This window comes from Agrobacterium leguminum (genome assembly GCF_015704895.1).
GTDB lineage: Bacteria > Pseudomonadota > Alphaproteobacteria > Rhizobiales > Rhizobiaceae > Agrobacterium > Agrobacterium leguminum.
The window spans coordinates 1-57,671 of the sequence record NZ_JADQWB010000025.1; the positions used below are offsets into that span (position 1 = coordinate 1).

Below are 57,671 nucleotides of genomic sequence, written 5' to 3' on the forward strand. Positions count from 1 at the left end.
TATTATGATCGATCGTCACTCGAATCTGATTCCCACTCTAATCAATTCCATCTCACTCATATAGTTTCCGCGCATAATAATTCTCCAGCCATATCGGCAATTTCAACATAAAAATCATATATTTACACGTTATCGTCCCGCAATCCGCAAATTGCAGGCCGTAAAAACAAGATTCTGGCCGCGGATTCTCGTCCGCCCTCAAATATTCATATACAATTCAACGCAGCATATATTTTATATGTTTCTGCGTATATATCTATATAAATATATGTTTACGGAATCCTCCCAGGTCGAAGGGGCTCTCCCCTCTCTATCTCGGCTTCCAAATCCGAATTCTTCTTCTGGTTGTATAAATATTGCTTCTTGCGCCGACGATTCATAATCTTCGCCACCCTTCGCCTCATCAGGGCTGTATCTGCACGAGCTGCAAGAACGTACATTTCATAGAGACCCATTTGAACACACCTTTCCTATCACGCGACGCAGTTGCGACCGTGTCTTGAGCTTCATCTCTTTTCCCATCAGCCTTTCAGCTCAATGGGCATTGCAACGGGGCACTGAAAACTGCCACCTAGGGAAATAAAGACACTTATCAGTGCCCCGCATCAGCGGTTTGTACCTGTCAGAGCATGTCCTTCAGCCAATGCGTTTCGGAGAAATAGAGAGGCCCACCACAAACCAGATTCCATCTCTCCCCCGGTCATTGCCTGAGGACTTTCCCTGTCAGGCCCCGAAATATGAGAGTGACGTCTTTCTCTCACAGCCGGCGCTGGCTCCGCTTCAAACCAAAACATCTCCCGGTTCGTCGCGGAATAGGGGCAGTATAGGTCAGGCAAGCAGGGTGAGCATAAATGAGGAAACAAAAAACTTTTCCAAAAGCTAACCAAAACAAAGGAAGCTGGGTAAAACGGCATCAATTAATTGAAAAATTTATTCTTTTAAGCTGAGATATGCAGGACCAACACCCACAAGAGTCAATAAAAAACAATTTTCTACTTTGTCATCACTCACTAAACATCACCATGTCCGCTTCTCGCTAAAATTGGATATCGCAAAGCGATCCTTCGCCACGGCGAACCCAGAAGAGCAGTTTCTCTGCGAATAGGCATGAGTTGACGATTCAGCACAGGAAGGTTGCTTTGACGGTCTAATAGACGCCGACACTTATTAGATGAAGTGCAAGTGGAGTACACCTTTCGAATCTGAACGACATGGGATACAACCCTGTGTAGAGCATAAATATTGAGACTGGACGAAAAACACGTGACAACCGACGAGATATCCAAGGTCGCCCAAACCTGTTTTCAGGGTTGCCCAACCATCGTCCTTGGCAGCGGGGCATCCATGCCTCATGGGCTTCCTAGTATGGGAGAGCTAAGCACTTACCTTCGCAATAACATAGAAGCAAAAGATGACGCGGAAAGTGACGCTTGGTTGCTCGTCGAGACAGCGCTGGCCAACGGCGACCACCTCGAAGCAGCTTTGGAAGGCAAGAACCTACCTCCGTCGCTTTTGTCAAAGATCGTGGGATTGACTTGGCGTTGCGTAAACGAGAAAGACATGCAGCTCTTGGAAGCCGCAGCCGCCAACGATAGCAATTTCGCTTTGGGGAAGTTGCTGGCGAGAATGTTCAGCAGCACCCACAGCGAGGTCCATGTGGTTACGACCAACTATGACCGCGTTGCCGAGTTTGCCTGTAATTCCAAAAACGTACTGTTTCAAACCGGCTTTGCGCCAGGTTACATTCAAAAATGGGAAAGCACGAGTCGCGTGAAATTCACGCACGCCGCAAAGCCGTCCCGCGTCGTGAAAATATGGAAAGTTCACGGATCCCTTGACTGGTTTCGCACCGCAGATGAGAGGACAATCGGGCTACCCGTGTTCGAACTGCCGTCTGCCGAGCACTACACACCACTCATCGTCACGCCCGGCCTCAACAAATACGAGAAGACATACGAAGATCCCTTTCGAACAACCATCAACGGGGCAGATTCTGCACTGAAAAATGCCTCCGCCTTCCTTTGTGTTGGCTTCGGCTTTCGGGACCAGCACATTCATCCCAAGATCATTGAGCGATGCCGAGAGAGGAACGTCCCAACTGTGGTGCTGGCACGCACGCTGACAGATGAGGCGAAAGACTTTTTGAAAACTAAGGCGGGTACGAACTACTTGGGAATCGAGCGATCTGGCAGTGGAAGCAGGGTTTTTTCGCCTACCCACCCTAACGGAATCGAAATCACAGTATCTGATCTTTGGTCTCTCGATGGCTTCAACAATTTGGTCCTATAGGTAACGCTCATGTCCATTTTCGATTTCGCAGACACAGAAGCGCTTGGCAGAGTCATTTCTGTCGATACTACGGCGGCTACTATCCGCGTCGATGATCTTGATCGGCTAAAGCGCCTCCAGGTCAACCGACTCGTGGTTCTGCAAAGCAGCAAGCCAGGTCAACACTTGATTGGTGTTGTTGTGAAGATCACCCGCAAGCCGGACACGCGCGAGCTGGATGAAACCGAGTCTGCTGACGAATCTCTCGTTCCGAGCGAAAATAACCTCGTGAAGATTACCCTCATCGGCACCCTGCTGGACCGCGTCGGTAAAGATCAAAACGTATTTCGTCGCACACTTGAGACCGTTCCAGAGATCGACGCTAATTGCTTCTCTTTGGAGAGACAGAGGCTGAGCAAGTTCATGCAGGTAATCTCCAACCTGCAAAGCGACGGCCCAAAGCTGTCGCTTGGCCATTTCACGCTCGATGAAGAAGCAATTGCTTATCTCAACGGCAATAAGCTCTTTCAGCGCCATGCCGTCATAGTTGGCAGCACCGGCTCAGGCAAATCTTGGACGACAGCACGATTGCTCGATCAGATCGCCGAACTGCCCCAAGCAAACGTCGTATTGTTCGATATCCATGGTGAATACCGTCCGCTGAAGGGCGCGGCTTTCAAACATATTCGGATTGCAGGACCATCCGACATTGAATACAATCGTGGGCTGAATGATGGGGTTCTTCACCTGCCATATTGGTTGCTCGGTTATGAAGCCTTGGTGTCGATGTTTGTCGACCGCAGTGACCAAAATGCGCCTAATCAGTCGATGGTCATGACAAGAACCATCGTAGACGCCAAAAAGAGCTCCCTTGATCCCGTCAAGCACAAAGAAATCCTAGAGCATTTTACCATTGATAGCCCAGTGCCATTCGACCTTGACACCGTCCTTAATAAATTGACGGAGTTGGACAAGGAAATGGTCGAAGGAACTAGAACAGACAAGCAGGGTCCGTATCACGGTAAACTCAGCAGGTTGATCGGTCGTCTTGAAGCCAAGAGACACGACCGACGTCTGGCTTTCCTGTTTCAGCCTCCACCTGAATGTATGGACATGGCTTGGCTCGAGCGAATGGTCCACGCCATCTCTGCCGGCCGCGGCGCACAAAACAAAAACGAAGGTGGCATTAAAATTATCGACTTTTCGGAAGTGCCTTCCGACGTATTGCCGCTAACCGTGAGCCTATTAGCACAAATCATTTTTTCAACGAGTCTTTGGACAAAGTCCGAGAAGCGTCACCCAATCGCGATCATGTGTGACGAAGCACACCTATACATCCCGGAACGTGCACAGGCTGACAGTTCTGATGCCGTCGCTGTTGAGATTTTTGAACGGATAGCCAAAGAGGGCCGAAAATACGGGATCGGCCTTGTGGTGATCAGCCAGCGACCGTCAGAAGTAAACCGAACGGTCCTCAGCCAGTGCAATAACGTTGTAGCTATGCGTCTGACTAACGGCGACGATCAGAGCGTTATCAAACGGCTCCTGCCGGATAGCCTGGGTAGCTTCGGCGACCTCTTGCCGGTCTTGGACATTGGCGAGGCTTTGGTTGTTGGTGACGCCAGCCTGCTACCGACACGCGTTCGAATTGCTGAGCCAAAGATGTGGCCTGACAGCCAAACAATTGCATTCTGGGATCGCTGGAATGAAGAGAATCCTAAGTCTGATACCCAGAATGCCATAAGCTCTTGGCGGAGGCAGAGCACTGTTTAAGCACCCGCTCTAGCCAGTATTGATAATGCCTCTGGCATCTAGCGCCGTGAGATCTTCTCGCAGGCGCACCGCCATATCCATCCGTTCATGCAGGATACTCATCACGCCTAGGTCGCCGTTATCAAGCTTTCGGAAAAACAGGTAATGATGCTCATACCGGCTGAAATAAGCCTCACTCTTGAGGTCACCGGGGACGGCAAGTCTTTGGGGCAGACGCCGCCAAAGCAGATGGTTGTAGCAGAGGCGCTGCAAATGCGCATGCAGGCCACGTATATAGGTCTCAGCCTGCGCTTCACCCCAAGCATCCGCAGTGTCACGCCAGATTTTGTCCTGTGCGGCGTCAGCAGGCACATAAAAGCGATAAGCTGCCATAACTAACGACGTTTGTTTCGGCCGATTACATCGTCAGCGGAGACGGCTACAAACTCGCTTTCATCCGCGCGCATGGCGGGAGACAATTCCTTTTGCAAGGCATCCCATGCCTCGTCGCGAGTTTGCAGGTCACGCCGGATAAGTGCTCGAATATATTCGCTCGCATTCTCATAAAGACCGTCATCACCAATCTGCTGCTGGATATGGTCTTGCAATGCTCCGCTGACTTTGACGTGAATGCTTCCTGACGCCATGGCATATTCCTTTCGGTCTCCTCGATTATGAAAAGCGTAGCATATATTGTCAATATTCATCACAACATTACGGCCGCTCCTGCTCCCTAGCCAACCATGAGCGCCACGGTAATTAAATCGCTATATCGTTTACTTTGCCAACGGGGCGAAATATTTCTAGTTTAACGAGAAAACACGAATGAGGATCAAGACTTGAAAGTCATCACAGGAACCGGATTCACCGCTGCCACCCTGCTTTTTTCAGGCTCTGTTGCCTTTGCCGCGCCAACATACCTTAGCTGCGAGTTCGCCGGTTCGAAGGGAACTCCTCAGGTGTTCAATTTCGCTCTGGACGAAGCTACCGGGACATTTGGAGTTTATGTCCCGGCTTCTGGAAGCCAGAGAATGGAGAAAGGCACCTTTGCCGGTGGTAAAGCGAGCCTGAATGAAGGCTCGGTGGCATGGGAGATCGACATCGCCAAGCGTTCGGTCATTCGTGACAAGCGTATGGTTGGCGAGAAGGATGGCGGGACCTGCAAGACGATCTCGCACGCGCAGAGCGGTTTTGAAGATTAATGCCGGTCTGGACAGGAGCCAGTATCGAGACCTCTGCACAGGGAGCTGACGGCACGGCGCATCTATAGCGCCTTGGCGAAGCGCTCCAGTTTGCCCAGCGTTTGCTGCCCCAGCTCCACGGCGCCGAAACCCTTCGCTTGCTGGAACTCGGCTTCCGTGCTGAACACCATGCCCAGCACAACTTTCGTCGCGCCATCCTGATCTTCGAAGGAGGCCCAGGCATCGGCATGTTTCGGTCCGTTTTCGCCCCATAGCAGCGTATAGGCGAGCCTCTCTTCGGGGCGGACCTCGACATAACGATGATGGTTCGGGAAGACTGTGCCGTCAGGGCCGATCATGTCAAAGACCCATTCGCCGCCGGTCCGCAGATCAATCCTCTTCGTGCGGCAGGAAAACCCTTCAGGGCCCCACCATTGCGGCAGCGTCTTTTCGTTCATCCAGGCTTTCCAGACAATGTTTCGCGGCACCTTTATCGTTCGCTCCAGCACCATGGTTCGCCCGGCCACGCTGGCCAGATTGTTGAGACCGGCGCTGAAACCTTGTTGATAGCCATCGCGCATATCCTCGGCCAGTGAGGAAAGCTGCACCGTTACGGTCAAGCGGCTACGCTCTTCCGCAGCCTGAAAATCGGCAGTCACCAGCGCTGCCGACTGGGTTACGCCGCCGGATGAGACCACCTCGTAGTTCACGCTGCGGCGGGTTGGCTGCAGCTCCAGCCAGCCGCATTCACAGCGAATATCCGGCTGGCCGGCGACCTTGCAGAGCGACACTTCGCGACCGCCCAGCCTGCTGTCCGCCTCCAGGAATTCCACGGTCACCGAGGGCGAGGGAGAGGCCCACGCCGCCCGGGCGGCGGGTGACAGCCAGACCTGCCAGAGAGCCGATAGCGGAACGGCAATTTCCCGTTCGAAGCTGAGCGTTGCAAAACGGTCTTGCCGCTGATGCGGTTCAGCGTGTGCGCCTTCCTGATCCGGTTTCGTTGTCATTCGGATTCCTCCTTCATGGCCTGCATTGCAAATGCCTCCAGCCGGTCAAGCCGGCTCTCCCACACGGCCCGCTGCTCATCGAGCCATGTGCTTACCGGCTCCAGCGCTTCGGGCACGATAGCGCAGGTGCGCACCCGCCCATCCTTGGACGTGACGATCAGCCCCGCCTCCTCCAGCACGGAAAGATGCCGCATGACCGTGGGCAGACGCAACCCCGTGGGAGCGGACAGTTCCATGACCGGCGCCGGACCGCCGCCAAGGCGCGCCAGAATTGCCCGCCGCGTCGGATCGGCCAGAGCCTGGAAGATCAGTGAAAGTTCCTGATGATGCTTAGTCATGTTGCTAACTATCATGTTTCATCGCGATGGGGCAAGCAGAAACTTAGCATGTCGACTAAGTTTTATCAGGGAAGGGATACAGGGGAAACGATCGATCAAAAGTTGCGGAAAATGATTGACTCTCGCATCCATGTGAGTGAGCTTCGCCAGGAAAATGACGGGGAACATAACAAATCATCATGTCGCCAGACCGCTTCAATGAATGCCTGCGGGTTATCCGCTGGACGCCAATCAATATTGCCTCTGCCCTGCAATGCGAGCTCTCATGGATAGAAGCGCTGGAAGCCGGCAATGAAGCCGTTCCCGATGGCCTCGCAACATGGCTGGAAACGCTGGCGCAAGCCCATGAAGCCTTGCCGCCGCCTTCGACCTACCGGGGAAAACGGTCGTCGTTCTGACATGGGCAACAGTTGAAAACCTTCACCAACGATCGGATCATACCAATGAAATCCCTCATCGCAGCCCTTGGCCTCATCGCCGTCTCAAGCCCTGCCTTCGCAGCTTCCTGCGAGAAGAACTTCACCGTTTCGGGCGTGCCGATGGTGACCGCCGTTTCTTACAAATCATGGCAGGAACTGCCGAAGGCCAAGGCGCCCGCGGTGCTTCAAAAGCTTGCACAGGCCGTCGCTGCTGAAGGTTTTTCAGGTATCCAGATCAACAAGGCGCTCTCATCCATCGATGCCCATCAGGAAACCAGCGGCAGCGGCAGAATCCAGACGCTGCGGGTGGTGGCGCGGCAGAAAGGCAATGCTGTGCGGATCGATGCCGTTTTCAATATTCAGGCAGGACAGATCGCCGACAAGAACGTCATTCGCGAAGGCATCTGCAATATCATAAAGGGCGTGTAAGTCGAACGCGTCTGGGGCATCGGTCTGCGTTACGATCTCGGTGCGCGTCACGCGCTTGTGGGGCGCAGTGCGCCGGACTTTGCGGTTCTCTTGCGGCCGGAGGGGATCGTGGCCTGGGTTGGCGAAGGTGTTTTCGATGAGGCCGAACTCGTCGGCGCAGCCTCATGTTGGCTCGGAGAGCCGCGACGCGGCGGCGACGCTTCCCTGACTGGGTCGCGACGCCATACATCGTTACACGATCAGCAGCAGGTGAAACCGCCGTCGATGGGCAGCGAAACACCGGTAATCATCGAGGCTGCGTCACTGAGCAGAAAGACGATGGGTGCGGCGATTTCCGCTTCGCTGGCCCACCGGCCGAGCGGCATCTGCTTCAGGAACGGCTCGGCCACATGCGGCTGGCTCCAGTGGCCGGACGAGATCGGTGTCATGACAACGGTTGGATTGACGCTGTTGACGCGGATATTGTAGCGGCCGAGCTCCAGCGCCGAGCAGCGGGTGATATTGTCGAGAGCGGCCTTGGAAGAGCCGTAGGAGATATGGCCCGGCAGCGCCACAAGGGCTGCCTGGCTGGACACGTTGACGATGGCGCCGCCCTTGCCGAGCCTCACCATGGACTGGCTGGCATATTTCGTCACCAGCAGCGCCCCGCGCGCATTGATGGTGATGACCTTGTCGAAAATGGCGATATCCGTGTCCATCGGCGTGGCAATCTCGCCGCCGAAACCGCCGCAATTGACGACGCCCCACAGATCCAGTCCCTCCAGCGCGGCGCGAATTTCCTCGTCGCGGGCAAGATCGAACGTCAATGTACGGCAACCGGTTTCCTTCGCAATAGCCTCGAGCGCCTCCTGCGAACGCCCTGCCGCGATGACATCGGCATTGGCGCGCACGAGATGGCGCACCGTTTCGCCGCCAATACCGCCGCTGCCGCCCGTCACAAGGATCGTTCTGCCCTGAAAATCCGTCATTTCCCGTCTTCCTCCCTCATGGCGCCGAAGATTCCGCACCCTTCACAACGTTTCAATTGATCCGCCCCGGTTCAGTCTCTCGCGGGGTGTTCATATCCTGCGACACTCTCTGCCCCTTCGCGTCGAACAGATGGCAGGCGGCGGCCGGGAACGACACGGCTATGCGGTCGCCCGCGCGCGCCATGCGGCCAAGACTGTCTCTTATGGTGATGGTTTCCTCGCCCTCGCGGACATGGATGAAAGTATCGCTGCCGAGCAGTTCGACCATCGTCGCTTTCATCGAATAGGACTGTCCGCCCTGCCCGTCGCCGATTGCAATATGTTCGGGGCGGATGCCGAGGGTTACGGTGTCACCAGGCTCAAGCGGCCTTGAAACCGCAATATCGAGGGAGGGGCCGGCGGCGAGAGACACGGTGGCGATGCCTTCTGCAACGGCGACAACGCGCGCTTTCAGAAGGTTCATGGCGGGAGAACCGATGAAACCCGCAACGAAAAGATTGGCGGGACGCTGGTAAAGCGTAATCGGCGAGCCGATCTGCTCGATGCGGCCGCCATTCATGACGACGATCTTGTCGGCCAGCGTCATCGCTTCCACCTGGTCATGCGTGACATAGATCATCGTGCAGCCGAGTTCCGCCTTCAGCCGTGCGATTTCCACCCGCATGCCGACGCGCAGGGCCGCATCGAGGTTGGAAAGCGGTTCATCGAGCAGGAAAAGCTTCGGCTTGCGCGTCATCGCCCGGCCGATGGCGACACGCTGGCGCTGACCGCCGGACAATTCGCGCGGCTTGCGTTTCAGATAGCTCGAAAGCTTGAGTTTGCCGGCCGCGCGGCCCACCCGCTCGCCGATTTCGGCTGTGGGTGTCCGGGCGATTTCCAGCCCGAAGCCGATATTGCGGGCAACATTCATATGTGGATAAAGCGCATAGGACTGGAAAACCATGGCCACGCCGCGTTCTGGCGGCTCGGCATCGCTCATATCCGCGCCATCCACCAGCACGCGGCCCGAACTGATCGGCTCCAGCCCGGCGATGATGCGCAGCAGCGTGGATTTTCCGCAGCCGGAAGGGCCGACCAGCACGCAGAATTCGCCATCCTCTATGGTCAGCGACAATTCGGGAATGACCGTCAGGCTGCCGAAGGCCTTGGTGATTTTGTCGATCGAAAGCGTCGCCATGGGTCTAGCCTTTCACCGCGCCGGCAGTCAGGCCGCGCACGAAGGCGCGCTGCACCAGCACATAAAGAAGAATGAGGGGAAGCGCGATCAGCGTCAGCACCGCAAACAGCGCGCCGGGATTGGCCATATAGAGGCCGGAATATTGCATCGGCAGGATGGTGAGCGTCTTCATCTCGCTTTTCGTCAGCACGATCAGCGCCAGGAAAAACTCGTTCCAGGTGACGATGAACTGCCAGATGGTGACGAACACCAGCGCCGGGCGCACCAGCGGCAGCGCCACATGCCAGTAGGTCTGCCAGGCGTTGCAGCCATCCACCTTGGCCGCCTCGAACAGTTCACGCGGCGCGTCTTCCATGAAGGATTTCAGGATGACCATGGCGAAGGGCACGCCAAGGGCGGCATAGGGCAATATGAGGCCGATATAGGTGTTCACCCAGCCGAAATTCTTCAGGAGAATGGCAAGCGGCAACACCATCGAGGCGAGCGGTACCATCAGCGTCGTCAGAAGCGTCGTGTAGAGAAACAGCGTGCCTTTGAGCCGAAGGATAGCGATGGAGAAGGCAAAAAGCGAGGATACGGCGACCACGATCGCCACCGTCGCGACCGTCACGATCAGGCTGTTCAGGAAGATGCCACCGAGCGGATTGTCGCGGATGACGGTGATGAAATTGTCGAAGGTCACCGGCCATGTGAAGAGCGCCGCGTCGAAAGCCTGCGCCGGCGTTCTCAGACCCACGGACAGCATATAGACCTGCGGGACCATCCAGATGCCGAGCACGATGAACAGCACCGCATGAATGAGAATGCCGCGTGCGCGGTTGCGGGCAAAAGCCGTCATGACCGGTCCTTTCCGGCGGGCGTCAGCCGTGCGCCAAGTGCTGCGATCTGCAGCAGCGAGAGGCCAAGCGCCACGACAAGAACGATCACGGAAAGCGCCGCACCGCTGCCGGTATCGCCCAGCACAAAGCTCTGCTTGAAGATGAAGGTGCCGAAAACCTCGCTTGCCCGGTTCGGGCCGCCACCGGTCATCAGATGCACGATGGGAAAGGTCTGAAGCGTGCCGATGACGCCGAGAAGCAGCAAGGACTTTGTGGCGGGCGCCAGCATGGGAACCACAACATGGGCGGCGAGTTTCAAACCCTTCGCGCCATCGATGCGCGCCGCATCCAGCACTTCAGACGGCATGTTGGCGATGCCGGCGATATACATCAGCATGGAAAACCCGGTCCATTGCCAGATATTGACGACAATGAGGGCATAGATCGCCGTTTTGGGATCGCCGATCGGCGAGGTCGACATGACGATACCGGCATATTTCAGATACTCCTGCGCGATGCCGTAATAGGGCGCGTAAATCTGCACCCAGACGAGGCTGACCACCGAAACGGAGGTAACGACAGGCAGGAAGAACATGGTGCGAAAGAAACCGCGCAGCCGGTCCGTGTGCCGTTCGATGAACCAGGCGAGCACCCCGCCCACCAGCATCTGGACTGGAATGGTGATGACACCCCAGAGCGCCATGTTGCGCACGACGATCCAGAAGGTAGGGTCACCAAGAACCGTGACGTAATTCGAAAATCCCGCAAAGCTGCGTGCCTCGCCGGAAGCCGCATAGAAGCTCTGTCCCGTCACCCAAAGGATTGGATAGGCAATGAAAACGACGAACAGCAGAACGGCAGGAAGGGCGAAGACATAGAGCATGGACGCCCTCGAAGCTCTGCTGCGTTCAATGATAACAGGCGTAGCGCCGGCCCTTAAAACTTCTGCACGCATGGGTTCTCACCGATTGATAATCACACCGCCATCAAACGAAACGGCGTCGAAAGGTGTTGAAGCGCACCAGGGAGGTCTTGTCGTGGTCGATGCGCTTCAACCCGCCGGGCGCATTTGGCAACGCCCGGCATCTTGAGGCCGCCTGTCACTTTGACGCGAGCGCTTTTTTGGTCGCCTCGTCCGCCTTGGCCAGCGCGGCCTCGGCTTCGATGCTGCCGGCGGCTACACCCGCCAGGGCGTTGTCCAGCGCCTCGGCCACGGCCGGCGAAGAAAAGCGCTGGTTTTCGGCCTTGGGCAGATCTGCCATGAACCGTGCCGACAATTGCTTGACGTGGTCGGTAATATCGCCCTTCGGCGTATGGCCTTCGAAGGCCGGCAGATCGTTCAGGTCGTTCAGCGCCTCCTGCAGACCGACACCGTTGGTCAGCTCGGCAAGGAAAGTCCATGCGGCGTCATTCTTGCCGCCATTCTTCGTCAGGCCGTAACCGATGTCGATGCCGCCGACCGGCGGGCTTGCCTTGTTGCCCTCCTTGACGGGAGGCATGTAGAAAAAGTCGAACCCGTCCATGTTCTGCACATATTCGGAGAGCGGCGGCGGGAACTTGCTTTCCTGCATCCACCAGGAGCCGAGCGCCATCATGCCCACCTTGCCCTGTGCGAAGAGCTGCGCGCCGGTCGGATAGGCATGCGCGCCAAGCGCACCCTGCTGGAAGATGCCGTCATCGAAGAGGCCCTTCCACGCCTTCATGGCGGCCACCAGCTCCGGGGTGGTCCACGGCGTTTCACCCGCCTGCGCCTTGTCGACGATGCCGGGGGAAAACTGGTTGGCGAGCATCAGGAAGACGTTTTCGTTCTGCCAGCCGTCCGCGGCGCCCTGAAACATCGGGATGAGGCCGTTATCGCTCAGCGTCTTGGCGGCAGCCTTCAGTTCCGCATAGGTCTTCGGCACAGCGATATTGTGTTTTTCGAAGAGCTTGCGGTTGTACCAGATGCACAGAACCTGCGATTCCTGGGGAATGATGTAGAAATTCTTGTCGCCGGCGGGATTGCCCATCAACATCTGTTTGCGGTTGACGGGGAAAATCTTCTCCTCCCATGTTGCACCCCATTGTTTGGCGGCGCGTTCGTTTACGGGCTCCAGATTATCGCGATATTGCTGTGTGAGGGACCCCGGCTGCAGGCCGATGATGTCAGGCAAACTCCCGGATGCCGCCGCCGCCTTCAGCGCCGTGATATATTCCGGCGAATAATTGTAATAGGTGTAGTTCACCTTCACGTCTGGATGGGCCTTCTCGAAGGCCGCAATCGACTTCTTCATGGTGCTTTGCACGAACCATGACCATACGGTCACTTCTTTCTGCGCGGCACTCGCAACAGCAGCGGACAGAACGGCAGTCAGAACTGTCGTTGCAAGAAACAACGTCTTCCTCATCATATTCCTCCCTTTATTGTTTAAAGACGCATTGTTTAAAGATGCCGGCGGACCTGCCGCCCGATTTTGTCGCGGCCCTCCCAGAGCCGCGCTCACTCGAAATCCCGGCAGCTATCAGGCCGCCTTGGCCGCCGCCGCTTTCAGCACGTCCTCGGTAATGACGCGGTCGTCCGCGAGCGGGCGCACCGGGGAAAGCCCCAGTGTCTGCAGCTCGCCATGATAGGCGCGGACCGCCTCTTCCGGCTTCAGGGCGCCGTCGGCAACCGCGCGCATCAGCACGATCAGATTGAGCGGAGCTTCAGCCAGATTGATCTTGCGCCCGAACAGCGCGAGCCGCGCACCGTAACGCTCCGACTGCGCCACCAGCTCGAATGTATCGCGGGTGGTGCCCGCTCCGCCGCCAAGCACGCCGACGATCAGCTCGGAATCGAACGAGGCGAGTTCCTCCAGCGCCTTCGGCCCGTTATAGGGCATCTTGAGAAACAGCGGCCGTTCGGCACGCGGCACGCTCGCCAGTGACTTGATGATGTGGTCATTGACAAATTCGCCGGTCTGTTCGCGCGTCAGGCCGATATCGACGTTCGGGTTGAAGACCTCGTAGAAATATTTGAAATTGTGCTTCGATGCTTCGGCGCGGAACTCGGCGAAAGCTTTGAGCGTGCATATGTCGCGGTCGAGATCGTTGGTGAAGCACACCGAATAAAGGCAGAGATCGGTGCCGGAGGTCGGGTAGTTGGCGATGGCGCGGGCAAGGCCGGTATCGCGGAACGGCACGGATGGCGACTGTGTATAGGTGCCATGCCGCACGCCACCCCAGCACATGCTTTCGAGATTGCCGCGAATGGCCGGTTTCACCTCGCTGCCGGAAAACGCGCCGCGCTCGTCCAGCAGATCGAGATTGGACTGCGATACCAGCATGATGTCGACCACGTCCTGGTCGATGATCTCCTCGATCTGGGTTATGAATTCCTGGCGGGTGCGACGGCGGGGCGGCTTGACGGAATAATCGAAACCGGTGGCGGAGACACCCGCGCCGACATCGCTGTCCTTTGCATCGGCAATGATAAAATCAGTCGGTTTGTAACGCCCTGCGCGAATATTCGCCAGTTTTCTGTCGAGTCTCGTGACCATCGTAGCCCTCAATGAATGTTGGAGTTCGGCTGCCAGCGCTTCGATTGCGACCGCAGACTTGCATTTATAAACGGCCACTTCTCATATTCTGTCAATAGCTATCTTTTTCTCTCTAAAACAAGGCAGCTCGCTCCATATTCTTGACCGAAGGATGGGATTCAAAGTTTCCAAATTTCGAATTTTATAAAAATAAATCAACATTTTAAATTGCTCGTCCAGACGCCTTCCAGTGTCTTTTCATGCCACATCAACAAAACACCAGCGCCACAATGGGCGTCCGTCCATACGCTTGAAATGTCTTTATTTTCGGCAAATCAGCGGTCAATGCGCCACCCAAGACGTTCGCATGCGCAAAACATGTGCTGCGCCGCTTTAAAAATGCGCTGCATTGCGCAAATTCTGGCAAAATAGCACTTTCAGTGCAAAATCTCGTTGACGATTTGAGAGATAATGGTAGCAATTGACATCATTGCCGCGTGAGGAGGAGATACTCGGCTATGGGTGACGTTTTTACAGGCGACTGGGGGGAGCGTTATGTCGCGCTCGCCGATCCGCGCTCCGGCCCGATTGGAACATCGGCGCTTTCGCGGGCGGGGCTGTTCTTGTGCGGCATGTCCACCTGTGTCGATGCACGGGCCGACATGCACAATATGCAGCCGCTTCTCGATGCCCCAGCCGAAACGCCGGCCGGTCAATTCGCCGCCATGTTGCTGGCGCGCGCCGCAAAGGGTATCGGCGGTGAAGTACGCGCCGACTGGCTGGACGGCCCGCAATGGCTGCGCGATCATCTGGATGTTCGCTACGCGCTGGGCGGCACCGGTCCGCAGGCCGCCTGGGTGCTTTCGCGGCTCGGCGTCGCCTCCCTGGTGGCGCTGGAGGATCGCCACGAGCAGCAGCTTCGTCAGATCCCACCGGGCGTTTTATTGGCCGAGGGCAATGCGCTGAAAACAGCGGCGGAAGTGACGCCGACAGAACGGCATATTCCCGAAATATTCATCTTCGAATTCACGGCGGGCAAGCCAATCGGTGCGCTCATACCCAATCGTTCGACACGCATCATCGTGCGTTTTTGCGATCGCGGTATCCAGCATGATGCGGCATTTGAGGCGGTATCACGAAAGCGCGCCTCCACCGCCGCTGCAGGCCTTCTGTCCGGCCTCAACGACGAGGCCGCGGAAAATGTCGGTGCCGCCGCCCGCCATGTCTTTGCGCTCAGCCGCGACTGGATGGATGCGGGCTTGAAGACGGTGCATTTCGAGCTTGCCGGTTATGCTTCGCAGGACGCCGTAAGCGAGTTGCTCGATCAGGCCAGGGGTGCAATCAGTTCGCTCGGCATGAGCCATTCGGAACTGCTGGCAATGGATGGCACCGCCCAGCATCCGATGGAGGCGCTGATCGCTCTTGGGGACAGGCTGGATATAGACCGTGTCTGCGTGCATGCCGACACCTGGGCGGCCGCTGTGACGCGCAACGACCCCGACGAGGAGGAACTGGCGCTGATGGCCGGATGCGCCATTGCCAGCGCCCGGGCTGCCAATGGGGAACCGGCAAACGCGATCCGTACCGATGCGCTGGCGCAGTTTCACGCGTTGCCCTTCGACAATCGTGTGCGGAAAGGCCGCTGGACCTTTGTTGCCTGCGCCTCGCCCTATGTTGAAAAGCCCGCCACCACGCTTGGCCTCGGCGACAGTTTCACGGCCGGGTGCCTTCTCGTTCTCGGAAATCCCGGCGTCGTGACCGCCCCCGCCGCCCTCAAACAGGCCTGAAGGAAAAACGATGTTTCTCGAACGATTTCGTCTGGATGGAAAAACCGCCTTCATCACCGGCGGCGGGCGCGGCATCGGCCTTGCGACGGCGCAAGCGCTGGCGGAAGCAGGCGCGCATGTCATCATTTCCGACATGAATGCCGAGGTGCTGGAGGCGGGTCTCTCGGAACTGAAGGCACAAGGCCATGCGGCGGACGCCATGCAGCTCAATGTAACGGATGCGAAGGCCGTCGCCGAGGCCGCGCGGGCCGCCAACGACCGCTTCGGCGCCGTCGATATCCTGATTGCCAATGCGGGCATCGCCTGGCCGGACACGCCGGGCGAAGAGATGAGCGACGAGGTCTGGTTGAAGGTGGTGGATGTGGATCTCAACGGCGCTTACTGGTCATGCCGTGAATTCGCCCGCCCGATGCTGGCGCGGGGACACGGCTCCATCGTCACCCTCGGTTCGATGTCCGGATTGATTTCCAACAAGCCGCAGCGGCAGGTGCATTACAACACCGCCAAGGCCGCCGTTCACCACATGACGCGCTGCCTCGCGGGCGAATGGGCTGAGCGCGGCGTTCGGGTCAATTGCGTTGCACCCACCTATGTCGATACCGTCATGTCGCGCGGCGGCTTTTCAGATGAAACGCTGATGCCGGTCTGGATGGAGATGACGCCGATGAAGCGCGTCGCAAGGCCCGATGAGATCGCCGCGCCCATCCTGTTTTTGGCCTCGGACGCCGCCAGCGCCATGACGGGCACGATCGTTGCGGTGGATTGCGGATACACGATTTGGTAGAGCTTGACGGACATTGGAGAGAATCGGCGCGTTTCTACGGGCCGAAAACCGGGTGATTGCATGGAGTCTTCGAGCAAGCGTGTTGATATGGTTCCCGCCAAAAGACGGGCGCTCATTCTGGAGCACCTGCGCATCAATGGCGCGGCGGGCATTCAGGAGCTCGCGGATACGATAGGCGGATCGCAATCGACCGTGCGGCGTGATCTCGAGCATCTGGTGGAAAAAGGCTATCTCGAGCGCACCCACGGCGGCGCGCATCTGCTGCAGCCGATGCGTGCGACCTTTGAACGGGAGATGACGGTCAATGCCGCGCTTCAGCACGCGGAAAAGGTTGCGATCGGCCGCGAGGCCGCGGAGCGGCTGAGTGCCGGCGACAGCGTCATCTTCGACAGTTCCTCGACGGTTATGGAGGCGGTGCGGGCCGCTGCCGAACGCGACCTTCCATTAACGGTGGTGACCAACAGCCTGCAGATCGCCGATTTCGCCGCCGATATCAAATCCTGGCGCACCATCCTGCCGGGCGGCACGGTGCGGCCCGGGCACCGCCACCTGGCGGGCGAGCCGGGGGAAAGCTTCATCAAAACGCTGCACGCCGATATCTGCATGACGGGGGCTTCTGCGGTTACCGGCACGCTGCTGACGGAAACCTCGCTGGAAGTGGCCTCGCTCAAGCGTGCCATGATCGCCGCAGCCCGCAGAACCGTGCTTCTGGTCGACAGCTCGAAATTCGCGGCGCCCGGTTTCTGCACGCTTTCGGATATTTCGCAGATAGACGAGGTCATCACCGATAACGGCATTTCGCAGGATGCGATGACCTCGCTCAAAGCTACGGAGTGCAAGGTGACGCTGGTTTCGCCCGCTGCCCCTGCGCCACTGACCTGACGAACCGCCATTTCCATCGCCAAATTCACTGTGCCGCCTCGGCGTTCGGCGACTTCGGTTGCGAATGTGCATTTTGACGTGCGGCAAACAGATGAAGCGAGCGCATGGCCCGCCGGAGCTCCTCGTTCGCCGCAAGCCGGCGATATTCGGCATAAAGCGTCTCGTATTTTTCGAAATGGCGCAGGTTCGGCACAAATTCGCGAAGGCTGCGCGCACCGAGCCTTTCCGCACCCTCGGCGAAAGAGCCAACGATCCCGGACGCCACCGCCGCATGGATTGCCGCGCCGAGCGCCGTCGGGTTCTCCACGTCCGGAACCTCGATCATGCGTCCGAACACATCCGCCATCGTCTGCACCAGAAACGGATTGCTGCGGGCCAGACCGCTCGTCATCACAATACGGCTGATCGGCACGCCGCCCGCTATCGCCATGTCCAGAATGGATCGCGTGCCGAAACAGAGCGCCTCGATCAGCGCCCGGTAGATTCCGGCCGAGGTCGATTTCAGGCTGAGGCCCACCAGCAATCCCGACAGCATGGAGTCGGCCAGCGGAATGCGGTTTCCCGCAAACCAGTCGAGCGCCAGAACACCGCCCGCGCCCGGACTGACCGCCTGCGCCGCCTCATTGTGTAGGGCGAAGTTGCGCGAAAGGTCGTCATCGCGCGGGAAAGTCTTCACATACCAGGCCAGCATGTCGCCGAACGCCGCCTGCCCCGCCTCGTAACACCACAAATCCGGCAGGGCGGCACCGAAGGCCGCCCCTTCGAGCCCGGGCGGCAGGCCGCGTCCCTCACCATCCAGAATGAGAAAGCCGGCAGAGGTTCCGAGCGCGCCGACAAAAACACCGGGACCGACCGCGCCGACCGCAGGCAGCACGACATGACTGTCGATAACAGAAACCGCAACGACGGCATCGCCTGTAATCCCGGTGCGACGACGCCACTCCGGCGTCAGGGAACCGGCCGGGCTACCGACCTGAAGCGGTTTCGAAAGACGCTCCGCAAGCCCCGGCACCACGTCTTCCGGATAGCCGGTTTCCCGCGAGAACTGCGCCTTGTAGGAGGCGAAGTCGAGGCTTCGCGCCTCGTTGCCGGTCAGCTGCCAGACCAGCCAGTCTCCCGCCTCGATGAAGCGCCCGGTTTCGGCCCACAAAGCGGGTGCTTCAGCGCGCATTTGCGCCGCCTTGGCGAGCATCCATTCGCCGGAGAGCTTCCCGCCGAAGTTTTCAAGGTAATCACCACCCAAAGCGTTGATCGCATCCGCATGAGCCTGCGCCGAGTGTTTCCAGAGCTTCACATAGGCATGCGGCTCATCCGGATAAAGCACCGAAAGCGCCGTGCCGTCGGCGCGTGCAGGCATGGGGGAAGACGCGGTGAAATCGATACCTATCCCCGCCACGTTGCGGCCCTTGCCGAGCGCCAACAGAATAATCTCGGCGGCTTCCGTGTAGTCATCTGCGACCTGAAGCACGAAATTGGCGGGCAGGCTTCGACCGCGCAGCGAATGCGTCAGAATGCCGTTGCGATACGGATGGACATGGTGGCCTTCCTGCGCGCCGGTGCGGGCATTGACGAGAATGCCCCGCGCCGATTCCGAGCCGAAATCCATGCCGATTATATAGGTATCGGTCATGATCTCACGCCCCCTCGCGACTGCTGGCAAATATGGTGTGAGCATCATTCAGGGGCATGGGATCTCGCAATTGGGTGGGACTGAAACACTGCCGTTCTTCACGTTGCCAATTTTCACATTATCGGGCTGGCAGCAGCCGTGGCACCGGTCATGATCGCCACGGCATCCGACATGGTGACGTCTCCCGGATTGACGACGGCCGCCCGCCTGCCGAGCCTGTGGATGTGGATACGGTCGGCGATTTCAAACACATGCGGCATGTTGTGGCTGATAAGCACGATCGACAGGCCCTTGTCGCGAATGCTAAGGACCATGTCGAGAACCTTGCGGGATTCCTTGACCCCGAGAGCTGCGGTCGGCTCGTCGAGAATGACGACGCGCCCACCGAACGCGCAGGCACGGGCGACGGCAATACCCTGCCGCTGCCCGCCGGACAGCGTTTCGACGCTCTGGTGAATGTCCTGCACCGTCATCAGACCGAGGCTCGACAGGTGCCGCCGCGCCTCGGTCGCCATGCGGGGGCGGTCCAGCAGGCGAAAGACCGAACCGCCGATGCCGGACACACGCATTTCACGCCCGAGGAAAAGATTGTCGGCGATGGACAGCGCCGGCGAAAGGGCAAGGTTCTGAAACACCGTTTCGATGCCGGCGGAGCGCGCATCCATCGGCGTTCTGAAATCGACGCGCTTGCCTTCCAGCCGGATTTCGCCGCTGTCGGGTATAACCGCACCGGCAAGCGCCTTGATGAGGGTGGATTTTCCGGCGCCGTTGTCACCGATCACGGCGAGAATTTCGCCGCGACGCAATTCGAAGTCCGCACCGTTGAGTGCAACGACATTGCCGTATCGTTTGGTCAGGCCGCGACCTTCGAGCGCAAGTTCGCCTGTCATGCCGAAACCCTCCGGAGCCACTGGTCGACGCCGACGGCCGCCACGATCAGAATACCGACCGCGAATTCCTGCCACAGCGCATCGAGGCCCGCGAGCGCAAGGCCGTTTCTAAAGACCCCCACGATCAGCGCGCCGATCAGGGTGCCAATGATGGTGCCGCGCCCGCCGAACAGCGATGTTCCGCCGATCACCGTCGCGGTGATGGAATCCAGATTGGCAGTCGATCCGGAGGTCGGGCTGATTGCGCCGACCCGGCCGATCAACGCCCAGGCGCCGATGGCGGAGATGAGACCCGCACAGGCATAAACCGCCAGCAGCACGCGACGCGTATCGATGCCGGCAAGCGTCGCCGCATCCGGGTCGTCACCCGTCGCATAGACATGGCGGCCGAAGGCGGTGCGGTTCAGCACATACCAGGCGAGAGCTGCGAGAGCGAGCATCAGCACGGTTCCGAGCGTAATGCGCGCGCCACCGAACTGGATTGCCGCCCCCATCCATTGCAGGATCGGTGCGACCTCGGCAACCTCCTGGCTACGGATGGTCTGGCTGCCGGAATACCAGAGGTTCAGCGCCCCGAAGACGCTCCAGCTCCCGAGGGTGACGATGAAAGGCGGAAGACGCATATAGGTTATGAGAAACCCGTTGATGAGGCCGCAACCCAACCCGCCGCCGAGCCCGATAAGGAAGGCGAGTTCCGGTGGCAACCCGGCAGTAATGGCAAGGCGGCCCATGAGCGTCGAGGTCAATACCATGATGGCGCCGACGGACAGATCGATGCCCGCCGTCAGGATCACCAGCGTCTGGGCGATGCCGATAATGCCGATGATGGTGACCTGCTGGAGGATGAGCGAAAGATTGAAAGGCTGAAAGAACCGTGAGCCGACGATGATGGAAAACACCCCGACGCTGGCTGCAAGAACAATGAACGGCACCACCGTTGGATTGCCGTGCAGGAAACGTTGCAGCCTGCGAAGCGGGCTCGTGTCCTGATCCTCGAACACGGCATGAGATGTTTCTTTTGCTATCGAACCGGCCTCAAAGCCTGCCGGACCAGTCGAAGCATGTTTGCTGGGTTCAGTCATCGAGATACACCCTTCGCAGGTCTGCGGCTTCAACCCGGATACAGGATCGGCTGCCGGAAAATGCGATGCACGGATTAAACACGTTGGAGCGCCTTTTCACATCAGCAGGGAAGTGTGGCGTTCTGTTACGGCAGATTTTCAAAAGCGTGGCCAGACGGTGTTTATTCGGAAACTGACCTGGCCAGGAGTGACGCCCCGCGGCTTAGAGAGGACGGGGCGTCAAAGGCTGCTCAGCCCCAGCAGGCCTTCAGCGCTTCATCGGAAGTGATCGAGTCAACGCCGGCAACCGGCTTGTCGGTGACGAGCGTGACGCCGGTATTGAAGAACGGCAGGCCGGGGCTGGCCTCGGGCTTCTTGCCGGATTTCACATATTCGACGATTGCCTCGACACCAAGCGACGCCATCTTGAGCGGATATTGCATCGACGTTGCGCCGATGACGCCCGCCTTCACGTTTTTAACGCCGGGGCAGCCGCCATCCACAGAGGTGATTATGACGGAGTCCTGCTTGCCGGTGGCCTTCAACGCCTCATAAGCGCCGGCGGCGGTCGGCTCGTTGATGGTGTAGACCACATTCAGATCGCTGTCTTTCTGGAGGAGCGTTTCCATGCCCGTGCGGCCGCCCTCTTCCGATCCCTGCCCCCACTGGTGGCCCACGATGCGCGCATCGTCCTCATCCAGATAACGCGTCACGTCCTTGGGATCGATGCCGAAACCCTTCATGAAGCCCTGATCGCGGGCGACATCCACTGTCGGCTGGTTTTCAAGCGCATCGATAAAGGCGACCTTGGCCTTGGAAGCATCGCCAACCGTTTTGGCGGCCCAGGAACCGATCAGTTCACCCGCCTTGAAATTGTCGGTCGCAAAGGTCGCATCGGCGGCATCGGCAGGTTCGAGCGGCGTATCGAGCGCGATGACGAGGATACCCGCCTTACGGGCCTGCTCCACCACCGGCACCACTGCCTTGGTGTCGCTCGCCACCATCAGAATACCCTTTGCACCGGCGGAGATCAGGTTTTCGACAGCAGCCACCTGGCTTTCATTGTCACCGTCGAACTTGCCGGCGAAACTCTGGATCTTCACGCCACCAAGTTCCTTGGCCTTCAAGGTCGCACCTTCGCGGATCTTGGCAAAGAAGGGATTGGCTTCGGTTTTGGTGATGACGCCGATAAGGATGTCTTCAGCCTGCGCGTTCAAGGGAATGAAAGCAAGACTTACCCCCAGAGCGAGCGCTGCGGCGCCGAGACGTCCGGACATGGCAAAACTGCCCGCAGAAGCGGGTTTTTCAAAAAACTTCATTTGAAATCCTCCCAGATTACCAAGCGCTCCCTCCCATCCGGAGGACGTAATCCGTCTTGGCGCGATTATTACTGACCCCAATTATGCATACTGTCAACATTATCTAATTACCATTTTGTATTTTTTTATACATATATCAGGAGCAATATCGGAAATTTCGGATTATAAGGGGATTTTCTACCAAATATTGGTAAGCAGTCTCGTCAGGCACGCGGCCGCATGCCAGACACTAAAAGACGCTGTGAGGAACGGAAACCGGCAATGGCAAGCACAACCTCCGGACAAGGATCTACCCCTCGCGAGTGGCAGGGCGATCTCAACGCGATCAAGGCAAGCGCGGCGCTCTTGTCGCTCGTCGGTTCGGGTCGCGCCCGTTCGCGCAGCGCCCTGACCGAACTTTCCGGCCTCTCGCGCGCGACTGTACACCAGAAACTCGCAGGCCTGATCGATGCGGGGTTGATCCGCGAGACAGAGGAAACGCTTCCGAGCGGCGGACGGCCCACGCGCGCCCTTGATCTCAACCGCGACTTCGCCGTCGTCCTCTCCGCCGATATCGGTGAGCAGCATATCCGCGTCGCCGTCACCGACCTGCAGCCGCGAATCCTGACGGAAATCTCGGAAACGTTCGATATTCTGCGCGGCCCCGCTGTGGTTCTCAACTGGATCGAGGAGCAGTTCGAGGCGCTTTTATCGAAGATTGGCAAAACAACAGCCGACGTGCTGGGCATCGGCATTGGCCTGCCTGCCCCTGTCGATTACGCCAACGGCCGGGTCGTCGGTCCTTCCGTGATGGTCGGGTGGGACAATTTCGAAATCAGGCAACACCTTGAAGAAAGATTCGGTGTTCCCGTCTACGCCGAAAACGACGTGAACCTTCTGGCCTTGAGCGACCATCGGCAGCGACGGACGAATGTGAGCGAAATGGTGTTCGTCAAGGTCGGGACGGGCATCGGCAGCGGCATCATTACGGAAGGCCGTCTTTATCGCGGTGCGCAAGGTGCGGCGGGCGATATCGGCCATATCCAGTTCGCACGTGAACCCGCACCGCTCTGCCGCTGCGGCAAGATTGGCTGCGTCGAAGCGCGCGCCGCCGGCTGGGCAATCGCACGCGAGTTGCGCAAAGAGGGCATCGAGGCGCACACCGCCCGCGACGTGACCCGGCTGGTCGAACTTGGCCAACCGCTTGCCATTCACCTCGTCAGGGAATCCGGCCGCATTCTCGGCGAGGTCATGACAAGCCTCGTTAGCATCCTGAACCCGCAGATGATCGTGATCGGCGGGACACTGGCAATCGCCAACGACCACCTTCTGGCCGGCATACGCGAGCTGGTCTACAAGCGCTCGCTTCCCCTGGCGACGAGGGAGCTGGAACTGGTGATCTCGCCCCCGGACCCGGACGCAGGCATCATGGGCGCTGCCATTCTTGTGGTTGAAGAACAGATGAAGGCACAGAATGTCGAAATGGTGATGTTGCGCCATAGCGCGCAGCCCAGGTAGAGGCCAGCCAGCACTTCGGATTACCTGACACCTCCTCTCCGTCAAGATTTCCCACGCGAGGAACCGCCTGGCAATGACCACTTGCTAAGCAACTTTTGCGTGCTTAAAAGGCAGCCAATATCAGTTCGTTAGAGAGGACTCACTTCGTGGAACAGGAAAACATCCAGACCGGCAAGGGTCGGCGCAGGGCGCTTTGGGCGGCAGTTGCGATTATTGCCGTTGCTGCCGCAGGCGTCATCGGCGGCAAGACCTTCTACGAAGCAAAGGTGAAGGAGCTGGTTGCCCGCAGCGGTGCGACGGCCACTTCCATCGAGGTCGATTTTCTCGGGAAAATTCATGTTCGCGATCTGACGCTGCCGCTTGAAGAGGGCGGAAATATCAAGATCGCGGCTATCGATGGACGTCCGAAACTTCCGTTTCTGGACGGCGCGTTGGACATGAACACCATCGACATCGATGTGCCGACCGGAAAGATTTCGATGGCGCAGGCCCGCGTCGAGAATGCCGCATTCGAAAAGCCGGCACAGGCGGAAGGAAACGGCGGCTCCCTGCCCCGGCGCATCGAGCGCTTCGCGGCGACAAGCATCTCCACGCCGGAGGTGACGTTTACCCAGTCCGTCGCGACCACCGAGCAGAAGACCGTTTACAGGAACTTGGCTTTCTCTGAGATCGCCGGCGGCCGCATTGCCCGATACTCTATCGACAATGGCAGCTACGACATCAAGATGCAGCTTCCCGACGGCGAAGGCGCGATGAAAGACAAGCATATGGTCGTGTCGACCGGCGCGATCGCCGGTCAGGACATCGACGTCGCTTATCTCGCCCGGCTCTATACGGAAAAGGCCGGCCCGGACGACAAGGAAGCGAAGCCGCTCTACGGGCCGGTCTCCGTCAAGGCCGTTTCCTTCTCTGAAGGAGACGGTCATTTCAGCTACGATGAAATCCGCAGCGATGGCTTTACCGCCCGCATGCCGTCCGAACCGCTGCTGGATACCCTGAAAGCGCTGACGGCGACCAAAGATCCCGACCAGCTTCCACCGCAGGAACGCCAGGCGCTTTTCGCAAAGGTCGTGTCCATTCTCGACATGTTCGGCAAGAGCAACATGCAGTTCATCGGCCTCAAGGCCGACGCGCCGGACGAAAAGGAAGGGGCGGCCGGCAAAAGGGTCAAGGCCACCATCGACCGCATCGACATGCAGATGGACAGCCGCACGCTCGACTTCGGCTTGAATGGCATGTCGATCGGCGATGGCGACAGCAAGATTGAAGTCGCGGAAGCAAGCCTCAAGGGCTTCGACTGGAGTTCGACGATCAAGGGAATTTCCGAGATCATCGCGCTCGACGAGACGCAGATGGAAACCTTCCAGTTCAATCGCCTGATACCGGAACTCGGCCGGGTGCGCGTCGGCGGCATCAACGTCGATATCGCCGCGCCGGAAAAGACGGAGGAGGAGACGGAGGAAGAAACGGCCGGAACGCCGGAACGCATCAAATTCTCGCTCAAGAATTTCGAGATGGGGCTGACCAAGCCCTTCAACGGCATTCCGACCGATATCGAGATCAGGCAGGACGAGCTCACGCTTCCGATTCCTGCGGATTCGACGGAGGAAGTTTTCGTCGAAGCCCGCAAAATGGGTCTCGAAACGCTGGCCTTCTCTTATGGCCTCGCCGCCGGCTGGGACGAACCGAACAGCAATCTGGTGATCCGCGATATCTCGCTCAGCAGCAAGGATTTCGGCAGCGTCAATTTTGCCGGTCTGGTAAGCGGCTTTACGGAAGAGTTCTTCTCCTTCGACGTCAATCGCGCGCAGGCGGCGCTCTTCGGGCTTGCCGGCCGCGAAGTGAAGCTCACGATCAAGGACGAAGGCCTGATGGCCAAGGCGATCAAGCTTTATGCCCTGCAGAACGACATGACGGAAGATCAGGTACGCGCCACTCTGACGCTTGTGGCGAGCATGATGCTGCCGCAGGTGGCGGCTGAACAGCCCAAGCTGCAAAACGCCGTGGAAGCGCTCGTCCAGTTCATCAGCAAACCCGGGACCCTGACGGTAACGGTCAAATCCACCGGCGCAAACGGCCTCGGTATTTTCGATCTGGTCGCCGCCTCCGACAATCCGATGGGGCTTCTGGACAAGGTCGATATTCAGGCGACCGCCGAATAAATCGGGCGATTTCTGCCCCTTCGGTGGCTGCACAAGCCTTAGCTAGTGCAGCCACTCGCAACTATAGGCCAGCACCGGCTCGGCAAAGCCTTTCAGCCTGTAACGATCGCCATGCACGAGGACATCGGCGCCGCCATATTCCTGAAAAGTCTTGTCCGATATCAGGATCTGGTCGCTCTCGGCGGCGGCGCAAAGCCTCGCCGCCAATTGCACGGTCGTACCGAAGAAATCATTGCTGTCCTCGATAGGCTCCCCGCAATCCAGACCGATACGGATGTGAATGGGCTCGCCCCTGTCGCTGTTGTAACGATGGAACTCGCGCTGGATATCGATGGCGCAATCCACCGCAAATGGCGTGGAGGAGAACACGGCCATTATGCCATCGCCGGTGTGCTTGACCTCCCGCCCCGAGCGCCGCCCCAGACAACCGCGCACAAGGGCATCATGCGCCCGGATAAGTTCCGCCGCCATGCGATCGCCGAGGCGGGCCGTCATTTCGGTTGAACCGACGATGTCCGTGAAAAGGATCGCGCGGTGGCCGGGGTCCATATTTTTCGAGGCGGCCCCAGGCGCCACCGGATCCTGTATTCGCCCGAGAAACGCTTCCACCGCCGACAGCGCGACTTCCACCACCTCGCTGGCGACGAAGCCGTGCGCTTCGCGATGCACGCACTGCGCGGTTTCAGCGTCCGGCGCGTCCATAAGGCAAAACGCCGTGCCGCGCCTTTCATCGAACCAGTAGGTCAAAAACTTGACGCCGTACCGATCCTGAATGTTGATATCTTTAAGATGTGCCGCGGCGATATCGGCAGCGGAAACGCCGGCAAGCTCGTGCCGGTCCATGAAGATAGGCATTGGTTTCCTCCCAAGAGTATATCGTTGCCTCCTCTGCCAGCCATTTTATGACTTCGCCGAATTGCCGTCCATCGTTCTTACGGGTGACGCCGCACAGGGCGGGAACACCGGAAAGGGCGATATTCGTTCGCGTTAGCACTCGCGACAGCCGCAGCGACTTAGCTGCGTTTGACCATGCGCCGAAGCAGGGAGCGGGATCTGGCCTTGCGGGAAATGAGGTGGATATCGCTGACCAGCTTTGCGCCGCCTTCCCGGCGTTCCAAGGTTATCTTCCGGCTATGGAAGGCCTCCAGTTCGGCACGATGCGCCACGCTGATGATGGTGGCGTCGGGCAACTCATCGATCACCGTCTGCATCATCCTGTCCTGGCTTTTTTCGTCGAGAGCCGCGGTCGCCTCGTCCATGACGATGATATCCGGGTCGTTCAGCAACAGGCGGGCAAAGGTCAGCCGCTGTTTTTCACCGCCCGACAGCGTCTGGTCCCACGGCGCCTCCTCTTCCACCTTGTCTTTGAGATGGCCGAGACCGACCTTGTCGAGAGCTTCTCCTATCTCTTCGAACGTCCAGCTCTCGGCCGCCTGCGGATAGCAGACCGCCCGGCGAAGGGTGCCGGAGGGAACATATGGCCGCTGCGGCAACATGAAAAGCCGGCTGCCGGCCCGAAAACTGACGCTGCCTCCGCCCCATGGCCAAAGGCCCGCGATTGCCCGAACGAGCGTGCTTTTACCGGATCCGGATTCGCCTGCGACGAGCACTCTTTCTCCCCGCCCGATCTCGACATCGGTCTCCTTGACCACGGCCGTACCGTCGCCGAGCGACACCGAAACATCCTTGAGGCTGAGCATCGTTTCGCCTTCCGTTTCGCCGCGCACGATCCGGCCGAGCTTATCGCTCTGTTCGGCCCGCTCCAGCCCGTCAAGCGACATCATCAGGGAGGCAACGCGGCGTGCGCAGGCATTCCAGTCCGCCAGCCGGGGATAGTTGTCGACCAGCCAGCCGAAGGCGGATTGAACGATGGTAAAAGCGGATGCCGCCTGCATGACCTGGCCGAGAGACATGCTTCCATCGAGAAATTTGGGCGCGCAGAGAAGAAGCGGAACGACGGGCGCAATCAACATCGATCCATGCGACACGACCGTGGTGCGCATATATTGCTGCGCCATCTGCTTCCACTGCTGCCGGACATTGCGGAACCTCCTGTCGAGGTCGCTACGCTCCTCCTCTTCGCCGCCAAGCAGGGCGATGCTCTCCCCGTTTTCCCGGACACGGGTGAGCGTGTAACGGAATTCCGCCTCCAGCTGGTTCTTGACCTCGGAGACCCGGACGAAATTCCGGCCGATCAACGCGATGGAACTCGATGTGATGAGCGCATAGATCACCGCCGCAATCACCAGAAAGCCGGGTATCGTGACCGATACCCCACCGATCGGCAACGTCAGCGCGCCGCCAATCGTCCACAGAACGACGATAAAGGTGGAAGCCGATACGAAGGCGGCAATGACGCCCGCCACGAAATCCACCGGCGCTTCGGTGGCGATCCGCATATCTTCCGATAGCCTCGCCTCCGGATTCTGATGGTCGCCGTCGATCAGGTTGAGCTGATAGTAGCGGCCATTTGCAATCCATCGGGAGACCAGCACCTTGGTCAGCCACGACCGCCAGCGCCGCTGAATACGCATTCTGACGTAAACCTGCGAGGTCACAATGAAAACGCTTCCGAGAACCAGCGGCGGAAATATGGAAGCGAGAAAGTAGACCGTCGATGCATCCCGTTTTTCAATCGCATCGAAAATCCCGCGATTCCAGACGTTGATGCCATATTGGAAACCGACATTGACGCCGATCATAGCCAGAAGCCCGATGGAAAACGGCCAGGCCAGCCCATCCCCACGGCGGCTCCAGAAACCCCGCGCGCTGATCAGGAATCGCTTCAGAAGATATCGCTTGCGCGCCTCTTCGGCCTGCTGCGGCGTCAAACCCGAAGCGGGCTCCAATTCCTCCGGCGGAAGGGGATCATCGGGTGCGTCGTTGGCATGAACATTCTCTGCACGCTTTCGGCCGGTGCCATCGATCGGGTTCGGTTTTGCGTCAGCATCGGTCATGGATGCATAAACGGATGACCGTTTGAAAAGTTGCCGGCCCGAAACAGTTTCCGGTTGGCGGAACCGGCCCGGTCACTGCAAAGGCATCCTCTTCACGCGAATGGCGCGGCGAACGTTGTGCGATGCACAAATTTCGGAGGAATAGGCATGAAATTCGGATTTTTAGATACATATCATCCGGAAAAAACCGTCTAAAACTCTCTCAACTCAAGGAGAGACGTCATGACGGACACGACATCGCAGTTTGATGGGGTAGCTATCCCCCTGGAGACCACAGAAGAACCCGCATGGACGGCGGCGACCTGGTTCGCTGTTCTTTCCATGGCGGCCACCAGCTTTGCGCTGGTATCGTCCGAGTTCCTGCCGGCGGGCCTGTTGACGCCCATGGCGCGCGATCTTGGCATCACCGAAGGCACGGCCGGGCAGGTCGTCACGGCCACCGCCTCCGTAGGCGCGGTGACGGCCCTGTTGAGCAATGTTCTGATCGGCAAACTGAACCGCAAGACCGTGCTTGTCGGTCTTAGCGCGCTGGCTATCGCCTCCAACGTTCTGGCATCGGTTGCCGCCGATTTCTGGCTATTGCTGTTGGGCCGGGCCGGGCTGGGTATTGCGCTCAGCGGTTTCTGGGCGCTGTCGGTTGCCGTTGTGGCGCGGCTTGTCGGCGCAAACTCGACCGGGCGCGGCATGGCTATCGTCACCCTCGGCGTTTCGCTCGCCACCATCGCTGCTCCTTCGATGGGCGCCCTGATCAGCGACTGGCTGGGATGGCGCATCGCCATGTCGATGACGGCGGGACTTGCCATAGTTGCCATGCTGCTTCAGATACTCAGCCTGCCGTCGCTGCCGGCAAGTACAAGCAACAGTCTTTCCGATGTTCTGCGGCTGACGCGGCGGCGTAGCATACAGCTGGGGATGCTTGCAATCCTGCTGCTCATGACGGGCCATTTCGCCGGCTCGGTCTATGTCCGTCCTTTCCTCGAACAGGTAACGCAGCTTGGCACCAAGCCGATTGCACTCGCCCTGCTCGGGTTTGGCGTCGCCTCCGTGATCGGCAATGTCGCGGGCGGCCGAATGGCCGACACCAGTATCCGCCTCGCACTCGTCGTCACCGCCGCCTTGATGGCATTTGCGACAATCGCCCTCGTTGTCTGGGGCGTTCATACCGGCGCCGCATTTGCTCTCGTCGCCCTTTGGGGCCTTGCCTTCGGCATGGCGCCCGTGGTGCTGCCGACCAATCTTTCGCGCGGCGCTCCCGATGCTCTGGAGGCAGCAGGCAGCCTGATGGTCGTTTCCTTTCAGGTGGCTATCAGCATCGGTGCGGTTTTCGGCGGCTACATCGTCGACTCCTACGGTGCGACCGCTCCGTTGGCCCTGACCGCAATCCTGGCTGCATCCACGGTCGCTCTCGCCCTGCTGCAGCGTCCTGATTGATCCCTGCCTTTTCCGGGGCCGCAGGCGAGGCAACTCCCTGCGGCACTCGGATGCGCGGCGACTAGCCGAAACCGCCATCCGAACACGGGTCAAAAATCAGGGATTGTCCTGCCTTGCGTCACTCCACCTTTGCGCTACGCTTGGGAACAGGCATTTCTCAATGGAGGGACTGAGGCATGTGCAACAACTGTGTGATCGAGAACGTAAAACGGAACATGCTGTCACGACGCCTGCTGTTCAAAGGCGCCGTGGCCGGTTTAACGGCCATGACGGCGGGCAGCCTGGCGGCCCCGGTGCTGGCGCAATCGCCCCGGCAGGTCGTTGATCTGACCCATACCTATGATTCCACATTTCCCACATTCGATGGCAAACCGGGCATAGAATATGAGTGGGCAGCGGAGATCGCCAAGGACGGCTATCAGCTCCACAAACTCACCATCTACGAACATACCGGCACCCATATCGATGCGCCTTTCCACTTCAGCGCGGATGGCGCGAGCGTCGACCAACTGGAGCCGCAGAAACTTGTGGCGCCGCTTGTCATCGTCGACATCACCGACCGCGCTAAAGACGATGCCAATTCCACCATTGAAGCCGATGATATCGAACGCTGGATATCTGCGAATGGCGACATTCCGGCAGGTGCAATCGTAGCTCTGCGCTCCGGCTGGGCAACCAAAGTGAAGAGCCCCTCATTCCGCAATGACGACGCCGGAAAATTCGCCTTCCCCGGTTTCGGCAAATCGGCGACCGACCTTCTGCTCAAGCTCGACACCGTCGCCATTGGCGTCGACACGCTTTCGCTGGATCCCGGAAACTCCGCGGATTTCGCGGTTCACAATTCCTGGCTGCCGGCGGGGCGCTACGGCATCGAAGGGCTGAACAACCTTGAGGCTCTGCCGGTCAAGGGAGCGACCATAATCGTCGGCGCGCCGGCACACCGCGGCGGAACGGGCGGCCCAGCCCGTATTCTGGCCCTGGTCTGATACCGGCGCGCACTGGTGAGGCAATAACCGAACTGCCATGCCCACGGCACCTCGCCGCCGCGCGGGATCAATTCTGGAGAACGGACAGAACCTTTCCGTCCCTGCCCTGCACGATATCGTGCGACGGCACCGGTGGAGCATCGGCAGCGGGCAGAGGCGGAATTATCAACCACGCGCCGGGATAGTCGTTGCGAAGATGCCGGGGATTGTAGCGAATATTGGTTCCGGCGGCATGGTGAAGCGTCCCGAGCGTTGCGTCTCTTGACAGGACACCTCTTTTGATCTCGTGGAGTTTTCGCTCGCCATCAAGGGCAAGCGTTGCCTCGGAAAGATCGAAACTGTCGATGTGAACGGTCTGGTCCTTAGCCGTATCGAGAACCCATCGATCGGAATCGACGAAGCCATCGGTATAGACATTGCCGGTGGAGGCGCGCAGGGACGTGCCTTTCGGCAGGGTGATGCCGTCGACAACATTGCCATCGGAAAGAGTGCAATTGCTGAAAGCGGAGATGCCGCCATCGGGCGAAAGATCGAACTCCACCGATTGCGTCGCGTCGCAGCGCCAGCCGTTCTGGGTGGTCACGCCTTTGCCGGTGATCCGCATGGTCTGCGGGGTAAAGCCCACTGTTTCATAGTTCTCGTTGGTTTTTATCGCGATATAACGGGCAATCTCGACGGCGTCGATATCCGCCACCCGCACGGAATGCGGAAATACGGCCCGGTCGAAGGCTTCGCTGTTATTGGCAATGGCCAGTTCGAGTTTCGTGCCCTTGGGCATATCGATCTGGCCAAGGCGCGTTGGCTCGAGCAGTTCCGGCCGATGGCTTGCCGCCCTCTCTTTGTCGTAGGCGCGCATCTGCAGATAAAAATCACCGAACCGAAAGAGGGTAAAAAGCGCGACGGCGGTTACCAGCCCATAGGGCAGGATCATCGGGCGCTTCCAGCGGCTTGCCACATATCGAACGAACAGCGAGAGCGTCCAGACGATCCATATGAGGGTCGTGATGAGCAAGAAGGCAAGAAGAAGCAGCGCTTCGACGGAGGGGAGTGCGACAGGGATCATGCAAACCAATGGTCTTGGGTGGATCGTTTTGATCCCGAAGAGACATCAGAGCTTTAGCCCACAAGCGGTTGTCTTTTCAACTCTGGGGATGGCGGGCGGAACAAGCCACCGATCTGCTGTGACATTTTGCGGTGTTAACCGAGCGACAGATAGCCGCCGCCCGATCAACGGACTTATGGGGAGTCAGCCGCCAAGCACGAAACGGGAGAATGCCAGGGCATTGCGGGCATCCTCGTCCATTTTCGCGAGGTCGGCGCCGCCGCTGAGATCGCGCCACACCTTGATGTCGGAGCCGATCGTACCGCCTGTCTTGACGAAAGGCTCCATGACGACCGCGCCAGTGTAATTGATATCGCGAAGAGCGAGGCCGATTTCGTGCCAGGGCATTCTGCCCTTGCCCGGTACGCGGCGATTGCTCTCGCCGGTATGGAAATGCCCCAGCAACGGGCCAGCCGTGCGGATGGCCTCGCCAAAGCTGTCTTCCTCGATATTCATGTGGAAAGTATCCAGCATGACTTTTACGTTGTTCTTGCCGACATCCTTGACGAAAGCGACGCCTTCGGCCGCCGTGTTGAGCACGTGGTTTTCAAAACGGTTGAGGACTTCGATGCACAGGTTGATGCCGAGATTATTGGCGAAATCGGCAATGCCGTGAATGCCTTCGACGCCGCGCGCATAATCGCCCGCCTTGTCGACCGGCTGCGAATAGTCGATCGGCCAATAGGAATGCAGCGCGCCGCCGATGGTGTGGATGTCGAGCTTGGCGACATTGGACAGGGTACGTTCAAAGAACGCCTTGCCGGCTGCACGAACAGCGGCATCCTCTGACGACAGGTTCTTCGTTTTCGAAGGGCCGATGCCGGCGGTGAGGATGATGCCGTTATCCTTCGCGCTCTGCCTGATGACGGCGAGTTCGGCGTCGCTGTATTCATTGATGTGGTGGGCGGCGACTTCGATGATATCGAAACCGAGCCTGGCGACCTTCTCGATATAGGGGCCGAACTTGGCGCTCCACTCATGTTCCCAGTAGGAGTAATAGATGCCGTGTTTCATGGGGGTCTCTTTCGCTTTTCTGTTTCGCTTGACTTTGGATAGGGAGGCGCAGCCCTTCAGGCAGGTTCAGGACGCGGAACTGCTTCCCGGATTTCCGATGCGAAGATCCGGCTCCGTGCTTGTCGACGTGATGAAGCGGCCGTTGGGGAGATCGTTTTCCTCCACCTTCCGGTTGATCTCGTCCTCACCAAGACCGAAGCTCCGCCAGCGGTCCCGCAGCCGCGCGCGCAGATCGTCCTCGTCGACATCAACGAAAATCGTGAGATCGAAGATCGGCTTGAGGCGATCCCAGGGCGACTGGCCGGCGAGGAGATAGTTACCCTCGCAGACGATGATATCGACGGATTGCGGGATCAGGCGGCCGCCGGCGCGGGCGATTTCGATGGCGCGGTCAAAAACGGGGACGGCAACGACATCGTCCTCATTGGCCTTCAGGCGCTCAAGCATGTGGCGCAAGCCGTGAGCATCGAACGTATCGATGGCGCCCTTGAAGGGACGGCGCTTCATCTCTTCCAGAACGGCATCGTCATAATGAAAACCATCCATCGGGAACAGTGCGGCGGACACGCCTTCGCCTGCGTTCAACGCATCGACCACGCATTCGGCGATGGTTGATTTTCCCGATCCGGGAGCGCCGGCAATCGCAATCATCACACGCCGGCCCTTTGCCCCTTCCAGTCGCTGGAGGGCAAGGCCCGCAATCTCGCGGGCATTATCGTCAATAGTGCTCAAGGTTCTCGCCCCGATAATGAGTGCTTTCAGAAAATGCGGTACTGGTTTGCCTTGTCGCGCAGGAATGACAGTCCCTTGTCGAGAACCTCATCGGCGCTGGGCGCAACCGGCCGCCAGGTCGAAATCGCGCCGGCCATCTCCCTGGGCATCGCAGCGAAGCTTTCGAGCGTCAGCACACCCTTGAAGCCGATGGCCGCGAGCGCCGAAAACACCTCGTCCCAGGCAACATTGCCGCAGCCCGGCGTGCCGCGGTCGCTTTCCGACATATGCATGTATTTCAGATGGTTGCGGGCGGCGATGATGCCATTGGCGATGCCCTTTTCCTCCATATTCATGTGAAAGGTATCGAGATGGATAAAGACGTTGTCGGCGCCGATCCGCTCCACCAGCGCCACCGCCTGTTCGGCGGAATTGAGCAGATGGTTTTCGTAGCGGTTGACCGTCTCGATGCCGAATTGCAGGCCGAGGGTTTTTGCGTGGCCGGCAGCCCTGGAGAGCGCCCTTGTCAGATTGTCATATTCACCCTGCGTCGGCGGAAATCCGGTTCGCTCATTGGTGCCGCCATAGGTAACACCCGTCAGCGCTTCCGCGCCCATTTCTGCGGCCTTGTCGAGCGCAGCGCTCAGGTGGTCGATTGCCGCATCGGGACGTACGGACGCCCAGGCGGGCTCCGGCAGCACCAGCGAACAGACGGCGCGCAAGCCGTATTTTTCCAGCAAACTGCGTGTGTGTTTTGCATCGATGGCAGGGATATCGATGAGCGGAATCTCGATGAAATCCTGACCGTAATCCGCAGCAGCGGCGATGGACCGTCTGGCGTTTTCGTGGTCCCATTTGAGGGACCACATCATTGCGTGAACACCGAAGCCTTTCACGTCATACCTTCTTTCTGAGAGATGCGAAGTAGCTTGAAAACAGGCCGCGCGCCGCCATGACGACAATCATCAGCACGCCCCAGAGCGCCGTTGCCAGATGCTGGTTGGCGCCGAGAAGATTGAGGCCAGATGACAGCAGTTGCAGAACGATAAGCGCCACGAAGACCGGCAGGACACGACCGAAACCGCCGAACGGATTGATGCCGCCAAGAAAGGCCGCCAGCACCGTGATCAGCAGATAGGATTCCCCGTGGCCGACACGGACGGAGTTGAAACGGGCAAGCATGATGATGCCGGCAACCGCACACATCAGACCCGAGAGCGTGTAGACGAGAACCTGAATCTTGCGCGTATTGAGGCCGGAATAACGCGCGGACTCGATATTCGAGCCGATCATCAACAGCCCGAAGCCGAGCTTGGTTCGTGTCAGCAGCACATGCCAGAGGCCGACGCAGACGATGAAGATCAGAAGCGGGATCGGCAGACCGAGAAGCGTGCCGTGACCGAGCGGCGCCATATAGGCTGGGAAACCGGAAACGTCTCCGCCACGGGTGAGAAACTCGCCAAGGCCACGCAGGAAGATCATCATCGACAGCGTCACCAGAATGGGGTGCGCGCGGGTGTAGGCAATCGCCGCCCCCGTCATCGCGCCGGCAGCGCCGCCGGTGACAAGTGCGGCAAGGCAGGCGAACAGGAATGCGCTCGGCGGCGCATCCACCCCGCCATGGGCCTGCAATACCCAAGCCGCGGCGAGACCCGACAGATTGGCGGCGAAGGTGACGGACAGATTGATGCCGCCCGTCAGCAGCGGCAGCAGCATCGCCAGTGTCAGCAGGCCGAGTTCCGGCAGCTGGAAGGCGACCGAACCGAATGTCGCAAGCGAGAGAAAGTTATCGGCAAAGGTTCCGAAGATGAGCATGACAGCGATGAAGGCAATCACCGGTCCGGCCATATCGGCACCGAAAATCGCGTTGAATTTCCGAACGAGACTGTTCATCGCTGTGCGCTCCCCTTCTTTGCGGATGTCCGTAAGGCGCTCGGCAGGAGCTTGTCGAAGCGGGTGGAAGAGAGCGTGATGGCGATGAGGATGATTGCCCCGACGATCATCTTGAAGGCAAAGGGAGAAACGCCCATCAGGTTGAGACCGTTCTGGGTGATCGACACCATCAGCACCCCGAGCACGCAGCCGATGACCGACCCCTTGCCGCCGCCAAGCCGCGCGCCGCCGAGGACGGTTGCGGCAAGAACATCCAGTTCGCGGCCATAAAGCGCGTTCGGCACCACCTCCTGCGCGTAATGCGCCTGCATGAGCCCGGCAATGCCCGCCATCAGGCCGAGCCAGCCGAAGGAAATATAGTGCATGGCGCCGATATTGATGCCGAAGCGGCGTGCGCCTTCGGGATTGTCGCCGAAAGCATAAAGTTTGCGGCCGACGGTGGTGCGCGAAATCATGAACCAGGTGGCAAAGCAGCAGAGGATCATGACCACGACCGGCAACGTCAGCTCGACCCAGGAACCATCGGACATCTCGCGCTCGTAAAACACCACGCGCGTCGACAGCCATTCCGGCAGGTCGTAGATCGACACGCCCTTGGTGAAGAACATCAACAGCCCGAAGAAGATGTTGAAGGTGGAAATGGTCGCAACAATGGAAATGATGTTGAGGCGCCAGACGAGGAAGGCGTTGACGAAACCGAGACTGAGGCCAACCGCGCCGGCAATGATGAAACCTTCCGCCCAGTTGCCGCCGCCGAGCGCATTGAGCGCCAGCACCGTGACATATTGAACGACGGAGGCGGCGACTGCGAAGGAGATGTCGATGCCGCCGGAGATCAGCACCACGAGCAGGCCGACCGCGAAGATGATGTTGACCGCCGAGACATTCAGCACATCGAAAGCGTTGGAGATGGTGAGGAACCGGTCGGTCGCGAAGGACAGTCCCGTGCAAAGCAGCACCATGACCACAAACAGCGTGAATTCAGTCGTATGTCCGAGGATGAGCCTACGCATAGATGGCGGACTCCAGTTCGGTCAGCGACAGGCGTCGCGGATCATAGGTGGCGTGGAACCGGCCTTCGACCATGTGGATGACCCTGTCGGTGTTGAAATAAACTTCCGGGGCTTCGTCGGAGATCACGATAATCGAGAGACCTTCTGCGGCGAGCTTGCGGACGATTTCGAAGATGCCGGCGCGGGCACCGACATCGACCCCCACGGTCGGCGCGTCGAGGATGAGGATTTTCGGGCCGATGGCCAGCCACTTGGCAATCGCCACACGCTGCTGGTTGCCGCCCGAGAGCGTGCGGATCGGATCTTCCGGCAGGCCGATCTTGACGCCGAGCGCCGAAATCCAACGGGAAACGACATCCGCCTTTTTCGACGGTGAGATCAGGCCGCCGCTCAGCAGCCGGTCGAGCGAGGCCATGACGAGATTGTCGGCAATGGATTGCGGCTGGTTGAGACCAAGCGATAGCCGGTCCTCGGAAAGATAGGCGACGCCCGCCCGGATCGCATCGCGGTTGGAATGAAAATCCACCTTCTTGCCGTGAATCAGGATTTCACCCGATTGCGGCCGATGCATGCCGAACAGCGTCAGAGCCAGTTCCGTGCGGCCGGCTCCCAAGAGGCCAGTAACGCCGAGCGTTTCTCCCCGCCGCAGATCGAACGAAACATCCTCGAACTCGCCGGCCCGGCTCAGCCCGCGCACCGAGAGAACGACGGGCTTGTCATCGTGATCGGCGGCAATGACGGCGCTGTCGAAATTACGGCCGGTCATCAGTTCGGTCACCCGTGACTGGGTCATGCCTTCAACGGGAAAGACACCGACAAGCGAGCCGTCCCGCAGCACGGTTATGCGGTCTGAAATCTCCAGCACTTCCGCAAGGCGATGCGAGACGAAGACAACCGCCACACCGGAAGCCGACAGGTTGCGGACGATGTCGATCAGATAGTCGGTTTCAGATTGCGTCAGCGAGGCGGTCGGTTCGTCCATGAAAACCAGCCGCGCTTCCCCGACCAGCGCGCGGGCAATCGCCACGATCTGACGCTGGGCGATGGGCAGTTCCTTGAGCGGCTTGTCGAGATCGATCTCGACGCCGAGCCGGGCCAGCGCCTTTTCGGCAGCCTGTTCGATGGCGCGCTTGTCGACCAGCCCGTATTTTCCATTCACCGCGTACTGGAAGCCGATATTCTCAGCCACCGTCATTTCATCGAACAGCGCCAGATCCTGCCAGATCACCTGGATGCCAAGCGATTGCGCAAGCGTCGGGGTCATCGCGGCTATCGGCTTGCCGTCGAAATAGAGTTCAGCATCACTCTGGGGCGTGTAAACGCCCGTTATGACCTTGATCAGCGTGCTCTTGCCACAGCCGTTTTCGCCGGCAAGGCAATGCACTTCACCCGGATTGACCTCGAAAGAAACACCCTTCAGCGCGCGAACGCCGCCGAAGGTGACTTTGACATTTTTGAGGGACAGGAGCGGTTCTGCGCTCATGATAATGTAAATCTCCTTCGCCGCGGCAGCATTGCAGACGTGGCGCTCGGCATGTTTTTCCAGATGAGGCGTCGCGCGAGTATTACACCCCGCGCGACGCCCTTGGCCTTGGGGAGGATCAGAGGCCCATGGAAACGAGCTTGTCGATGCTTTCCTTGTCGATCTTCAGAAGCTGGTCGACGACGATGGTGTTGCCCTCGGGATTGATAGTGCCGAGACCTTCGATATTGTCGCCGGCCTTCGGTGTCTCACCCTTGGCGATACGATCCGCAAGCGTGATGAAGACCTCGCCAGCCTGCTTCGGGTTCCACATAAAGCCGCCCGTCAGCGCGCCTGATTTGATCAGCTTGGCGCCCTGCCCCGGCGAAAACGGGCCGATGACGAAGACCTTGCCATCCTTGCGTCGCTCTTCAACAGCGCGCCCGGCACCGATCGGTCCCTGCGAACCGAAGGCGAGGAAACCGCTCAGATCGGCATTGGCGGACATCAGGTCAAGCGCCGTCGAACGGCTCTTGTCGAGGTCCTCTGCTACGCCATAGCGATCGCCGACGAGCTTCATGTCGGGGTAATTCGCCTTGATGTAGGCGATGGCGGCATCGGCCCAGGCATTATGAAGCGGAACCGTAAGCGAACCGACGAAGACAGCATAGGAACCCTTGCCGCCCATCTTTTCAGCCAGCAGCTTGCCATGCGCTTCGCCGAAACCCTTGGCGGATGCCAGTTCGAAATCCCAGTCAGCGCCGAGCTGCTTGGGCGATTCATGGGTGATAACCTTGATACCGGCGGCCTGGGCCTTTTTCAGCACCGGCTCCAGCACCTTTGCATCATTGGGCACGACGCCGATGAAATCGACCTTCTGGGCGATCAGGTCCTCGATGGCGCGGACCTGCAGGGCGGGATCGGCGCTGGTCGGGCCGACCATGAAACCGTCAACACCGAGCTTCTTGCTCTGCTCCTTGATACCGGCCTCCATGGCGTTGAACCACGGAATGCCGCCGATCTTGACGACGACGCCCACCTTCGGCCCTTCCGCAAAGGCGGCGGACGAGAGCAACGCGAGCGACAGGCCGACCGCTGCAGCAATAATTTTCTTCATGATGTTCCTCCTCAAAAAACCAGGCAAACGAAACCCGCCGCAGCCATTTTCATCTGGCGCGTTCAAAATTTCTCATCTCGCTTATTCGAGACTCTCCCTTGCCACTCCCACAGCAACCATCTTGCACAATCGATATTGCCAACTTGCACAATCGATGGTGCAATAACCATATCATGAAGCGCCCTTCCGTCAAGGGGATGTGTGCTCTAATAATTGGAATCAGTTGGGGAGATCGCAGTGACGGGTATAACTTCCAAGAAAGCCACCATTTATGACTTGTCGATATTGTCGGGCGCATCAGCCTCGACAGTGAGCGCGGTCTTGAACGGATCGTGGCGCAAACGGCGGATTTCGGAGGAGACTGCCGACAAGATTCTCTCCCTCGCCAAGGCGCATCGCTACACCACCAACCTGCAGGCCCGCGGCCTGAGAAGTTCAAAATCCGGTCTCGTTGGGCTTCTGGTGCCCATTTATGACAACCGGTTCTTTTCATCGATGGCGCAGACATTCGAGGGGCAGGCCCGTAAACGCGGCTTGTCGCCCATGGTCGTTTCCGGGCGGCGCGATCCCGAGGAAGAACGCCGCACCGTGGAGACCCTGATCGCCTATTCCATCGATGCCCTCTTCATTGCGGGCGCGACCGATCCCGACGGCGTGCATCAGGTCTGCGCCCGCGCAGCACTGCCGCATGTCAATATCGACCTTCCCGGCAAATTCGTACCCTCCGTCATTTCCGACAACAGGCACGGTGCGGAAATACTGACATCGGCAATCCTTGCCCATGCGGAAAAAGGCGGTCCTCTCGGTCCCGATGACGTCATCCTGTTCGGCGGTCATGACGACCACGCCAGCCGCGAGCGAATCGACGGCTTCCACGCCGCCAAGGCCGCTTATTTCGGGGCGGATGGCGGAGACGATATCGAGATCACCGGCTATTCACCGCATATGACGGAGCTGGCATTCGAACGTTTCTTCGAGCGCAGGGGCCGCCTGCCCCGCTGTTTCTTCGTCAATTCATCGATAAATTTCGAAGGCCTGCTGCGTTTCATGGGGCGTCATGATGGCGAGGCCTTCGGCGACATCGTCGTCGGCTGCTTCGACTACGACCCTTTCGCATCCTTCCTTCCCTTCCCGGTCTATATGATTAAACCCGATATCGCGCAGATGCTCGAAAAGGGTTTCGAACTGCTGGAAGAGAACCGAACCGAGCCGGAAGTCACCATCATCGAACCGAAGCTCATCCCCCCGCGAACCGCTCTCGAAGGCCCGCTCGACGACATATGGGACCCGGTTGCATTGCGTCTCATGGCGAAGTGACCGCGCGAAATCCCGCTTGACCTCAACTGCGCTTGAGGTCGTACCGATTGCATGATGCTTCACCATTGCAACGGGACAACGATGATCGAAAAACTCATGAGGATGCTGGAAGACGGACGGGACAGTCCGCTCCTGCGCTTTTCAATCGCAAAGACGCTCAAGGCGGCTGGGCAGTTCGAAGATGCCGCGCTTCATCTCCAGGCGGCTATCCGGCAGGATCCCGACTATTCGGCGGTCTGGGCCGAACTCGGCGAATGTCGCACACGGCTGGGAGATGACGACGGCGCCATTGCCGCATGGGTGGAAGGCATCGCGGTGGCCGTCAGGCGTGGCGACATTCAGGCAAAGAGGCAGATGGAGGTCCGGCTGCGACGTTTGCGGTCACGCGCCCTGAAGGGCGTCAGTTGACGAGAGCCTCCACCCATATCGTCAGAGAGTTCCGGCCCGCCTCCGTGAGACGGGCCGGGCGTTTTTACGACTGCGGCTTATCGGATAGCCAGAACCGATAAAGCTCGGCGACATTGCCGCTGGTCATGAGCGGCATTGCCGCCTTCAGCCGCTCCGCCGGCCAATCCCACCATTTCATCTCGAGCAGCAGGGCGATGCTGTCGTCATCGAACCGCTTGCGGATCGTTTTTGCGGGATTGCCGCCGACGATGGCATAGGGTTCGACATTCTTCGTCACCAGCGCCCGCGTTCCGATCACGGCGCCATCGCCGACCGTGATGCCGGGCATGATGATCGCTTCCGAGCCTATCCAGACATCGTTGCCGATGACGGTATCGCCCGCCGGCAGATAGCCGTTACCGGCATTCTCGAATTCCGGCACCTCCGGCATGAAGAAGAACGGGAAGGTGCTGATCCACTCGTTGCGATGGCCCTGATTGCCGGCCATGATGAAGGCGGCGCCCGAACCGATCGAGCAGAAGCTTCCGATCACCAGCCTGTCCGCGCCTTCATCCGGCAGCAGATAACGGGCGCAGTCCTCAAAACTGTGGCCGTGATAATAACCGGAATAATAGCTGTATTTCCCGACCACGAGGTTCGGGTTCCTGACCTGCTTGTCAAGCGTGATGCCCCGGAACGGGCTTTCGAAGTAATTTTCCATTGGAGTAATCTCACTGCATATGTTCGCATTCGCTTGCCTTCAGACAAGCCGACGCCGAGCGCCAAGCCTGTCGGCTTTTCGCTCGATGCTCCTCGCGCGGCGGCGGGAGCTAGATGCAGGTGATACTCGATGCTTTTATCATTCAGTCTGGTTACCGCAAAAAGGGGCGAAGGCCAAGCCGAGACATGTCTCCAGTCTCCAATGGTCTGGTCGGAGCACCGCCGGCCCATAAAAAACAGCGGGGATTTCTCCCCGCTGTCCGCGTTCATTCGGCATTTTCAGTGCATCGCCAGCGCGGAGCCTGTAGCCCATGCACCGCGATAATCACGACCTCAGTAATGGACCGACTGCGAATCGATCGGCGTTACCTTCGGGGGCGCGAACTTCGTCAGGTCGATCCCTTCGACGGCAGAGCGATATTCCTCGATGCTCGGCGTGCGGCCGAGGATGGCCGAGAGCACCACGACCGGGGTGGAGGCCAGAAGCGATTCACCCTTCTTTTCAGCCGTATCTTCCACCACGCGGCCCTGGAACAGGCGGGTGGAGGTTGCCAGAACCGTGTCGCCCTTTTCGGCCTTTTCCTGGTTGCCCATGCACAGGTTGCAGCCCGGACGTTCGAGATAGAGAATGTTCTCGTATTCCGTCCGGTTGGTGGTTTTCGGCTTCAGATCATCGAACTCGAAGCCCGAATATTTCTGCAGGATTTCCCAGTCGCCTTCCGCCTTCAGTTCATCGATGATGTTGTAGGTCGGCGCGGCGACGACGAGCGGCGCCTTGAACTCGACCTTGCCTTCGGACTTTTCGATGTTCTTCAGCATCTGGGCGACGATCTTCATATCGCCCTTGTGGACCATGCACGAACCGACGAAACCGAGATCGACCTTCTTGGTGCCGCCGTAATAGGAGACCGGGCGGATCGTATCGTGGGTGTAGCGTCGGGACACGTCGTTGTTGTTGACGTCAGGGTCGGCGATCATCGGCTCGTCGATCACGTCCAGATCCACGACGACTTCGGCGAAATATTTCGCATTGTCATCGGGCTTCAGCGCCGGCTTTTCGCCGGAGCGGATTTCGGCAATGCGCTGATCCGCCTTGGCAATCAGTCCCTTGAGCGTCTGGGCGGGGTTATCCATGCCCTTGTCGATCATGATCTGGATGCGCGACTTGGCGATTTCCAGCGACTCGATCAGCGTTTCGTCCTGCGAGATGCAGATCGACGCCTTGGCCTTCATTTCGGCCGTCCAGTCGGTGAAGGTGAAGGCCTGATCGGCGAGCAGCGTGCCGATATGCACTTCGATGATGCGGCCCTGGAAGACGTTGTCGCCGTGCTGCTTCAGCATCTGCGCCTGCGTGGCGTGCACCACGTCGCGGAAGTCCATATAGGGCTGCATCGTGCCCTTGAAGGTGACCTTGACCGACTGCGGGATCGGCATGGTCGCCTCGCCCGTTGCCAGCGCCAGTGCGACGGTGCCGGAGTCAGCGCCGAAGGCAACGCCCTTGGACATGCGGGTGTGGCTGTCGCCGCCGATGATGATCGCCCAGTCATCCACGGTGATGTCGTTCAGCACCTTGTGGATCACGTCCGTCATGGAGTGATAGGCGCCCTTCGGATCGCGTGCGGTGATGACGCCGAAATTGTTCATGAAGGACATGAGCTTCGGAATATTCGCCTGCGCCTTCTTGTCCCAGACGGAGGCCGTGTGGCAGCCCGACTGGTAAGCGCCATCCACCAGCGGCGAAATGACGGTGGCCGCCATCGCTTCCAGTTCCTGCGCGGTCATCAGGCCGGTCGTATCCTGCGAGCCGACGATGTTGACCTTGACGCGAACGTCCGAGCCGGCATGCAGCACCTTGCCGGGGGTGACGCCGACGGCGTTGCGGTTGAAAATCTTCTCGACGGCGGTGAGGCCCTGGCCTTCGATGGAGATTTCCTTGTTGGGCGCGAAGACCGGAGTGGTCTCGACACCGAGCGTTTCAGCCGCAAATGTCTGGAGCTTCTTGCCGAAGACGATAGCGTAAGAGCTGCCGGCCTTCATGAACTCCATCTTCTGGGGCGTGAAGGAAGAGGCGATATCCACCAGTTCCGTGCCGGCCTCGTCGCGAAGCTTGCGGTTCTTGGCGTCAATCTTGAGGACGGTGCCGGTCTCGACCGAATATTTCTGCTCAAGGATCGGGTTGCCATCGTTGTTGAGGATCGGCTTGCCGTCTTCACCGAGCTTCTTCACCCAGTTCTTCAGGTTGATGCCGATGCCACCCGTCACGTCGACGGTGGTGGCGAAAATCGGCGAGATGCCGTTTGTGCCGGCGACGATGGGGGCGTAATTGACGAAGGGCACATAGGGGCTGGCCTGCTTGCCGGTCCACAGCGCTACGTTGTTGACGCCCGACATGCGCGACGAGCCGACGCCCATCGTGCCCTTTTCGGCGATCATCATCACCCGCTTGTCCGGATGCTGCTTCTGCAGCGCGACGATTTCCGCCTGCGCTTCCGGCGAGATCATACACTGGCCGTGCAGCTGGCGGTCCGAGCGCGAATGCGCCTGATTGCCGGGAGACAGGAGGTCGGTGGAAATATCGCCTTCGGCGGCGATGAAGGTGACGATCTTGATCTCGTCTTCGACGTCAGGAAGCTTGGTGAAGAATTCGGCCTTGGCGTAGCTTTCCAGCACGGCCTTGGCGATGGCGTTGCCGGCATTGTAGGCGTCGCGCAGGCGGAACATGTCGGCATCGTAAAGGAACACCTGCGTCTTCAGCACTTCACCGGCCTCAGCGGCAATCGCAGCATCGTTGCCGAGCGCGATATCGAGCAGCACCTTGATCGACGGGCCGCCCTTCATGTGCGACAGCAGCTCCAGCGCGAAGGAAGGCGCGATCTCCGGCACGACGACTTCGCCGAGGATGATCTGCTTCAGGAAGGCCGCCTTGACGCCGGCGGCGCTCGTGGTGCCCGGCAGGGTGTTGTAGATGAAGAATTTCAGGGCATCAGTGCGGTGCTCGCTGCCGGCATCCTTGATGAGTTCGATAATCTCGGCCGTCAGTGCACCGTCATCGATCGGCTTGGGCGCGAGACCCTGTGGTTCTCTGCTTTTGATTTCAGCCAGGTAATCCAAGTAAAGGTTCATCGCAATCCCAACGTCATGATGTCTATGGGGCCGAACACAGCGTCACCGAACGGTACTGTTGATCGGCCCGGGTTTCTATCGATTTCGAGTACGCCAACCGGGGCCGGCTGACAAGATGTCGCATTTCAGTAAAAAACTCGTAGACGGGATTTAGCGTCGATCCTGTGCTTTGCAACCACGCCGTAACACTTTTGATTGTGGCGCCCGCTGCATTTCAGCCAGTGGTTTTTCAGGCATCCCCCATTAAGGATTTATTAACCAAATCGGTACGAGTATTAGATTATTCTAATTACCCGTTATTGGCGTAATTCCATGTTGCGCATCGAAAAAACAGCAGCGCAACAGCTTGGGGAGGCAGCATGAAGTTTGCAGCATCAGGCTATTTATTATCATTTGCGGCGCTGGTTCTCACACCGGCATCGGGCGTCGCGCAGGTCGCCACGACGAATTTCAACGTCCAGATCACCATTCAGGCGGCATGCCAGATCAATTCCGCCGGCAACCTCAATTTCGGCACCAACGGTGTGATCGGCAGCAATATCGATGCGACCAGCGACATTGTCGTGCAATGCACGGCGAGCACACCCTTCAGTCTGGGTCTCAGCGCCGGCGCCGGCTCGGGGGCGACGGTCGCCAACCGTCTGATGACGTCGCCTGCGGGCGCGACCATTTCCTACTCGCTTTATACGACTGCGGCACATAGCACGGTGTGGGGGAACACCGTGGGAACGGACCGGCAAACGGGAACCGGAACCGGGGCGCCGCAGACTTTCACTGTCTATGGGCGCGTACCTGCCCAGACGACACCCGCGGTCGGCGTCTATACCGATACGGTGACGGCCACGCTCAACTACTGATCGCCACAGGGAGGATCGCGCATGCGTGTTTTTACCTTAGCGGCTGCGTTTTTTGCCGGTTTGAGTGTTTCACCTTCACAGTCTGCATCGCTACGGGTCGCACCCGTGCTTCTGGATCTTAAAGCGCCCACCGCGGCCTCCAGCCTCCGCATCTGGAACGATGCGAAAACCCCGATCAACGTTCAGGTCAGGATATTCCGCTGGACCCAGCAGAACGGGCAGGACGTCTATACGGCGGCGCAGGACGTCGTCGCCAGTCCGCCGATGACGCAGCTGAAGGGAGGCGCGGAAAACCTTATCCGCATCGTCCGGCTTTCCAAGGCGCCGCTGCGGGCCGAAGAGAGTTATCGCGTCATTGTCGACGAATTGCCGCCGGCGGGAAGACCGCAATCCGGCACGGTCAATCTGGTGGTGCGCCACTCCATACCCGTTTTCTTCTCACCCGCCTCCACAGGCGATGCGGAACCGGCCTGGAAGGTAACGCCGCAGGGCAATGGCTACCGGGTGTCGGTGTCCAACACGGGCGCAAAGCGGATAAGGATCGCCAACCTGATGCTTTCCGGTAGCAACGGACAGGCGATTGCCCGGCAGCAGGGGCTGGTGGGATATGTGCTTGGCGGATCCGCCGCAAGCTTTGTGGTTCCGGCAACGGGCGGCAAAAAAGGCGGCGGCACGCTGAAGATTTCGGCAGACAGCGAAGGCGGCCCCGTCAATGCGACGGCGCGCGTCTCGGGCGGCTGACCTCGCCGTTTTGACGATTGCCGCTCTGACGGTCATTTCATCGGGCAGTTTCTCCGTGGCGCAGGATATTCCCCCTGCGGCGCAACCCGCCTCTTTTGCCGCAAAAGAAGCGGGACAATTGCAGCTCGAAGTCTACATCAACGATGTTTCGACAGAACTGATCGCCACATTTCGTCAAAACGACGCCGGATCGTTTCTCATCGAGCCGGAACAGCTCACCAATATCGGGATTTCCCCGGTTGAAAGCGCTGCCGGCGACGATGGCTGGATCGATATTTCCCGGCTGCCGGATGTGGTGGCACGTTACGATGAAGGCACCCAGTCCATGCATTTCACCCTGCCGATGGCGGCGCGGGCGAACAGGGTCATCGACGCCTCCGGCAAGATTGCGCAGAAGCAAGACGAAGAGACCCGGGAAAAGGCCACGAGCGATTTTGGAGGTCTGGTGAATTACACGATCTATGGTTCCTCCGGCGGCAACAAATGGTCGGATATCGCCGATTTCAACGGTGTCTCGGCCCTTTTGGAAAGCAGGGCCTTCGGTCCGCTCGGCGTGCTGTCCTCATCGCAGGTTCTGAGCACATCGCGCCTGTCGGAGTTCGATACCCAGCGTCTCGATACCACCTGGAGCTATTCGGACGAGGACACGTTGACGAGCTATCGGGCCGGCGATCTCATCACCGGCGGGCTGAGCTGGACACGCCCGACACGGCTGGGCGGTTTGCAGATTCGCCGTAATTTCGACCTGCGGCCGGATATCGTCACCATGCCTATGCCGGAATTTGCCGGTTCCGCAGCCGTGCCCTCCACCGTCGACGTCTATGTCAACAATGTCCGCCGCCTGTCGCAGGATGTTCCCGAAGGGCCGTTCTCCATCACCAATCTCCCTGTCATCAGCGGCGCGGGCAATGCGCGGCTGGTGGTGCGGGATGCGCTGGGGCGCGAAACCGTGTCCGAAACGCCCTTTTATGCTTCACCGGACTTGCTGGCGCAGGGCCTCATCGATTTTTCGGCCGAGCTTGGCTTTGCCCGGCGCAATTACGGAACCTCGTCTTTCGATTACGATGACAAACCGCTGGGGTCTGCGACGCTGCGTTATGGCGTGTCGGACAGCCTGACGCTGGAAGGCCATGCGGAAGGCGGTGAGAATTTCTACAATATCGGCTTTGGCGGCGTCTTCACCCTTGGAGCGGAGGGATTGGCGGCGGTTTCGGGCGCATCGAGCCGCTTTGGCGCGGAAAGCGGTTATCAGCTTTCCGCAAGCGTCGAAGCGGAATTGCTGGGGGTAAAATTTCACGCACGGTCGCAAAGAACATTCGGCGATTATCACGATATGGCCTCCGTCTCCGCCGACCTGTCCGATATCCGCACGGTATCCGGGCTGCTGAGCGCGCGGCCGCCGCGTGCCCTCGACCAGATTTCCGTTTCCACCCAGCTCGGTTTCGATGAGACCAGCCTCAATTTCTCCTATACCGAACTCGAAACCTTCGATGAAAGGCGATCCCGGCTGCTCGGCCTTTCCGCCACGCGGCCGTTCGGCGAGAACGGCAATATCTTCGTCACCGCCTATAAGGACCTTGAGGACAACAAATCCTACGGCATCTTCGCGGGCCTCTCCTGGTCGTTCGGCGGCGGCGTCTCCGGCTCGGCCGGCATGTCGTCGGATGCGGATGGATATTCGCTGACGGCCGAGGTCGGAAAATCCGAAGAGCAGGCCGAGGGAAGTTATGGCTGGCGCCTGCGCGGCTCGACCGGCGGCAACGATATCGCCTCCGTTTCCGGCAGTTACCGCGGCAGCGCCGCGCGCGTTTCGGCCGGCGTCGACCAATTCAACCGCACGACACAGGCCTATGCGCAGATCGAAGGATCGATAGCGCTCGCCGGCGGCGATGTCTTTGTCGGCAACCGGATCGATGACGCTTTCGCCGTGGTGGATGCGGGCGCGCCCGGTGTCGATATCCTTTTGGAAAACCGCCCCATCGGGCAGACCAACCGCCGCGGCAAGATATTGCTTCCGAACCTTCGTTCCTATGACGTCAACAACATCACGCTCGACCCGAGCAATCTCCCGGTCGACGCCCGCATCGACCGGACGAAACAGACTGTCAGGCCGACGCAGCAGGCCGGCGCGGTGGTCAATTTCAAGGTTGAAACCGAGGGTCAGGTGGCGCTGGTGACGCTGAAAGACGAGAGCGGCCAATTCATCGAAACCGGATCGACCGGCAAAATCGACGGCAAGCGCGATTTCATCGTCGGTTATGACGGACAGGCCTATCTCGACAATATCAGCGAAACCCATCGCCTCCGCATTATGCAGCCGACGAAGGGCGAATGCGAAGCGCAGATCACCCTCCCCTCTACCGGCAATTCACGCGCAACTTTCGAAACCACATGCAGGAGCATCCAATGAAGGTCCTGACCCGTACCGCCCTTGCCATTGCCGCTTTCCTCTCGGCTTCACCGGCACTGGCGCAAAGCTGCACCTTCAGCATGTCGGACATGAATTTCGGCTTCGTCAATCTGGCAAGCGGCAGCGCCGTGGACACGACGGCGACATTGTCAGTCACCTGCTCCAACCCCTTGTCGTTGGCGCTTTCCATCCGCATCTGCCCCAATATCAATGCCGGAAGCGGCGGACAGTCGGGCGGCATACGTCGCATGCTTCAGGGCAGCAACATCCTCAATTACCAGCTCTACCAGAACTCGGCGCGGACAACCTCATGGGGATCGGTCACGCAGCCCGCACTCGGCTCGCCTCCGCCAATCGACATGGCGCTGCCGCTCCTGATCAACACCACGAGCCGCACGGTCTATGGCCGGATCAACGCCGGTCAGGCCTCGGCAGCGCGCGGCCTTTACCTCTCCAGCTTCGCCGGCGCGGAAACGAGCTTCACCTATACAAGCTTTACCCTACTCGCACCGAGCTGCTCTTCCGTGACCCAGAACCCCACGCAGGTGCCGTTCAACGTGTCGGCCGCAGTGGCGCCCACATGCATCATCTCGGCCCAGAACATCGATTTCGGCAGTCATGGCGTGCTGAACACGGCAGTCAATGCGACCGGAGCGATCAATCTGACCTGCACCACCAATCTGAACTACAGTGTGGCGCTCAATGGCGGACTGAGCAACAGCCCGCCCGCCGCGCGCCAGATGGTGCAGGCGGGCACATCGATAACCTATGGTCTCTACCGCGACGTGAACCGCACGAATGTCTGGGGAAGTGCGGCGGGCGAGATAGCCACCGGCACCGGAACGGGCAGCCTGCAGACATTGACCGTCTATGGCCGCGTCCCGGCGCAGAACACGCCAGCGCCGGGAAACTACTCCGATACGGTCGTCGTGACGGTGAACTACTGAGCGCCCGAACGCATCTCCGACTTCCCAAGTTCCAGCCGCCTTTCGATGCCAATGGCGGCGAGAAACGCCTCGTCGTGGCTAACGACCAGCAAGGCGCCGTCATAGGCCTGAAGGCCAGCCTCCACGGCCGCAATGGAATCGATATCCAGATGGTTGGTCGGCTCGTCGAGGATCAGCAATTGCGGAGGCTGCGGGCCTCCCAGAACACAGGCGAGACCGGCCCTGAGCATCTGCCCGCCCGAGAGCGTTGCAACGATCTGCAAGGCGGCATCGGCACGAAACATGAAGCGCGCAAGCGCGGAGCGGCAGGCATTCTCCCCGGCCTTGGGGTTGAGCCTAAGGAAGTTGTCGCGGATGGACAGGCTCGCATCGAGCAGGCTGACCTGCTGGTCGAGAAACACGGACTTCACCCCGACATGCACCGCGCCTTCGAATGGCGGCAATTCCCCCGTGATCACCGAAAGCAGCGTCGTTTTTCCCGATCCGTTCGGACCGGTGACGGCAACGCGTTGCGGCCCCGCGATCTCGAAGGACAGATCGCGAAGTACGGGGTGTTCGGCCCGATACCCCGCAGTCAGATTTTGCAGGCTGAGAACGGTCTTTGTCGCGTGCAGCCCGCTGGGCGGCAATGTGACACTGACGCCCTGCAGGATTTCGATCCGCTCACGCGCCGTCTTCAGGTCTTCGGTCGCCTCGGCCGTCAGGCGGCTGGCCAGATTGGCGTTGTCGCCGCTCGTCTTTTCGGCACGCCTCTTCATCGCACCGACAAGGATACGGGGCATGTCTCCCCTCGCCGCTTTTGCAGCACCCCTGCTATCGCGGCGGGCCTTGCGCTCCAGAGCCTCCTGCGACCGGCGCTTGACATCCGACAGACGTTTTTCCGCATTCGCGAAGTCCTGTTCCGCAGCGGCCAGTTCCAGCGCTTTTTGTGCGCGGTAGTGGCTCCAGTTGCCGCCGTAACGGGTAGCACCGAGCGTGGTCATTTCCACAATCGCGTCGAGGGTTTCGAGAAGCTCCCGATCATGGCTGACGACGATCGCTCCGCCGCGCCAGCCCGCCAGAAAATCGGCAACGAAAATGCGTCCGTCCCGGTCGAGATTGTTGGTCGGTTCGTCGAGGATCAGGAAATCCGGCGCGGCATGAATTTGAGCCGCAAGTGCGGCCCGCGTACGCTGTCCGCCGGACAGCGCCGAAAGCGGCGTGGAGGGCAAGGCATCCAGCCCGACCTGCGCGAGCGCCCCGGCAATTTTCTCCTCCAGCATCCAGTCGATGTCTTCAAGCTCTTCCAGAGTGGCGGTTCCCGCCTGCGCACGGGCAAGCACCTCCAGCGCATCGCGCGCTTCGAACAGGTCTGCGACGGTCTCGTCGGACACGACCTGCACGCTCTGGCGCAGAAGATTGACGCTGCCCGAGACGGAAACCGTGCCCGCGGACGGCGACAGTTCGCCGGCGATCAGTTTCAGAAGCGTCGTCTTGCCGACGCCGTTGCGCCCGACGAGGCCGGTGCGTTCGGGCCCGAAGCGAAGATTGATGTCCGAAAAGAGCGGATGACCGTCAGGTGTCGACCACGAGAGGTCCGAGAGAGTGATGGAATGCGGCATGGATATGGGTTCCCCTGATGACAAGGCGTTGCGGCTTTGTGATCGGGTGGAAATCCATGGTTCACCGTCCTGTTGGTGTTGCGCAGAACACCCCCTTACGCGAAAAAAGCGGCGTGTTCGTGGCGCGGGGTCAATGTTCGGGAAGGGAACGCCGGGAGGACACCCCCCGGCGTTTCGTTTTTTCAGGCCACAAGGCCCTTGGTCAGCTCCAGCGCCTGCCGTTCGAACAGCCGGCGGTAGATGCCGTCATTGAGGCGGATCAGCGCCTGATGGTCACCCTCTTCGACAATCCTGCCCCTGTCGAAGACCAGCAGCCGGTCCAGCGCCCGGACCGTGGAGAGCCGATGGGCGATGACGAGCGTGGTGCGACCGACCATCAGCCGCTCCATCGCCTGCTGGATCTGCACTTCGCTTTCGCTGTCGAGGCTGGAAGTGGCCTCGTCCAGTATCAGCACCGGCGCATCCGCGAGGAAAGCACGGGCGATGGCGACACGCTGACGCTCACCGCCGGACAGCTTGACGCCGCGTTCACCCACCATCGTCTCATAACCTTTCGGAAGGGACATGATGAAATCATGGGCGCTGGCCTGTTTCGCCGCCTGCTCGATCTGACGCCGCGTGGCGTCCGGCCGACCATAAGCGATGTTTTCCGCCAGCGTGCGGTGGAACAGGATGGGCTCCTGCTGCACGATGGCGATCTGGCCGCGCAGGCTCGATTGCGTCACCCCGGCGATATTCTGGCCGTCGATGCGGATCGCGCCCGACTTGATGTCGTAAAGCCGCTGGATGAGCTTGACGAAGGTTGTCTTGCCCGAACCGGAATGGCCGACCAGACCCACCCGTTCACCCGCCTTGATGGTGACCGAAAAGTCATTGTAAAGCGGCGTGGGATGCGCGCCATACTGGAAGGTAACGTGATCGAAGACGATCTCGCCCTTTCCAATTCTGATCGGCCCTGCATCCGGCCTGTCTTCGATGCCGAGCGGCATCTTGTCCAGCAGCACCAGCTCTTCCATGTCGTTGACGGCGCGTTGCAGGTTGCGGATATCCTGCCCCACATCGCGCAGATAACCCTGCAACACGAAGAACATCGCCAGCACGAAGGTAATGTCGCCCGGCGTCGCCAGCCCCTTTTGCCACATGATGAGGCCCGTACCCAGAATGCCGGCCTGCATGGAGACCATCATGAAGCTCTGGATCGTGCCGTTCAGCGTGCCACGCTTCCATGTCCTGCGCGTGCGGTTATCCCACTTCACCAGCACATGGCCCAGCCGCGTTTCTTCGCGGGTCTCGGCACCGAAGGCCTTGACCACCGAATTGCAGCTGATGGCATCCGCCAGCGCGCCGCCAAGTCTGGTATCCCAGGCATTGGCAAGCCTTGCCGCCGGCGACACATACCCCATGGAAAGGCCGACCGTAACGCCGATATAGATCAGCGATCCGAGACCGACGATCAGGCCCATGACCGGCCAGTAGCTGCCGAGCACGATGGTCGCGCCCACCAGCATGACGATGGACGGCAAAAGCGCGACGAGCAGCAGGTCGTTGAGCGAATCCAGCGCCCACATGCCGCGCGTGATCTTGCGGACCGTGGAGCCGGCGAAGCTGTTGGCATGCCAGTCGGTGGAGAAACGCTGCACCTTGTGGAAGCCGTTATTGGCGACATCCGCCATGATTTTCAGCGTCAGCCGGATGATGCCGTTGAAGATGAACCAGCGCAGCACAACGCTCACCAGCCCCAGCGCCACCACGATGACGAAGGCGCGCAGCGCCTTATCCGCCCCGTTGCCGGCTCCATTGCCGGCCCCGGCGCCACCGGCAATGGCATCGACGATCTGGCCGGAAAAGACCGGCACCATCACTTCGGCCAGCGTGCTGGCGATCACCAGAACGATGATGAAACCCACCAGCGCCGGCCGATGACGCCAATGGTTGAAAACAAAGCCGAGCACATGTCGATAGGCATCGGCGCGGAAATCGAGCTTCTTGCGAGTCATTTTTACCAGCCCAGCGCCCTGTAATCGGCGACCGGTCCTCAAAACGGAAGTTGGATGGCACAGCCCGGGCGGGAGACGAAGTGATCCCGTCAGATCAATCGGGCTATGGGGGAAGTAAAACCGCATGTCGGGCGCGCTCAGGGCGGGCCGCGAATGGATATGACCTAGTGTCGGGTCATTCCCTGCGGGAGGGTTTCGAAGAATGCTGGTGTCATGCAACGCCTCCCTTTGTTCGATCTGACGCGGTAGCGAGATTTGTAACTCAGCGGTCGGAGCTTGCCAAGCGGGTTTTTGCAACCGGCTGGTGAGTGATGCGGAAAGGCCACACCGGTTGGGTGCGTCACTATAAATCGTGGCCGATGCGACAACGGCACCGGCCACGGCTTTGTCAGGTCTTTATTTCCGTCCGCAACCGGCAGGATGTGCGGCGGAAAATCGGAATGGTATCTGCCGTTACCGGTCAGTCCATCTGCACATTCGCATCCTTGACCACCGGTCCCCACTTGGCGATTTCCGCCGCGACGTGGGTTTTCAGCTCATCCGGCGAAGAGGCGACGATCTTGGCGCTGAATTCCGCCATGCGTGCGGCAACCCCCGGATCGGCAAGCGCCTTCTTGGCCGCGGCATTCAGCTTGTCGACCACCTCGGCCGGCGTGCCGGCAGGCGCAAAGAGCGCATTCCAGGTATAGGTCTCATAACCCGGCACCGTCTCGGCGATTGTCGGCAGATCCGGGAAGGACGAGGCGCGCTCCTTGGTCGTGACGCCGAGCGCGCGCAATGTGCCGGATTTGATATGTCCGGACGAAGACGGCAGATTGTCGAACATGATGGAAATCTGGTTGCCGAGCAGATCGTTGAGCGCCGGGCCTGCACCCTTGTAGGGAACATGCTGCATGCTGACACCGGCCATGCTCTTGAACAGCTCGCCGGAAAGATGCAGCGGGGTGCCATTGCCGGAAGAGGCATAGGCATGTTTGTCCGGCTCGGCCTTCAAGAGCGCAATCAGTTCCGCCACGCTGTTGACGTTGAGCTTCGGATTGACGACCAGCACATTCGGCACCACCACGAGCAGCGAAACCGGCGTGAAATCCTTTTCCGGATCGTAAGGCTTGGTCTTGAGAATGAGCGGGTTGAGGGCGTGGGTGGCAACCGTGCCCATCAGGATCGTATAGCCGTCGGGATCGGCGCGGGCCACGCGGTCGGCACCGAGATTGCCGCCGGCCCCGGCGACATTTTCAACGACGATCTGCTGGCCGAGCTCATCACCCATCTTCTGTGCGATAACACGCGCGACCACATCGGTGGAGCCGCCCGCCGCGAAAGGAACGACCAGAGTAATCGTTCGATCGGGGAAGCCCTGCGCGACCGCAGCCGTTCCCAGCATGCCGAAAGAAACCGCCGCAGCGGCAAGTTTCAGCACCATGCGCCGTTTTGAAGACCGGTAAATCATGAACCCTCCTGTAACATGGCCTCCTCGCCATGGGCGCATAGTAGCTAAAATGCACCTCAGGGCAACCCGCAGGCGGCCGGCCGCTCCCGGCAGGCTTCGGGAGAAAGAGGATCGTTATGATTTCAGACGTTCTTCAACGACCCGCCAGTTGACCAGCTTGTCGAGCACGGCGCGAATATGTTCGGCCTTGCGATTTTCATAATCGACGTAATAGGCGTGCTCTCACACCCTCCCCTAGGGCGGCGGATGAACCTCACCGGCCCATATGAGAAAGGCCCTCCCGACGCGGAGAGGGCCTTGCCCGATCAGTATCGATAATAATCGCGACGGTCGCGGTAGTCGCGATAATCTCTGCGGTCGCGCCACTCACGCCATTCCCGTCTGGCCTGACGCTCGCGCCATTCACGGCGAGCTTCCCAGCGGTCGCGCCGGTCCCAGCCGCGCTCATAACGCGGTCCGTTCGGACGGCAATAGCCGCGCGGGGTCAAATGGAAGCCGCGTCCGCAGGCATAATCCACCTTTTGAATGTGGGATGCCGAAGGTGCAGACGGTTGACCGACAGGCATGGCGTTAGCACCGGTGCCGAACAGGGCGCCGAGAATTAGTCCGGCGGTTAGAATCATCTTGCGCATCTTATCTCCCTCCTTGTGGGGTGAAGGGATTTAGCGCCCCGCCGGGTGAACTGCGGCTGAATGAATCGTGATCTTTTCGTGGCACGGACGCCAGCGCCCGATCACCGGCCGGCTCTTTCTTTACGAAAGTTTTTACAGAGGGTTTTCCGGTCAGCTGGCCAGGGCCAGAACAAACGCGATGACGATCAGCAGAGGCCCCATCCACCTGAAGTGACGAACAACCGGCGGCTGATTGACCGTATTTTTTGACAGCGGCAGATAACCGAAGCCGACACATGTCATCCACAGGCCGGCACAAAACATGATGAATTCGTCGATATAGGCTGCGATCATCGCCCCCCTCCATCCAATGCTATCGCGATCATTCTACCTGCCCGGCAACGCCTTTAGTAGGGCCTGCTTTCGAACGGCCACCCGGAGAGGGCGTGCCGGCGATGCCTGTCGGCAGCAACCGTCACGAAAGCGTTATGGAAAGACATTAGAACCGCCGCCGGCCCGTTCAAAAAATGCACGGCTGTGCAACGACCGGCCAGAGCCTTCCCCATCTTTCCGGGGTCAGCGCTCAGCAGTTCCACTCGCGCCGAAAACATCGGAGACATAGATGAAACGCCGCACCTTTATGATGTCCGCCGCAGGCGCCGCCGCCGGTCTCGCCCTTGCACCGCGCATGAGCTTCGCCGCTCCGGGCACGATCGACTGGTACACCAGTTCGGATACGAATATCCTCGATTTCTGGTCCAATACGATCAAGCCCGCTTTTGAAGCCGCCAATCCCGGCCTGAAGCTCAACCTCGTCGATGCCGGCGACAGCGCCGGCATCACCGCCATCGGCGAGCGCGCCATCGCCGCAAAGCAGACGGGCACCGATCCGCAGGCCGATTATTTCGAAACGGCCGATCCGCTGCTGCCCACCGGCGGCATCGATGCCGGCATCTATGTGAACATGGCGAAAGCCGGCCTCTCCAACTATTCGCGCGTCAATCCGCTCGCCATCCGCAGCGAATACAGCCTGCCCTATCGCGGCAGCCAGGTTCTGCTCGCCTATGACACCAGCAAGCTCAAGCCGGCGGATGCGCCGAAGACCTGGGATGAACTCGTCAAATGGATCAAGGCCAATCCCGGCCAGTTCGTCTATAACCGTCCCGACAAGGGCGGCTCCGGCGGTAACTTCGTCCGCCGCGCCATCCATCAGGCCAACGGCCTCGACCCCAAGGCCTTCACGGTCGACAATTACACCCAGGAAACCGGCGACAAGGCTCTCGGCAAGGCATGGGCGCTGCTCAAGGACATCGCACCGTCGCTCTATGACAAGGGCGCATATTCCTCCGGCAACACGCAGTCGCTGCAGCTGCTTTCGCAGGGCGTCGTCACCATGACCCCTGTCTGGTCCGATCAGGTGCTGAAGGCCATCGATCAGGGCGTTCTGCCGCAAGAAACCGGCCTCGTCCAGCTTCAGGATCTGGCGCTTTGCGGTGATTTCTCGCGCGCCGTGGTGCTTGCCAACGGCGCCAATCGCGACGCCGCCCTGAAGCTCGCCAATTTCGTGCTGTCGGAAGAAATTCAGGGCGCGATCCTCACCGAACTCGGCGGTTTCCCCGGCGTTTCCTGGGACTATGTGCCGGCCGAACTGCGCAAGCGTTTCGCCGACATCATCCCGCAGACCATTCCGACCTTCCCGGCCGGCAAATGGGAAACCGCCATCAATGATGGCTGGTATCGCAACGTCGCTCCCAACGTCGACCGCAAGTCGTGACCGAGGTTGCGGAAGGAGCGGTTCGCCCGCTCATCGACAATACGGCAGGCAGGAGGCCAGTCGGCCTCCTGCTCGTCGCCATTCCCGTCTTCCTGATGATCTGGCTGGTCATCTGGCCTGCCATCAACGCCATCGGCCGCACCGTCTGGCGCACCGGAGCGAGCGGCGAGACGGGTTTCGATCT

Annotated in this window: 50 protein-coding genes and 2 pseudogenes (1 of these 52 running past the window's edge); 20 read left to right on the forward strand and 32 right to left on the reverse strand. The window is 59.5% G+C overall.

All coding sequences use genetic code 11. The features are described from left to right. Positions 1 to 1,263 precede the first annotated feature (1,263 nt). Positions 1,264 to 2,289 carry an SIR2 family protein gene (locus I3J13_RS26025; protein ID WP_196380434.1) on the forward strand — a complete coding sequence of 342 codons (1,026 nt, stop codon included), beginning with the start codon at positions 1,264 to 1,266 and terminating at the stop codon, positions 2,287 to 2,289. A 9-nt stretch (positions 2,290 to 2,298) separates the two neighbouring features. Beyond that, positions 2,299 to 4,041, forward strand: coding sequence for an ATP-binding protein (locus I3J13_RS23565; protein WP_196380435.1), 1,743 nt, complete (start codon positions 2,299 to 2,301; stop codon positions 4,039 to 4,041). Between the two features lie 9 nt (positions 4,042 to 4,050). Here the strand turns inward: I3J13_RS23565 and I3J13_RS23570 are convergent, their stop codons facing one another. Together I3J13_RS23570 and I3J13_RS23575 are read right to left on the reverse strand one after the other, a co-directional pair. Next, entirely contained in the window at positions 4,051 to 4,413 is a 363-nt protein-coding gene (locus I3J13_RS23570; RefSeq protein ID WP_196380436.1) for a type II toxin-antitoxin system RelE/ParE family toxin, read from the reverse strand. 2 nt (positions 4,414 to 4,415) lie between these two features. After that, entirely contained in the window at positions 4,416 to 4,667 is a 252-nt protein-coding gene (locus tag I3J13_RS23575) for a ribbon-helix-helix domain-containing protein (protein ID WP_196380437.1), read from the reverse strand. Positions 4,668 to 4,859: 192 nt separating this feature from the next. Between I3J13_RS23575 and I3J13_RS23580 the strand changes: the two genes are divergently transcribed. After that, complete coding sequence (locus tag I3J13_RS23580; protein ID WP_196380468.1) at positions 4,860 to 5,222, forward strand: hypothetical protein; 363 nt, start codon at positions 4,860 to 4,862, stop codon at positions 5,220 to 5,222. 62 nt (positions 5,223 to 5,284) lie between these two features. Here the strand turns inward: I3J13_RS23580 and I3J13_RS23585 are convergent, their stop codons facing one another. Both I3J13_RS23585 and I3J13_RS23590 read right to left on the reverse strand, forming a co-directional pair. Continuing rightward, positions 5,285 to 6,208, reverse strand: a complete 924-nt coding sequence (locus I3J13_RS23585; RefSeq protein ID WP_196380438.1) for an SRPBCC family protein — start codon at positions 6,206 to 6,208, stop codon at positions 5,285 to 5,287. Next, positions 6,205 to 6,546: an ArsR/SmtB family transcription factor gene (locus tag I3J13_RS23590; protein ID WP_196380439.1), complete on the reverse strand. Its 342-nt coding sequence runs from the start codon at positions 6,544 to 6,546 to the stop codon at positions 6,205 to 6,207. Before I3J13_RS23590 ends, I3J13_RS23585 begins: the two co-directional genes overlap by 4 nt. A 179-nt stretch (positions 6,547 to 6,725) precedes the next feature. Here I3J13_RS23590 and I3J13_RS23595 point away from each other — a divergent pair, with 179 nt between their 5' ends. Together I3J13_RS23595 and I3J13_RS23600 are read left to right on the forward strand one after the other, a co-directional pair. Then, positions 6,726 to 6,944 (forward strand): hypothetical protein, encoded by a 219-nt coding sequence (locus I3J13_RS23595; protein WP_003521599.1) that lies wholly within the window; start codon positions 6,726 to 6,728, stop codon positions 6,942 to 6,944. Between the two features lie 45 nt (positions 6,945 to 6,989). After that, positions 6,990 to 7,394, forward strand: coding sequence for a hypothetical protein (locus I3J13_RS23600; RefSeq protein WP_174013269.1), 405 nt, complete (start codon positions 6,990 to 6,992; stop codon positions 7,392 to 7,394). Positions 7,395 to 7,633: 239 nt separating this feature from the next. Here the strand turns inward: I3J13_RS23600 and I3J13_RS23605 are convergent, their stop codons facing one another. From I3J13_RS23605 to I3J13_RS23630, 6 genes are all read right to left on the reverse strand, one after another. After that, complete coding sequence (locus I3J13_RS23605; protein ID WP_080839289.1) at positions 7,634 to 8,362, reverse strand: SDR family oxidoreductase; 729 nt, start codon at positions 8,360 to 8,362, stop codon at positions 7,634 to 7,636. 52 nt (positions 8,363 to 8,414) lie between these two features. Continuing rightward, positions 8,415 to 9,539: an ABC transporter ATP-binding protein gene (locus tag I3J13_RS23610; RefSeq protein ID WP_196380440.1), complete on the reverse strand. Its 1,125-nt coding sequence runs from the start codon at positions 9,537 to 9,539 to the stop codon at positions 8,415 to 8,417. Positions 9,540 to 9,543: 4 nt separating this feature from the next. Continuing rightward, entirely contained in the window at positions 9,544 to 10,377 is an 834-nt protein-coding gene (locus tag I3J13_RS23615) for a carbohydrate ABC transporter permease (protein ID WP_196380441.1), read from the reverse strand. Further along, positions 10,374 to 11,240, reverse strand: a complete 867-nt coding sequence (locus I3J13_RS23620) for a carbohydrate ABC transporter permease (protein WP_196380442.1) — start codon at positions 11,238 to 11,240, stop codon at positions 10,374 to 10,376. The genes I3J13_RS23615 and I3J13_RS23620 overlap by 4 nt, the downstream gene beginning before the upstream one ends. Before the next feature lie 217 nt (positions 11,241 to 11,457). Beyond that, positions 11,458 to 12,744, reverse strand: coding sequence for an ABC transporter substrate-binding protein (locus tag I3J13_RS23625; RefSeq protein WP_196380443.1), 1,287 nt, complete (start codon positions 12,742 to 12,744; stop codon positions 11,458 to 11,460). Positions 12,745 to 12,858: 114 nt separating this feature from the next. After that, positions 12,859 to 13,875, reverse strand: a complete 1,017-nt coding sequence (locus I3J13_RS23630; RefSeq protein WP_003504412.1) for a hypothetical protein — start codon at positions 13,873 to 13,875, stop codon at positions 12,859 to 12,861. Positions 13,876 to 14,372: 497 nt separating this feature from the next. Here I3J13_RS23630 and I3J13_RS23635 point away from each other — a divergent pair, with 497 nt between their 5' ends. From I3J13_RS23635 to I3J13_RS23645, 3 genes are read left to right on the forward strand one after another with little or no spacing between them, the layout of a single operon-like run. Further along, the gene (locus I3J13_RS23635; RefSeq protein ID WP_196380444.1) at positions 14,373 to 15,641 is read left to right on the forward strand and encodes an ADP-dependent glucokinase/phosphofructokinase; all 1,269 of its coding nucleotides are present in this window, start codon (positions 14,373 to 14,375) and stop codon (positions 15,639 to 15,641) included. Positions 15,642 to 15,651: 10 nt separating this feature from the next. Then, complete coding sequence (locus I3J13_RS23640; RefSeq protein ID WP_003521609.1) at positions 15,652 to 16,425, forward strand: SDR family NAD(P)-dependent oxidoreductase; 774 nt, start codon at positions 15,652 to 15,654, stop codon at positions 16,423 to 16,425. 60 nt (positions 16,426 to 16,485) lie between these two features. After that, positions 16,486 to 17,307 (forward strand): DeoR/GlpR family DNA-binding transcription regulator, encoded by an 822-nt coding sequence (locus I3J13_RS23645; protein ID WP_003504407.1) that lies wholly within the window; start codon positions 16,486 to 16,488, stop codon positions 17,305 to 17,307. A 25-nt stretch (positions 17,308 to 17,332) separates the two neighbouring features. Here the strand turns inward: I3J13_RS23645 and I3J13_RS23650 are convergent, their stop codons facing one another. The 4 genes from I3J13_RS23650 to I3J13_RS23665 form a co-directional block, all read right to left on the reverse strand. Continuing rightward, positions 17,333 to 18,937: an FGGY-family carbohydrate kinase gene (locus I3J13_RS23650; RefSeq protein WP_196380445.1), complete on the reverse strand. Its 1,605-nt coding sequence runs from the start codon at positions 18,935 to 18,937 to the stop codon at positions 17,333 to 17,335. Between the two features lie 113 nt (positions 18,938 to 19,050). Continuing rightward, positions 19,051 to 19,827: an ATP-binding cassette domain-containing protein gene (locus I3J13_RS23655; protein WP_196380446.1), complete on the reverse strand. Its 777-nt coding sequence runs from the start codon at positions 19,825 to 19,827 to the stop codon at positions 19,051 to 19,053. Next, positions 19,824 to 20,909 carry an ABC transporter permease gene (locus I3J13_RS23660; RefSeq protein ID WP_059756474.1) on the reverse strand — a complete coding sequence of 362 codons (1,086 nt, stop codon included), beginning with the start codon at positions 20,907 to 20,909 and terminating at the stop codon, positions 19,824 to 19,826. The genes I3J13_RS23655 and I3J13_RS23660 overlap by 4 nt, the downstream gene beginning before the upstream one ends. A 230-nt stretch (positions 20,910 to 21,139) precedes the next feature. After that, positions 21,140 to 22,165: a substrate-binding domain-containing protein gene (locus tag I3J13_RS23665; RefSeq protein WP_035238465.1), complete on the reverse strand. Its 1,026-nt coding sequence runs from the start codon at positions 22,163 to 22,165 to the stop codon at positions 21,140 to 21,142. Between the two features lie 303 nt (positions 22,166 to 22,468). Here I3J13_RS23665 and I3J13_RS23670 point away from each other — a divergent pair, with 303 nt between their 5' ends. Both I3J13_RS23670 and I3J13_RS23675 read left to right on the forward strand, forming a co-directional pair. Next, entirely contained in the window at positions 22,469 to 23,704 is a 1,236-nt protein-coding gene (locus I3J13_RS23670) for an ROK family transcriptional regulator (RefSeq protein WP_059756472.1), read from the forward strand. 146 nt (positions 23,705 to 23,850) lie between these two features. Further along, positions 23,851 to 25,866, forward strand: coding sequence for a hypothetical protein (locus tag I3J13_RS23675; RefSeq protein WP_196380447.1), 2,016 nt, complete (start codon positions 23,851 to 23,853; stop codon positions 25,864 to 25,866). Positions 25,867 to 25,908: 42 nt separating this feature from the next. Here the strand turns inward: I3J13_RS23675 and I3J13_RS23680 are convergent, their stop codons facing one another. Together I3J13_RS23680 and I3J13_RS23685 are read right to left on the reverse strand one after the other, a co-directional pair. Further along, entirely contained in the window at positions 25,909 to 26,721 is an 813-nt protein-coding gene (locus I3J13_RS23680; protein ID WP_196380448.1) for a nickel-binding protein, read from the reverse strand. A gap of 158 nt (positions 26,722 to 26,879) precedes the next feature. Further along, positions 26,880 to 28,823 (reverse strand): ABC transporter ATP-binding protein/permease, encoded by a 1,944-nt coding sequence (locus tag I3J13_RS23685; RefSeq protein ID WP_196380449.1) that lies wholly within the window; start codon positions 28,821 to 28,823, stop codon positions 26,880 to 26,882. A 222-nt stretch (positions 28,824 to 29,045) separates the two neighbouring features. On the opposite strand from I3J13_RS23685, the gene I3J13_RS23690 reads away from it, so the two are divergent. Both I3J13_RS23690 and I3J13_RS23695 read left to right on the forward strand, forming a co-directional pair. Further along, positions 29,046 to 30,254, forward strand: a complete 1,209-nt coding sequence (locus I3J13_RS23690) for an MFS transporter (RefSeq protein WP_196380450.1) — start codon at positions 29,046 to 29,048, stop codon at positions 30,252 to 30,254. Positions 30,255 to 30,430: 176 nt separating this feature from the next. Then, positions 30,431 to 31,240 (forward strand): cyclase family protein, encoded by an 810-nt coding sequence (locus tag I3J13_RS23695; RefSeq protein WP_196380451.1) that lies wholly within the window; start codon positions 30,431 to 30,433, stop codon positions 31,238 to 31,240. A 67-nt stretch (positions 31,241 to 31,307) separates the two neighbouring features. Here I3J13_RS23695 and I3J13_RS23700 read toward each other — a convergent pair whose 3' ends face one another. The 8 genes from I3J13_RS23700 to I3J13_RS23735 form a co-directional block, all read right to left on the reverse strand. Continuing rightward, positions 31,308 to 32,303, reverse strand: coding sequence for a hypothetical protein (locus I3J13_RS23700; RefSeq protein ID WP_196380452.1), 996 nt, complete (start codon positions 32,301 to 32,303; stop codon positions 31,308 to 31,310). Between the two features lie 183 nt (positions 32,304 to 32,486). After that, positions 32,487 to 33,356 carry a D-psicose 3-epimerase gene (locus I3J13_RS23705; protein ID WP_196380453.1) on the reverse strand — a complete coding sequence of 290 codons (870 nt, stop codon included), beginning with the start codon at positions 33,354 to 33,356 and terminating at the stop codon, positions 32,487 to 32,489. A gap of 66 nt (positions 33,357 to 33,422) precedes the next feature. Beyond that, positions 33,423 to 34,088, reverse strand: a complete 666-nt coding sequence (locus I3J13_RS23710; protein WP_196380454.1) for a nucleoside triphosphate hydrolase — start codon at positions 34,086 to 34,088, stop codon at positions 33,423 to 33,425. A 26-nt stretch (positions 34,089 to 34,114) separates the two neighbouring features. Then, positions 34,115 to 34,963, reverse strand: coding sequence for a TIM barrel protein (locus tag I3J13_RS23715; protein WP_196380455.1), 849 nt, complete (start codon positions 34,961 to 34,963; stop codon positions 34,115 to 34,117). Position 34,964: 1 nt separating this feature from the next. Further along, the gene (locus I3J13_RS23720; protein WP_196380456.1) at positions 34,965 to 35,960 is read right to left on the reverse strand and encodes an ABC transporter permease; all 996 of its coding nucleotides are present in this window, start codon (positions 35,958 to 35,960) and stop codon (positions 34,965 to 34,967) included. Further along, positions 35,957 to 36,973: an ABC transporter permease gene (locus I3J13_RS23725; RefSeq protein ID WP_196380457.1), complete on the reverse strand. Its 1,017-nt coding sequence runs from the start codon at positions 36,971 to 36,973 to the stop codon at positions 35,957 to 35,959. Before I3J13_RS23725 ends, I3J13_RS23720 begins: the two co-directional genes overlap by 4 nt. Then, the gene (locus I3J13_RS23730) at positions 36,966 to 38,456 is read right to left on the reverse strand and encodes a sugar ABC transporter ATP-binding protein (protein WP_196380458.1); all 1,491 of its coding nucleotides are present in this window, start codon (positions 38,454 to 38,456) and stop codon (positions 36,966 to 36,968) included. The genes I3J13_RS23725 and I3J13_RS23730 overlap by 8 nt, the downstream gene beginning before the upstream one ends. A gap of 118 nt (positions 38,457 to 38,574) precedes the next feature. After that, on the reverse strand, positions 38,575 to 39,552 hold the full coding sequence (locus tag I3J13_RS23735) for a substrate-binding domain-containing protein (RefSeq protein ID WP_003521644.1): 978 nt from the start codon (positions 39,550 to 39,552) through the stop codon (positions 38,575 to 38,577). A gap of 237 nt (positions 39,553 to 39,789) precedes the next feature. On the opposite strand from I3J13_RS23735, the gene I3J13_RS23740 reads away from it, so the two are divergent. Both I3J13_RS23740 and I3J13_RS23745 read left to right on the forward strand, forming a co-directional pair. After that, the gene (locus I3J13_RS23740; protein ID WP_196380459.1) at positions 39,790 to 40,869 is read left to right on the forward strand and encodes a LacI family DNA-binding transcriptional regulator; all 1,080 of its coding nucleotides are present in this window, start codon (positions 39,790 to 39,792) and stop codon (positions 40,867 to 40,869) included. Positions 40,870 to 40,950: 81 nt separating this feature from the next. Further along, positions 40,951 to 41,277 (forward strand): tetratricopeptide repeat protein, encoded by a 327-nt coding sequence (locus tag I3J13_RS23745; protein WP_196380460.1) that lies wholly within the window; start codon positions 40,951 to 40,953, stop codon positions 41,275 to 41,277. A gap of 64 nt (positions 41,278 to 41,341) precedes the next feature. Here the strand turns inward: I3J13_RS23745 and catB are convergent, their stop codons facing one another. Both catB and I3J13_RS23755 read right to left on the reverse strand, forming a co-directional pair. After that, positions 41,342 to 41,977 (reverse strand): type B chloramphenicol O-acetyltransferase, encoded by a 636-nt coding sequence (gene catB / locus I3J13_RS23750; protein ID WP_196380461.1) that lies wholly within the window; start codon positions 41,975 to 41,977, stop codon positions 41,342 to 41,344. Between the two features lie 332 nt (positions 41,978 to 42,309). Beyond that, a complete protein-coding gene (locus tag I3J13_RS23755) occupies positions 42,310 to 45,099 on the reverse strand; it encodes a bifunctional aconitate hydratase 2/2-methylisocitrate dehydratase (protein WP_196380462.1) in 2,790 nt (929 codons plus the stop codon). A gap of 359 nt (positions 45,100 to 45,458) precedes the next feature. Here I3J13_RS23755 and I3J13_RS23760 point away from each other — a divergent pair, with 359 nt between their 5' ends. The 4 genes from I3J13_RS23760 to I3J13_RS23775 are packed head-to-tail and all read left to right on the forward strand — an operon-like array spanning position 45,459 to position 50,054. Next, positions 45,459 to 45,956 (forward strand): Csu type fimbrial protein, encoded by a 498-nt coding sequence (locus I3J13_RS23760; protein ID WP_003521650.1) that lies wholly within the window; start codon positions 45,459 to 45,461, stop codon positions 45,954 to 45,956. A 21-nt stretch (positions 45,957 to 45,977) separates the two neighbouring features. Beyond that, entirely contained in the window at positions 45,978 to 46,697 is a 720-nt protein-coding gene (locus I3J13_RS23765) for a fimbrial biogenesis chaperone (RefSeq protein WP_080818903.1), read from the forward strand. Next, the gene (locus tag I3J13_RS23770) at positions 46,669 to 49,107 is read left to right on the forward strand and encodes a fimbria/pilus outer membrane usher protein (RefSeq protein WP_196380463.1); all 2,439 of its coding nucleotides are present in this window, start codon (positions 46,669 to 46,671) and stop codon (positions 49,105 to 49,107) included. The genes I3J13_RS23765 and I3J13_RS23770 overlap by 29 nt, the downstream gene beginning before the upstream one ends. Then, complete coding sequence (locus I3J13_RS23775; RefSeq protein WP_196380464.1) at positions 49,104 to 50,054, forward strand: Csu type fimbrial protein; 951 nt, start codon at positions 49,104 to 49,106, stop codon at positions 50,052 to 50,054. The genes I3J13_RS23770 and I3J13_RS23775 overlap by 4 nt, the downstream gene beginning before the upstream one ends. On the opposite strand, the gene I3J13_RS23780 is transcribed toward I3J13_RS23775, so the two are convergent. From I3J13_RS23780 to I3J13_RS23805, 6 genes and pseudogenes are all read right to left on the reverse strand, one after another. Then, positions 50,048 to 51,655: an ABC-F family ATP-binding cassette domain-containing protein gene (locus I3J13_RS23780; protein ID WP_196380465.1), complete on the reverse strand. Its 1,608-nt coding sequence runs from the start codon at positions 51,653 to 51,655 to the stop codon at positions 50,048 to 50,050. The genes I3J13_RS23775 and I3J13_RS23780 overlap by 7 nt on opposite strands. A 182-nt stretch (positions 51,656 to 51,837) precedes the next feature. Next, positions 51,838 to 53,652, reverse strand: a complete 1,815-nt coding sequence (locus I3J13_RS23785) for an ABC transporter ATP-binding protein (RefSeq protein ID WP_196380466.1) — start codon at positions 53,650 to 53,652, stop codon at positions 51,838 to 51,840. Between the two features lie 460 nt (positions 53,653 to 54,112). Next, complete coding sequence (locus I3J13_RS23790; RefSeq protein WP_059756400.1) at positions 54,113 to 55,102, reverse strand: Bug family tripartite tricarboxylate transporter substrate binding protein; 990 nt, start codon at positions 55,100 to 55,102, stop codon at positions 54,113 to 54,115. Between the two features lie 114 nt (positions 55,103 to 55,216). Further along, positions 55,217 to 55,324 (reverse strand): annotated as a pseudogene (locus tag I3J13_RS23795) (Fe-Mn family superoxide dismutase); the annotation flags it as partial. Between the two features lie 83 nt (positions 55,325 to 55,407). Beyond that, complete coding sequence (locus I3J13_RS23800; protein WP_020810616.1) at positions 55,408 to 55,734, reverse strand: GCG_CRPN prefix-to-repeats domain-containing protein; 327 nt, start codon at positions 55,732 to 55,734, stop codon at positions 55,408 to 55,410. A 150-nt stretch (positions 55,735 to 55,884) separates the two neighbouring features. Then, positions 55,885 to 56,067, reverse strand: coding sequence for a hypothetical protein (locus I3J13_RS23805; RefSeq protein WP_020810615.1), 183 nt, complete (start codon positions 56,065 to 56,067; stop codon positions 55,885 to 55,887). Between the two features lie 268 nt (positions 56,068 to 56,335). On the opposite strand from I3J13_RS23805, the gene I3J13_RS23810 reads away from it, so the two are divergent. Together I3J13_RS23810 and I3J13_RS23815 are read left to right on the forward strand one after the other, a co-directional pair. Beyond that, positions 56,336 to 57,487, forward strand: coding sequence for an extracellular solute-binding protein (locus I3J13_RS23810; RefSeq protein WP_196380467.1), 1,152 nt, complete (start codon positions 56,336 to 56,338; stop codon positions 57,485 to 57,487). Next, a pseudogene (locus I3J13_RS23815) lies at positions 57,484 to 57,671 on the forward strand (spermidine/putrescine ABC transporter permease); its annotated part runs 356 nt beyond the window's last position; the annotation flags it as partial. The gene I3J13_RS23810 and the pseudogene I3J13_RS23815, both read left to right, overlap by 4 nt.

Coding starts and splice junctions, on each gene's coding strand:
- I3J13_RS23570 (WP_196380436.1), bottom strand. CDS start 4,413: ATGGCAGCTTATCGCTTTTATGTGCCTGCTGACGCCGCACAGGACAAA.
- I3J13_RS23620 (WP_196380442.1), bottom strand. CDS start 11,240: ATGCTCTATGTCTTCGCCCTTCCTGCCGTTCTGCTGTTCGTCGTTTTC.
- I3J13_RS23800 (WP_020810616.1), bottom strand. CDS start 55,734: ATGCGCAAGATGATTCTAACCGCCGGACTAATTCTCGGCGCCCTGTTC.
- I3J13_RS23605 (WP_080839289.1), bottom strand. CDS start 8,362: ATGACGGATTTTCAGGGCAGAACGATCCTTGTGACGGGCGGCAGCGGC.
- I3J13_RS23615 (WP_196380441.1), bottom strand. CDS start 10,377: ATGACGGCTTTTGCCCGCAACCGCGCACGCGGCATTCTCATTCATGCG.
- I3J13_RS23775 (WP_196380464.1), top strand. CDS start 49,104: ATGAAGGTCCTGACCCGTACCGCCCTTGCCATTGCCGCTTTCCTCTCG.
- I3J13_RS23810 (WP_196380467.1), top strand. CDS start 56,336: ATGAAACGCCGCACCTTTATGATGTCCGCCGCAGGCGCCGCCGCCGGT.
- I3J13_RS23695 (WP_196380451.1), top strand. CDS start 30,431: ATGTGCAACAACTGTGTGATCGAGAACGTAAAACGGAACATGCTGTCA.
- I3J13_RS23600 (WP_174013269.1), top strand. CDS start 6,990: ATGAAATCCCTCATCGCAGCCCTTGGCCTCATCGCCGTCTCAAGCCCT.
- I3J13_RS23635 (WP_196380444.1), top strand. CDS start 14,373: ATGGGTGACGTTTTTACAGGCGACTGGGGGGAGCGTTATGTCGCGCTC.
- I3J13_RS23680 (WP_196380448.1), bottom strand. CDS start 26,721: ATGCCTATCTTCATGGACCGGCACGAGCTTGCCGGCGTTTCCGCTGCC.
- I3J13_RS23700 (WP_196380452.1), bottom strand. CDS start 32,303: ATGATCCCTGTCGCACTCCCCTCCGTCGAAGCGCTGCTTCTTCTTGCC.
- I3J13_RS23760 (WP_003521650.1), top strand. CDS start 45,459: ATGAAGTTTGCAGCATCAGGCTATTTATTATCATTTGCGGCGCTGGTT.
- I3J13_RS23690 (WP_196380450.1), top strand. CDS start 29,046: ATGACGGACACGACATCGCAGTTTGATGGGGTAGCTATCCCCCTGGAG.
- I3J13_RS23640 (WP_003521609.1), top strand. CDS start 15,652: ATGTTTCTCGAACGATTTCGTCTGGATGGAAAAACCGCCTTCATCACC.
- I3J13_RS23785 (WP_196380466.1), bottom strand. CDS start 53,652: ATGACTCGCAAGAAGCTCGATTTCCGCGCCGATGCCTATCGACATGTG.
- I3J13_RS23610 (WP_196380440.1), bottom strand. CDS start 9,539: ATGGCGACGCTTTCGATCGACAAAATCACCAAGGCCTTCGGCAGCCTG.
- I3J13_RS23730 (WP_196380458.1), bottom strand. CDS start 38,456: ATGAGCGCAGAACCGCTCCTGTCCCTCAAAAATGTCAAAGTCACCTTC.
- I3J13_RS23645 (WP_003504407.1), top strand. CDS start 16,486: ATGGAGTCTTCGAGCAAGCGTGTTGATATGGTTCCCGCCAAAAGACGG.
- I3J13_RS23735 (WP_003521644.1), bottom strand. CDS start 39,552: ATGAAGAAAATTATTGCTGCAGCGGTCGGCCTGTCGCTCGCGTTGCTC.
- I3J13_RS23770 (WP_196380463.1), top strand. CDS start 46,669: ATGCGACGGCGCGCGTCTCGGGCGGCTGACCTCGCCGTTTTGACGATT.
- I3J13_RS23765 (WP_080818903.1), top strand. CDS start 45,978: ATGCGTGTTTTTACCTTAGCGGCTGCGTTTTTTGCCGGTTTGAGTGTT.
- I3J13_RS23575 (WP_196380437.1), bottom strand. CDS start 4,667: ATGGCGTCAGGAAGCATTCACGTCAAAGTCAGCGGAGCATTGCAAGAC.
- I3J13_RS23660 (WP_059756474.1), bottom strand. CDS start 20,909: ATGACTGAACCCAGCAAACATGCTTCGACTGGTCCGGCAGGCTTTGAG.
- I3J13_RS23725 (WP_196380457.1), bottom strand. CDS start 36,973: ATGCGTAGGCTCATCCTCGGACATACGACTGAATTCACGCTGTTTGTG.
- I3J13_RS23685 (WP_196380449.1), bottom strand. CDS start 28,823: ATGACCGATGCTGACGCAAAACCGAACCCGATCGATGGCACCGGCCGA.
- I3J13_RS23705 (WP_196380453.1), bottom strand. CDS start 33,356: ATGAAACACGGCATCTATTACTCCTACTGGGAACATGAGTGGAGCGCC.
- I3J13_RS23590 (WP_196380439.1), bottom strand. CDS start 6,546: ATGACTAAGCATCATCAGGAACTTTCACTGATCTTCCAGGCTCTGGCC.
- I3J13_RS23625 (WP_196380443.1), bottom strand. CDS start 12,744: ATGAGGAAGACGTTGTTTCTTGCAACGACAGTTCTGACTGCCGTTCTG.
- I3J13_RS23745 (WP_196380460.1), top strand. CDS start 40,951: ATGATCGAAAAACTCATGAGGATGCTGGAAGACGGACGGGACAGTCCG.
- I3J13_RS23805 (WP_020810615.1), bottom strand. CDS start 56,067: ATGATCGCAGCCTATATCGACGAATTCATCATGTTTTGTGCCGGCCTG.
- I3J13_RS23720 (WP_196380456.1), bottom strand. CDS start 35,960: ATGAACAGTCTCGTTCGGAAATTCAACGCGATTTTCGGTGCCGATATG.
- catB (WP_196380461.1), bottom strand. CDS start 41,977: ATGGAAAATTACTTCGAAAGCCCGTTCCGGGGCATCACGCTTGACAAG.
- I3J13_RS23670 (WP_059756472.1), top strand. CDS start 22,469: ATGGCAAGCACAACCTCCGGACAAGGATCTACCCCTCGCGAGTGGCAG.
- I3J13_RS23780 (WP_196380465.1), bottom strand. CDS start 51,655: ATGCCGCATTCCATCACTCTCTCGGACCTCTCGTGGTCGACACCTGAC.
- I3J13_RS23650 (WP_196380445.1), bottom strand. CDS start 18,937: ATGACCGATACCTATATAATCGGCATGGATTTCGGCTCGGAATCGGCG.
- I3J13_RS23565 (WP_196380435.1), top strand. CDS start 2,299: ATGTCCATTTTCGATTTCGCAGACACAGAAGCGCTTGGCAGAGTCATT.
- I3J13_RS23790 (WP_059756400.1), bottom strand. CDS start 55,102: ATGATTTACCGGTCTTCAAAACGGCGCATGGTGCTGAAACTTGCCGCT.
- I3J13_RS23630 (WP_003504412.1), bottom strand. CDS start 13,875: ATGGTCACGAGACTCGACAGAAAACTGGCGAATATTCGCGCAGGGCGT.
- I3J13_RS23585 (WP_196380438.1), bottom strand. CDS start 6,208: ATGACAACGAAACCGGATCAGGAAGGCGCACACGCTGAACCGCATCAG.
- I3J13_RS23655 (WP_196380446.1), bottom strand. CDS start 19,827: ATGACAGGCGAACTTGCGCTCGAAGGTCGCGGCCTGACCAAACGATAC.
- I3J13_RS23755 (WP_196380462.1), bottom strand. CDS start 45,099: ATGAACCTTTACTTGGATTACCTGGCTGAAATCAAAAGCAGAGAACCA.
- I3J13_RS23595 (WP_003521599.1), top strand. CDS start 6,726: ATGTCGCCAGACCGCTTCAATGAATGCCTGCGGGTTATCCGCTGGACG.
- I3J13_RS23665 (WP_035238465.1), bottom strand. CDS start 22,165: ATGTCCGGACGTCTCGGCGCCGCAGCGCTCGCTCTGGGGGTAAGTCTT.